52 protein-coding genes, 1 tRNA gene and 2 rRNA genes (2 of these 55 cut by a window edge) are annotated in these 57,033 nt (G+C 64.9%); 29 read left to right on the top strand and 26 right to left on the bottom strand.

What is annotated here, in order from left to right:
• The 3 genes from KYE46_RS03240 to KYE46_RS03230 form a co-directional block, all read left to right on the top strand.
• A protein-coding gene (locus KYE46_RS03240) for an L-aspartate oxidase (protein WP_219003414.1) crosses the window boundary here: on the top strand, positions 1-1,217 show its 3' portion. The gene continues 541 nt to the left of window position 1, outside the view; only the last 1,217 of its 1,758 coding nucleotides appear in the window; its start codon lies beyond the left edge, outside the window; the stop codon is at positions 1,215-1,217.
• 74 nt (positions 1,218-1,291) lie between these two features.
• The gene (locus KYE46_RS03235; protein ID WP_219003413.1) at positions 1,292-2,263 is read left to right on the top strand and encodes a fumarate hydratase; all 972 of its coding nucleotides are present in this window, start codon (positions 1,292-1,294) and stop codon (positions 2,261-2,263) included.
• A gap of 55 nt (positions 2,264-2,318) precedes the next feature.
• Positions 2,319-2,984, top strand: coding sequence for a fumarate hydratase C-terminal domain-containing protein (locus KYE46_RS03230; RefSeq protein WP_219003412.1), 666 nt, complete (start codon positions 2,319-2,321; stop codon positions 2,982-2,984).
• A 27-nt stretch (positions 2,985-3,011) separates the two neighbouring features.
• On the opposite strand, the gene KYE46_RS03225 is transcribed toward KYE46_RS03230, so the two are convergent.
• The 16 genes from KYE46_RS03225 to KYE46_RS03150 form a co-directional block, all read right to left on the bottom strand.
• The gene (locus tag KYE46_RS03225; protein WP_219003411.1) at positions 3,012-3,752 is read right to left on the bottom strand and encodes a sulfite exporter TauE/SafE family protein; all 741 of its coding nucleotides are present in this window, start codon (positions 3,750-3,752) and stop codon (positions 3,012-3,014) included.
• Positions 3,749-4,642: a LysR family transcriptional regulator gene (locus tag KYE46_RS03220; protein ID WP_219003409.1), complete on the bottom strand. Its 894-nt coding sequence runs from the start codon at positions 4,640-4,642 to the stop codon at positions 3,749-3,751. Before KYE46_RS03220 ends, KYE46_RS03225 begins: the two co-directional genes overlap by 4 nt.
• Positions 4,643-4,761: 119 nt before the next feature.
• Positions 4,762-5,781 carry a 2,5-dihydroxypyridine 5,6-dioxygenase NicX family protein gene (locus KYE46_RS03215; RefSeq protein WP_219003408.1) on the bottom strand — a complete coding sequence of 340 codons (1,020 nt, stop codon included), beginning with the start codon at positions 5,779-5,781 and terminating at the stop codon, positions 4,762-4,764.
• Between the two features lie 106 nt (positions 5,782-5,887).
• Positions 5,888-7,564 (bottom strand): M14 family metallopeptidase, encoded by a 1,677-nt coding sequence (locus tag KYE46_RS03210; RefSeq protein ID WP_219003407.1) that lies wholly within the window; start codon positions 7,562-7,564, stop codon positions 5,888-5,890.
• A 72-nt stretch (positions 7,565-7,636) separates the two neighbouring features.
• On the bottom strand, positions 7,637-8,998 hold the full coding sequence (locus tag KYE46_RS03205) for a M20/M25/M40 family metallo-hydrolase (RefSeq protein ID WP_219003406.1): 1,362 nt from the start codon (positions 8,996-8,998) through the stop codon (positions 7,637-7,639).
• A complete protein-coding gene (locus KYE46_RS03200) occupies positions 8,995-9,708 on the bottom strand; it encodes an SDR family NAD(P)-dependent oxidoreductase (protein ID WP_219003405.1) in 714 nt (237 codons plus the stop codon). The genes KYE46_RS03205 and KYE46_RS03200 overlap by 4 nt, the downstream gene beginning before the upstream one ends.
• On the bottom strand, positions 9,708-10,790 hold the full coding sequence (locus KYE46_RS03195) for a Gfo/Idh/MocA family protein (protein WP_219003404.1): 1,083 nt from the start codon (positions 10,788-10,790) through the stop codon (positions 9,708-9,710). The genes KYE46_RS03200 and KYE46_RS03195 overlap by 1 nt, the downstream gene beginning before the upstream one ends.
• Positions 10,787-11,836 carry a Gfo/Idh/MocA family protein gene (locus tag KYE46_RS03190; RefSeq protein WP_219003403.1) on the bottom strand — a complete coding sequence of 350 codons (1,050 nt, stop codon included), beginning with the start codon at positions 11,834-11,836 and terminating at the stop codon, positions 10,787-10,789. The genes KYE46_RS03195 and KYE46_RS03190 overlap by 4 nt, the downstream gene beginning before the upstream one ends.
• Positions 11,833-12,768 carry an NAD-dependent epimerase/dehydratase family protein gene (locus KYE46_RS03185; RefSeq protein ID WP_219003402.1) on the bottom strand — a complete coding sequence of 312 codons (936 nt, stop codon included), beginning with the start codon at positions 12,766-12,768 and terminating at the stop codon, positions 11,833-11,835. The genes KYE46_RS03190 and KYE46_RS03185 overlap by 4 nt, the downstream gene beginning before the upstream one ends.
• On the bottom strand, positions 12,765-13,667 hold the full coding sequence (locus KYE46_RS03180; protein ID WP_219003401.1) for a dihydrodipicolinate synthase family protein: 903 nt from the start codon (positions 13,665-13,667) through the stop codon (positions 12,765-12,767). Before KYE46_RS03180 ends, KYE46_RS03185 begins: the two co-directional genes overlap by 4 nt.
• 39 nt (positions 13,668-13,706) lie before the next feature.
• Positions 13,707-14,195 carry an ureidoglycolate lyase gene (locus KYE46_RS03175; RefSeq protein ID WP_219003399.1) on the bottom strand — a complete coding sequence of 163 codons (489 nt, stop codon included), beginning with the start codon at positions 14,193-14,195 and terminating at the stop codon, positions 13,707-13,709.
• Positions 14,192-15,103, bottom strand: coding sequence for a polysaccharide deacetylase family protein (locus tag KYE46_RS03170; RefSeq protein ID WP_219003397.1), 912 nt, complete (start codon positions 15,101-15,103; stop codon positions 14,192-14,194). The genes KYE46_RS03175 and KYE46_RS03170 overlap by 4 nt, the downstream gene beginning before the upstream one ends.
• 27 nt (positions 15,104-15,130) lie before the next feature.
• Positions 15,131-16,129, bottom strand: a complete 999-nt coding sequence (locus KYE46_RS03165; protein ID WP_219003395.1) for a succinylglutamate desuccinylase/aspartoacylase family protein — start codon at positions 16,127-16,129, stop codon at positions 15,131-15,133.
• Positions 16,126-16,617 (bottom strand): VOC family protein, encoded by a 492-nt coding sequence (locus tag KYE46_RS03160; RefSeq protein WP_219003393.1) that lies wholly within the window; start codon positions 16,615-16,617, stop codon positions 16,126-16,128. Before KYE46_RS03160 ends, KYE46_RS03165 begins: the two co-directional genes overlap by 4 nt.
• 17 nt (positions 16,618-16,634) lie before the next feature.
• Entirely contained in the window at positions 16,635-17,834 is a 1,200-nt protein-coding gene (locus tag KYE46_RS03155) for a pyridoxal phosphate-dependent aminotransferase (RefSeq protein WP_219003391.1), read from the bottom strand.
• A 16-nt stretch (positions 17,835-17,850) separates the two neighbouring features.
• Positions 17,851-19,377 carry a carboxypeptidase M32 gene (locus KYE46_RS03150; protein ID WP_219003389.1) on the bottom strand — a complete coding sequence of 509 codons (1,527 nt, stop codon included), beginning with the start codon at positions 19,375-19,377 and terminating at the stop codon, positions 17,851-17,853.
• A gap of 218 nt (positions 19,378-19,595) precedes the next feature.
• Here KYE46_RS03150 and KYE46_RS03145 point away from each other — a divergent pair, with 218 nt between their 5' ends.
• The 10 genes from KYE46_RS03145 (at position 19,596) to KYE46_RS03100 (ending at position 32,601) form a co-directional block, all read left to right on the top strand.
• Complete coding sequence (locus KYE46_RS03145; RefSeq protein WP_219003388.1) at positions 19,596-20,459, top strand: DUF4438 domain-containing protein; 864 nt, start codon at positions 19,596-19,598, stop codon at positions 20,457-20,459.
• Position 20,460: 1 nt separating this feature from the next.
• Positions 20,461-21,339, top strand: coding sequence for a DUF4438 domain-containing protein (locus tag KYE46_RS03140; protein WP_219003387.1), 879 nt, complete (start codon positions 20,461-20,463; stop codon positions 21,337-21,339).
• On the top strand, positions 21,336-22,442 hold the full coding sequence (locus KYE46_RS03135) for an Ldh family oxidoreductase (protein ID WP_247716898.1): 1,107 nt from the start codon (positions 21,336-21,338) through the stop codon (positions 22,440-22,442). Before KYE46_RS03140 ends, KYE46_RS03135 begins: the two co-directional genes overlap by 4 nt.
• Complete coding sequence (locus tag KYE46_RS03130) at positions 22,439-23,596, top strand: M24 family metallopeptidase (RefSeq protein WP_247716897.1); 1,158 nt, start codon at positions 22,439-22,441, stop codon at positions 23,594-23,596. The genes KYE46_RS03135 and KYE46_RS03130 overlap by 4 nt, the downstream gene beginning before the upstream one ends.
• An 11-nt stretch (positions 23,597-23,607) precedes the next feature.
• Positions 23,608-24,837 (top strand): amidohydrolase family protein, encoded by a 1,230-nt coding sequence (locus KYE46_RS03125; RefSeq protein ID WP_219003386.1) that lies wholly within the window; start codon positions 23,608-23,610, stop codon positions 24,835-24,837.
• Positions 24,834-26,018 carry a pyridoxal phosphate-dependent aminotransferase gene (locus KYE46_RS03120; protein ID WP_219003385.1) on the top strand — a complete coding sequence of 395 codons (1,185 nt, stop codon included), beginning with the start codon at positions 24,834-24,836 and terminating at the stop codon, positions 26,016-26,018. The genes KYE46_RS03125 and KYE46_RS03120 overlap by 4 nt, the downstream gene beginning before the upstream one ends.
• Complete coding sequence (locus KYE46_RS03115) at positions 26,015-27,445, top strand: hypothetical protein (RefSeq protein WP_219003384.1); 1,431 nt, start codon at positions 26,015-26,017, stop codon at positions 27,443-27,445. Before KYE46_RS03120 ends, KYE46_RS03115 begins: the two co-directional genes overlap by 4 nt.
• The gene (locus KYE46_RS03110) at positions 27,442-28,830 is read left to right on the top strand and encodes a dihydroorotase (protein ID WP_219003383.1); all 1,389 of its coding nucleotides are present in this window, start codon (positions 27,442-27,444) and stop codon (positions 28,828-28,830) included. The genes KYE46_RS03115 and KYE46_RS03110 overlap by 4 nt, the downstream gene beginning before the upstream one ends.
• 64 nt (positions 28,831-28,894) lie before the next feature.
• Complete coding sequence (locus KYE46_RS03105) at positions 28,895-30,718, top strand: ABC transporter ATP-binding protein (protein WP_247716896.1); 1,824 nt, start codon at positions 28,895-28,897, stop codon at positions 30,716-30,718.
• Positions 30,715-32,601 (top strand): ABC transporter ATP-binding protein, encoded by a 1,887-nt coding sequence (locus tag KYE46_RS03100; protein ID WP_219003381.1) that lies wholly within the window; start codon positions 30,715-30,717, stop codon positions 32,599-32,601. The genes KYE46_RS03105 and KYE46_RS03100 overlap by 4 nt, the downstream gene beginning before the upstream one ends.
• Positions 32,602-32,929: 328 nt before the next feature.
• Here KYE46_RS03100 and KYE46_RS03095 read toward each other — a convergent pair whose 3' ends face one another.
• Together KYE46_RS03095 and KYE46_RS03090 are read right to left on the bottom strand one after the other, a co-directional pair.
• Positions 32,930-33,868: an ABC transporter permease gene (locus tag KYE46_RS03095; RefSeq protein WP_219003380.1), complete on the bottom strand. Its 939-nt coding sequence runs from the start codon at positions 33,866-33,868 to the stop codon at positions 32,930-32,932.
• A gap of 13 nt (positions 33,869-33,881) precedes the next feature.
• Positions 33,882-34,856 (bottom strand): ABC transporter permease, encoded by a 975-nt coding sequence (locus KYE46_RS03090; RefSeq protein ID WP_219003378.1) that lies wholly within the window; start codon positions 34,854-34,856, stop codon positions 33,882-33,884.
• A gap of 373 nt (positions 34,857-35,229) precedes the next feature.
• Between KYE46_RS03090 and KYE46_RS03085 the strand changes: the two genes are divergently transcribed.
• From KYE46_RS03085 to KYE46_RS03065, 5 genes are all read left to right on the top strand, one after another.
• Complete coding sequence (locus tag KYE46_RS03085; RefSeq protein ID WP_219003375.1) at positions 35,230-36,264, top strand: ABC transporter ATP-binding protein; 1,035 nt, start codon at positions 35,230-35,232, stop codon at positions 36,262-36,264.
• Positions 36,261-37,229 (top strand): ABC transporter ATP-binding protein, encoded by a 969-nt coding sequence (locus KYE46_RS03080; RefSeq protein WP_219003373.1) that lies wholly within the window; start codon positions 36,261-36,263, stop codon positions 37,227-37,229. The genes KYE46_RS03085 and KYE46_RS03080 overlap by 4 nt, the downstream gene beginning before the upstream one ends.
• Positions 37,230-37,558: 329 nt before the next feature.
• The gene (locus tag KYE46_RS03075; RefSeq protein WP_219003372.1) at positions 37,559-38,254 is read left to right on the top strand and encodes a GntR family transcriptional regulator; all 696 of its coding nucleotides are present in this window, start codon (positions 37,559-37,561) and stop codon (positions 38,252-38,254) included.
• 135 nt (positions 38,255-38,389) lie between these two features.
• Entirely contained in the window at positions 38,390-39,949 is a 1,560-nt protein-coding gene (locus tag KYE46_RS03070) for an ABC transporter substrate-binding protein (protein ID WP_219003370.1), read from the top strand.
• 186 nt (positions 39,950-40,135) lie between these two features.
• Complete coding sequence (locus KYE46_RS03065; protein WP_219003368.1) at positions 40,136-41,158, top strand: GlxA family transcriptional regulator; 1,023 nt, start codon at positions 40,136-40,138, stop codon at positions 41,156-41,158.
• 46 nt (positions 41,159-41,204) lie between these two features.
• Here the strand turns inward: KYE46_RS03065 and KYE46_RS03060 are convergent, their stop codons facing one another.
• Positions 41,205-42,407, bottom strand: coding sequence for an aminopeptidase P family protein (locus KYE46_RS03060; protein WP_219003366.1), 1,203 nt, complete (start codon positions 42,405-42,407; stop codon positions 41,205-41,207).
• A 237-nt stretch (positions 42,408-42,644) separates the two neighbouring features.
• Positions 42,645-43,550, bottom strand: a complete 906-nt coding sequence (gene pcaQ, locus KYE46_RS03055; protein WP_219003364.1) for a pca operon transcription factor PcaQ — start codon at positions 43,548-43,550, stop codon at positions 42,645-42,647.
• 94 nt (positions 43,551-43,644) lie between these two features.
• On the opposite strand from pcaQ, the gene pobA reads away from it, so the two are divergent.
• From pobA to KYE46_RS03020, 7 genes are all read left to right on the top strand, one after another.
• Positions 43,645-44,814, top strand: coding sequence for a 4-hydroxybenzoate 3-monooxygenase (pobA, locus tag KYE46_RS03050; protein WP_219003362.1), 1,170 nt, complete (start codon positions 43,645-43,647; stop codon positions 44,812-44,814).
• Between the two features lie 22 nt (positions 44,815-44,836).
• Entirely contained in the window at positions 44,837-45,217 is a 381-nt protein-coding gene (gene pcaC / locus KYE46_RS03045) for a 4-carboxymuconolactone decarboxylase (RefSeq protein WP_219003360.1), read from the top strand.
• Positions 45,214-45,957, top strand: coding sequence for a protocatechuate 3,4-dioxygenase subunit beta (pcaH, locus tag KYE46_RS03040; RefSeq protein ID WP_219003358.1), 744 nt, complete (start codon positions 45,214-45,216; stop codon positions 45,955-45,957). The genes pcaC and pcaH overlap by 4 nt, the downstream gene beginning before the upstream one ends.
• A gap of 1 nt (position 45,958) precedes the next feature.
• Entirely contained in the window at positions 45,959-46,570 is a 612-nt protein-coding gene (gene pcaG, locus KYE46_RS03035; protein WP_219003357.1) for a protocatechuate 3,4-dioxygenase subunit alpha, read from the top strand.
• A gap of 70 nt (positions 46,571-46,640) precedes the next feature.
• A complete protein-coding gene (locus KYE46_RS03030; RefSeq protein WP_219003356.1) occupies positions 46,641-47,474 on the top strand; it encodes a 3-oxoadipate:acetyl-CoA acetyltransferase in 834 nt (277 codons plus the stop codon).
• Positions 47,475-47,639: 165 nt separating this feature from the next.
• Positions 47,640-48,338, top strand: a complete 699-nt coding sequence (locus KYE46_RS03025; RefSeq protein WP_219003355.1) for a cytochrome c oxidase assembly protein — start codon at positions 47,640-47,642, stop codon at positions 48,336-48,338.
• A complete protein-coding gene (locus KYE46_RS03020) occupies positions 48,332-48,844 on the top strand; it encodes a CopD family protein (RefSeq protein ID WP_219003354.1) in 513 nt (170 codons plus the stop codon). Before KYE46_RS03025 ends, KYE46_RS03020 begins: the two co-directional genes overlap by 7 nt.
• On the opposite strand, the gene KYE46_RS03015 is transcribed toward KYE46_RS03020, so the two are convergent.
• Positions 48,814-49,329, bottom strand: coding sequence for a DUF2231 domain-containing protein (locus tag KYE46_RS03015; RefSeq protein WP_219003353.1), 516 nt, complete (start codon positions 49,327-49,329; stop codon positions 48,814-48,816). The two genes, KYE46_RS03020 and KYE46_RS03015, sit on opposite strands and share 31 nt — an antisense overlap.
• A 36-nt stretch (positions 49,330-49,365) precedes the next feature.
• Between KYE46_RS03015 and KYE46_RS03010 the strand changes: the two genes are divergently transcribed.
• The 3 genes from KYE46_RS03010 to KYE46_RS03000 are packed head-to-tail and all read left to right on the top strand — an operon-like array spanning position 49,366 to position 52,813.
• Positions 49,366-50,016, top strand: coding sequence for a cytochrome c oxidase subunit II (locus tag KYE46_RS03010; RefSeq protein WP_219003352.1), 651 nt, complete (start codon positions 49,366-49,368; stop codon positions 50,014-50,016).
• The gene (gene ctaD / locus KYE46_RS03005) at positions 50,013-52,496 is read left to right on the top strand and encodes a cytochrome c oxidase subunit I (RefSeq protein WP_219003351.1); all 2,484 of its coding nucleotides are present in this window, start codon (positions 50,013-50,015) and stop codon (positions 52,494-52,496) included. The genes KYE46_RS03010 and ctaD overlap by 4 nt, the downstream gene beginning before the upstream one ends.
• Positions 52,493-52,813 (top strand): hypothetical protein, encoded by a 321-nt coding sequence (locus KYE46_RS03000; protein ID WP_219003350.1) that lies wholly within the window; start codon positions 52,493-52,495, stop codon positions 52,811-52,813. The genes ctaD and KYE46_RS03000 overlap by 4 nt, the downstream gene beginning before the upstream one ends.
• Before the next feature lie 12 nt (positions 52,814-52,825).
• Here the strand turns inward: KYE46_RS03000 and KYE46_RS02995 are convergent, their stop codons facing one another.
• The gene (locus KYE46_RS02995; protein ID WP_219003348.1) at positions 52,826-53,341 is read right to left on the bottom strand and encodes an MgtC/SapB family protein; all 516 of its coding nucleotides are present in this window, start codon (positions 53,339-53,341) and stop codon (positions 52,826-52,828) included.
• Positions 53,342-53,510: 169 nt separating this feature from the next.
• Between KYE46_RS02995 and KYE46_RS02990 the strand changes: the two genes are divergently transcribed.
• Positions 53,511-55,028, top strand: a complete 1,518-nt coding sequence (locus KYE46_RS02990) for a catalase (RefSeq protein WP_219003347.1) — start codon at positions 53,511-53,513, stop codon at positions 55,026-55,028.
• A gap of 106 nt (positions 55,029-55,134) precedes the next feature.
• Here the strand turns inward: KYE46_RS02990 and KYE46_RS02985 are convergent.
• From KYE46_RS02985 to KYE46_RS02970, 4 genes are all read right to left on the bottom strand, one after another.
• Positions 55,135-55,211: transfer RNA gene (locus KYE46_RS02985), tRNA-Met, on the bottom strand.
• Positions 55,212-55,289: 78 nt separating this feature from the next.
• Complete coding sequence (locus tag KYE46_RS02980) at positions 55,290-56,075, bottom strand: hypothetical protein (protein WP_219003346.1); 786 nt, start codon at positions 56,073-56,075, stop codon at positions 55,290-55,292.
• Positions 56,076-56,158: 83 nt separating this feature from the next.
• Positions 56,159-56,273: ribosomal RNA gene (gene rrf, locus KYE46_RS02975) — 5S ribosomal RNA — on the bottom strand.
• Between the two features lie 118 nt (positions 56,274-56,391).
• Positions 56,392-57,033, bottom strand: a 23S ribosomal RNA gene (locus KYE46_RS02970) (it continues 2,189 nt past the right edge of the window).

Below are 57,033 nucleotides of genomic sequence, written 5' to 3'. Positions count from 1 at the left end.
TGATGATCGACATGCGGACCGGCAAGTTCCGCCTCGTGCGCGCCAAGACGGTGATGATGGGCACCGGCGGCGGGCCGACCATGTACAAGTATCACACCCCCTCGGGCGACAAGACGATGGACGGCCTCGCCATGGCGCTGCGCGCGGGCCTGCCGCTGCGCGACATGGAGATGGTGCAGTTCCATCCGACGGGCCTGCTCGCGGGCGATCATACGCGGATGACCGGCACGGTGCTGGAGGAAGGCCTGCGCGGCGCGGGCGGTCAGCTGATCAACCATTCCGGCGCGCGGTTCATGTTCGATTATGACGGCAAGGGAGAGCGCGCGACGCGGGACGTCGTTTCGCGCGGGATCTACGCCGAGATGCGCAAGAACAACAATCCGGAGCAGGAGGGGGTCTTCATCTCGATGAGCCACCTCGGCCCGGAGTGGGTGGCGCAGAAGTTCAAGGGCATGGTGAAACGCTGTGCCGACAGCGGCTTCGATCTGGCCGCCGGCAAGGTGGAGGTGGTGCCGACGGCCCATTACTTCATGGGCGGCGTGGTGGTCGACGTCGACACGCGCACCGCGATGGAGGGGCTCTACGTCGCTGGCGAGGACGCGGGCGGGGCCCACGGCTCGAACCGGCTCGGCGGCAATGGTGTGGCGAACTCCACGGTCTACGGCGGCATCGCCGGCGACACGATGGGCCGCGACGTGGCGGGCTTCACCCTGCGAGAGCCGGACGAGGCTGTACTTGCCGCGGAGCTGGAGCGGGCGATTTATCCGCTGACGAAAAAGCCCGATCTCGTGCTGCCGCTGCGCAAGCAGTTGCAGGACCTGATGTGGGAAGAGGTCGGCGTGATGCGGACCGAGGCCGGGATGAAGCGCGGGCTCACGGGCATCGCCGAGGTCTCGGACGCGTTGATGGACGTGGGCGTGGACGGCAGCAATTTGGCGTTCAACCTGACCTGGCACGATTGGCTGAACCTGCGCTCGCTCTGTGATATATCGGAGGTGATCACCAAGGCGGGGATCACCCGCGAGAATTCGCGCGGGGCGCATTTCCGCGAGGATTACCCGGAGCCGGGTGCGATGGAAGACAGTGCCTTCACCGTGGCGCGGCTGGAAAGCGGCGTGGTGCAGGTGACCGAGGAACCGGTGCAGTTCACCATCGTGCGGCCCGGAGAGACGGTGCTGCCCGAGGGCGCGCCAGAAACATTGGTGGCGGCGCAATAGCGCAGGCGGTGGAACCGGGGGACCAATCCCCCGGACCCCCTGGAGTTGTATGGCCAAGATGAAGGAGCGGGCGCGTGATCCCAATCAAACTGATAGAGAAGACGGCCGAGACCTTGATGGACAAGGCGGCGATCGAAATCCCGCAGGATTACCTCGACGGGTTGCAGGAAGCCGCGAAGACCGAGGACGGTGATCTGTCGTCCTTCGTCTTGAAGGCGATGTTGGAGAATTACGAGGCGGCCAAGGAGGATCGTCGCGCGATGTGTGGCGACACCGGCGTGCCGCGTTGGTTCGTGAAGATGGGCAATGACGCCAGTGTCGAAGGCGGCATGGTGGCGCTGGAGGCGGCGCTGCGCCGCGCCACGGCGAGCGCCACGAACGGCGTGCCCTTGCGGCCGAACCGGGTGCATCCGCTGTGGCGGACGGACCACAACAACAACGTCGGCATCGGCGCGCCGGAGATCGAATACGGGTTCGAGCCGGCCGCACCAGGTGAGAGCGCGGATTGGGTCGACCTGATCACGGTACACAAGGGCGGTCTCTTCGGCACCGATTACCGGATGCTGTTTCCCTCGGACGGAATCGAGGGGATCAAGCGGTTTTACCTCGACAGCCTGATGGCCTTCGGCAAGCGCGGGCTGGCGTGTCAGCCGGCGATCATCGGCATCGGGCTTGGCGGATCGAAGGATATCTGCATGACGCTCGGCAAGCGCGCCTCGACCCTGCGGGTTGTGGGTTCGCGCAACTCGGACCCGCGGATTGCCGAGCTGGAGGATGAGTTCAAGGAGCTCGGCAATTCCATCGGCATGGGCGCCATGGGGTTCGTCGGCAAGAACATGGTGATCGATTGCAACATCGAGGTGGGCTACTGCCACACCGGCGGCATGCCGATGAGCGTCCATGCCTTCTGCCTGTCCTCGCGCCGCGCGGTGGCTCGGATTCATGCGGACGGGCGGGTGGAACATCGGACCGATCCCGACTGGTTCACCGATTACCAGCGCCGCGAGACGGTGGAGTGGGAACCGATGCTGGAGGCGGCGGAATGAGCGCTTCGAACATCTGCAAGTCAATCCACCCCACCCCGAGTGCAGGAGGCATCCGATGAGCCCGCGCGAGATCATCCTTTCCACGACCCCCTCGGACGAGGACATCGCCGCGCTGCGGTTGGGCGATGTCGTCTACCTCTCGGGGCTGATGTACACGGCGCGGGAGGGCGTCTACATGCGCGCGCTGGAAGAGCGGGCGAACATCCCGATGGAGTTGCCGGCGCAATCGGCGGCGAATTTCCATTGCTCGCCCGCCGCGCGGATCAACGCCGACGGCTCCTTCGACATGGGCGCAGTGACGGCCACCGCCTCGTTCCGCTTTGCCAAGTGGCTGCCGGAGTGGATGGCCAAGACCGGCGCGAAGCTGATCGTCGGCAAGGGGGGGATGACCTCGAAGGACTACAAGGAATATTTCGTGCCCAACGGGGCGGTCTACCTCTCCACCGTGGGCTACGGCACCGGCGCGCTCCTTGGACGCGGGGTGGAGAACGTCGAGGCCGTGCATTGGAACGAAGAGCTCGGGCTGGCGCAGGCCATGTGGGTTCTGAAGTGCAACAAGATGGGGCCCTTCATCGTGGCCTCCGACATGAACGGTGACTGCCTGTTCGAGCGTGAGAACGCGAAGATCGCGGAGAACGTGGCGCGTGTCTACGAGGGCACGCGGCCCGCGACCCTCAAGCGGTATGGCGAGAGCGATGACCGCACCGACGAGGTGATCTAAGCCGGCGGCGTCGGCCCGCCGGGCGCTTCAGAGCAGCTCGGTCAGGCCGACGCCGATGCCCATGGCGAGCGTCAGCAGGATCAGCACCCACCGGAAGGCTGTGTCGCTGAGGCGGCGGAAGACGGCGATGCCAACCTGGGCCGCGATCAGGCCCGCCGGAATGGTGATGAGCAGCGCCGGGCCGGCGTCGTCGAAGGCACCGCGCAGGAACAGCAGGACCACCGTCGTCGAGAGCATCACGATGTTGAAGGGCTGTAGGACGGCGCGGGTCTCGAACTTGGTCCAGGGGCGCAGCGACATCCACATCGAGGGCAACGCGCCGGACATGCCCGCCGCGCCACCGAGGACGCCGCCCACGCCGCCGATGATGCAATCCATGATCGGCGTGGGCCGCGAGAAGGCCGGGAGCGAACGGCGCACTGCGAAATAGCCACCGTAGAGGATCAGGAACCCCGCCACCCCCAACCGCAGCACCGAGGCGTCGAGGCCGTTCAGCAGCCAGACCCCGAAGGGCACGCCCAGAAGGCCCGGCAGCAGGAAGCGCATCAATCGGTGCGGCTGAGCGAGGATCGCGTGCCGCACGACCCATGCCCCCTGAAGCCCCGCAACGATCGACATCAAGGCGACGATGGCCACGGCCGTGACCGGGTCCAGCACCACGAGGTAGAAGCCGAGCGCGAAAAGCGCGGTTCCGGTGCCTGACAGCCCGTTGATGAACCCCCCTGCGGCGGCGCCAAGGAGGAGGTAGACGATGATCTCGGCTGTCATGGTTGGTCGGCTCTCTGTGCGGCAGGGATGACGCTGGTGAGGGCGTCGAACACCTCTTCAATCACCCGCGTCTTGATCTGGTCGGTGGGGTAGGCAAGGCCGAGGATCCGCGCCGGGGCGTCTGGGCCGAGCGGCAGGCGCTTCACGTCGATGCCATCCCGGGGGCGCACCGCGAGGTCGGGCACGATCGACACGCCAAGCCCCGCCTGCACCATGGAGGAGATCGCCTCGGCGCTGTTGAGCTCCATCGCTTCGGAGACCCGGAGACGTTTGGAGACGATCCAGTTCTCGATCAGCGCGCCGAGGACGGCAGAGCGGTTGAAGCGGATGAACGGGCGCTTTTGCAAGAGCTCGAAAGGGTCGTCGCTCGGCTCATCCGCGGGGGCGATGAGTTGCAGCGGCTCATGGGCAAGCGTCCGGAACTGGACGCGCAGGGGCATGAGATGGGGCTTGGTGACGATGGCGGCGTCGAGGGTGCCGCGTTCCACGTCCGCGAGCAGATCGCCGGTGAGCCCCGGACGGATGTGCAGGCCGATCGTTGGATAGCGCTCTTTCAGGACGGCCATGGCCCGGGGCGTCAGCCCGGTCAGGGTGGTACCCAACGCGCCGAGGCGGACGTCGCCGCTCAACCCGTCCTCGTCCAGCACCGAGGGCAGGAGGTTGTCGTAATCGGCCAGCAACACCCGTGCCTTGGCGACGATGCGGTGGGCGATCGGGGTGAGCTCGGGCGTGCGGGTGCTGCGGTCGAACAGCGCGACGCCCATGTCTGCCTCCAAGGTGCGCATCTGCTGGCTGACGGCAGCATGGGTGACATTCACCGCATCAGCCGCAGCACTGAAGGTTTTCGCGTCGGCGACGGCTACGAGCGTTCTGAGAAGGCGGATGGTCACTGGAAACGTTGCTTTCTGTAACCGCAGATACCTGCGAACTTCCGTTTCCTTTGCTTACAGACTTGCCAGCAGCGCGACAACCCCGCTTTGGCCGCATCGCCTTGCCACAGCTTGCTTTTTTACGAAATCACGGCTCCGTCCACCACCATGGGGGCCCCATCAAGGAACAGGCTTGCGCCTCGCAAGCAGAGGCCCAGATGGGCGCGGCTTCGGTTGCGGCCGCCAAAGGCGACGTCGTCGTTGCTGCCCAGTTGCACCTGAACCGCGCCGGCAAAGCTTTCGACGTCCGCGCCGCCGCCCCCGGCGTTGGGCGCCTGGGTCATCGGTTGCGTCCAGAGCGCGCGGGGGTCGACGCCCCACCCCATGTGGCCGGCGTTCCACGCCCCCGCGTCGCCTGCGGCGTCCAGCACATCGCGGATCAGTCTGGCGTCAAGGCCGCCGTCCAGCGCGGTGACCCGACCCGCCTCGAATTGGATCGAGACCGGCGCCTCCACGTAGCGGGCGAGCTGGAAGATGCTGTCGCCGACATCGAGCACCAGACGCCCCTCGGTCGTGCCTTCAAGCTGTGCCGCTTGCACCGCGCCGATGCCCCAGAAGTCGAGCTTTCCGGCCCGATCCGCCGCACCGTAGACGGCAAGCCCCGCGCGGCCGGTCTTGTCCATCCGCAGATCAGTGCCCGCGGGCGAGGTGATGCGGATTTCTCGGGCCGCGTCGAGCCGTTTTGCCCCGGCGCGCGCGGCAGACCGAACGTCGGGATCGAAGCGAAGACGGTCGAGGACATTGGGCGGCTCCATGCAACAGAGGACCCGCGCGCCTCGGTCGAGGGCGGCCTTGATTTCAGGCCGATAATGGAGCGCATGGCCGCACATGTAGACGATCAGGTCCGCCGCCTCGCAGAGCGCGGCCAGCGCACGAGCATCGGGCGGGCTGTCCCAGGCGAAGGTGACCTGCACCGCCTCCGCCCCAAGCGCCCGCGCGGCCCCCATGCAGGCGCTGGCGTAGGTGGGTGACCACGCGGTGTCGGTGACGCAGAGGCAAAGCTCGTCCGGCGCAAGGGCACAGGCGGCCAATTGATGGCGGAAGAGCGCGGCTAAGTCCGGCGCGAAATCGGGGCCATCGAAGGTGCGCGCATAGGCCATGGTGCTCTCCCTCTTGCGATATCGTCATGCAGCGCGGTGCCGGGAGTGCCCGTGGCCCCCGATGGGCGTATCGGGGACGGCGGCCCGCAAAGGCCGCCGCCCGGTATCAGGCGCCGAGGGCGACGCTGCTGCGGTCGGTGCCGCCCTTCTCGGACGCGGCGGTCACCGTGACCTTGGCGTCGGCGCCCTTCGAGCGGACCAGCCATTCCACCTTCTTCGTCACCGGAGACCATTGCTGACCCCAGTTGGAATAAGCATAGCGGCGTTCGTTGCGACCGGCGAGGTTGCCGAGCTTCACATGCTCGGGGTTCATCGTCAGCTCCGCGTTCTCGCAATCGAGTGTCACCGTCACCGGCTTGGCGACCTTGTTCTGGATCGCCACGTCCGAGAGGTTCGTAGGCAGGTAGCCGTGGTTGGAGACCACCGCCGTGACCTTGTGCAGATCACCGCCGAGGGCCTCGACCTCCACCGTGTCAATCTCGATCCGCGGCGCGGCGGCGGCGTGGCGGAGGTTGAACAGCACGTTGTTGTGGCACATTTCTTCTAGAAGTTTGCCGGGCGGGTTGCGGTAGCTCCAGATGTAGACCATGCCGCCAACCTCGATGGGACCAAGCTGCGGGTGATCGAAGCTCTTCCACGGGCGGAAGCCGTGATCGCCCACGTTCTCCACTACCCAATCGTGCACCAGCCGCTGCGTCTCGGCATCGCGCGGCCCGAGGTTGTAGTAGCCTTCCTTGGGCACGCCTGCGGTGCGCTCCAGATCCCAGAGCTCGGTGCCGAAGGAGATGATCCCCATTTCCTCGTAGGTCCAGTCGGTCAGGGTGCCGTGGCGGGCCTTGGATTTGTCCGGCGTGAACTCCTCGTAGACCGAGATCGTAGGATAGCCGGTCAGCTTCTCACCGACCTCGCCCAGAGCCTTGTAGAGCGAGAGGTCCGGCGGGCTCATCTCGCTGTCCATCTGCAGCATCGAGGGCCGCAGGATGATGCCACCATGGGTGTGATAGGCGCACATGCCGGTGATGTTGGGATGATCGAGGATCACCTGACGCATGCCCGCCGTTTCCGGCTCGGAGAACGGATACTGCCCGGCGCCGTATTCCTGCGGCGTCCAGTTGGTGGGGAAGTTCCGGTTCATGTTGCCGTCCTGCTGCATCTCGATATGCACGTGGACGCCGTCGTAGTTGCGGATCATGCCCTCGGGGTAGAGGCGGTAGTATTCGCCCCCCTCTTCGCCCGGCTCGCGCTGGACCATGATGTCGGGGTTCTTCTCGTCGCATTTCCACTCGCCCTTGGGATCGGGTACGCGCATCTGCACGATGTAGCCGTCACCGTCGATGTCCTGCGGGATCAGCCCCTCGAGCCGGTCCTCGCCCGGTAGGCAACGGCCGTTACCGCACCAGGGATGGTAGGGCGCGGTCATCGCGTATTCGGCGCCGTCGGGGTTGATCCGCGGAATGATGTAGAAGACCTGGCTGTCGACCAGACGGGTGACTTCCTCGTCGGTGCCGTAATTGTTGAGCAGGTAGGCGCAGGCATAGAGCGCGGTGGCGCTGGTGGCATGTTCCTCGGCGTGGATCTGGGCGTCGATGTAGAAGCCGGGCTTCTCGAGGATCGGGCCGGTATCGGGGTTGGTGATGGTCATGAACCAGACGTCGCGGCCCTGAAAGCTCTTGGCGATGGAGGTCAGGGTGCAGAGCTTGGGATAGGCGTCGGCCAGCGCATGGAGATGCGCAGTCATCGCCTCGTAGTCGTGGTAGGTGTCGAAGGGGATCTTGACGGTCATGGCGGGTCCTTTCACGGATCTTTGTCGCGGCGGGGCCGCGCGTGTCTTGAGTTGCGGCGGGCCGCAGGGGCGTCAGCTGCGGCCGAAATGCTCCATGATCGCAGCGGCGTACTTGATGCCCTGGATGTACTTGTCGACGTGGATGTTCTCGTCGGGGGCATGGAGGTTGCAGCCGGGGTTGGCGAAGCCGGTCAGCACGCAGGGAATCCAGACGTGCTTGAGGATCGCCCCCTCCGCCGAGACACCGTTGACGATCGGCGGCTCACCATAGACCTCGTGGGCGGCGGCGATGATCGACTGGCTGATGTCCTCGCGGGCCGAGATCTTGTAGGGCTCTTCGACGCGCGGCTCGCCCTTCACCTCGATGTTGTCGAAGCCCTGCGCCTTCAGATGCGCCTTCAGCTTCGCCATCGCCTTCTCGGGCGAGATGTTGGGGATCAGCCGGAAATCCATCCGCACGCGGGCCTCGGCGGGCACGATCGTCTTGGTGCCCTTGCCGGTGTAGCCCCCGGTGATGCCCTGGATGTTGGCCGTCGGCTCGTAGGTCCGGGCCTTGATGGCATCGACCCCGTCGCGGCCGAGCGCGAATTCATCGACGCCCACCTCGGCGCGCAGCTTGTCGAAGTCGATCCGGGCGGCCTTGTCCTCCAGATAGCCCATATCCTCTTCGTTGGGCTCGTAGATGCCCTCGGCCCAGTCGGGAATCAGGATGTTCTTGTTGCGATCCATGATCGTCGCCAGCGCATGGACGAGGTCCCAGACCGGGTTCGGCACCAGCGGCGCGTTGAGCGAGTGGACATCGGTGCGGGGACCCCGGGCGACCAGCTCGACGAAGAGGATGGACTTCAGGCCGAGCGAGACGTCGGGCACCTCCACCCCCACCTCGAGAGAGCCGTCGAGGCAATGCATCCCGTCGGCCTCCAGCATCTTCGCGTTCTTCTTGGCCCAGGGGCCGAGGTTCGGAGACCCGATCTCCTCCTCCCCTTCGATCAGCAGTTTCAGGCCCACGGGCACCTCACCACGGACGGCGAGGAAGGCCTTGGCGGCCTTGTTAAAGGCCAGCACGCCGGACTTGTTGTCGGTGGCGCCGCGCCCGTAGAGCACGCCATCGACCACCGCGCCGGACCAGGGGCCGCCGTGGCTCCACGCCTCGATGGGCTCGGGCGGCTGCACGTCGTAGTGGGAGTAGCACAGCAGCGTCTTCTTCGACTTCGAGGGAACCTCGCCATAGACGACAGGCGGCCCCTCCTCCAGCTCGTGGAACTCGGCTGGCAGACCGTCGCGATGCATCTGGTCGCGGATCAGCGCCGCGCAGTCGCGCAACCCGATGTCCTGCGCGGAAATCGAAGGCTGCTGCACGAATTCCTGCAGGTCCGCGATGAATTCATCGGCGTGGGCGTCGATGTAGTCGTAGATCTCTTTCATGTCGCTCATAGGGGATGCTCCTGTGACAAGTCCCAAGCGTTCAGACGCTGGCCCGACAGCGCCGTGTCCCGGCTGGTGGCGATATGGGCGAAGGCGGGGGCGAGCCGTTCGGGCTCGATCCATTGGGCCTTCAACTCGGGCGGATAGTTGCGCTCGGACATCGGCGTGTGCATCGGCTTGCCGGGGGTGACCGTGCAGCTGATGATGCCGTGGGCCTCGCCTTCCATGGCGAGGCATTTGGAGAAGCCCTCCAGCGCATGCTTGGCGGCGCAATAGGCGGTTTCGTCGACGAAGCCCTTGATGCCCGATTGCGACGACACGAAGACCAGCGCTCCGCCGCCGTTCTGCTTCATCGCGGGCCAGGCGGCCTTCGCCAGAAGGAACGCGGCCTGAATGCCGACGTTCATGGTCGCACTCCATGTATCGAGGCTGACATCCTCCAGCGGTTCCGGGCGCAGGATGGCAGCGTTGTGGATCACCGTGTCGACCGGGGCCGGCAGCGCCTCGATCGCGCGGGCGGTGGCCTCGGCATCGGCGAGGTCGACGGGGATGAACGTCGCGCCCCCGCCAAGCTGGTCGTTGACGGCTGCCAGCCCGTCGGCGTCCACATCCATCAGGGTGAGCCGCGCCCCCTGCCCCGCGAAGACCCGCGCGATGGCCGCGCCGAGGCCCTGCGCGGCCCCGGTGATCAGCACGTGTTGATCAGAGAGCGCCGGCATCAGGAGGCGCTCGCCATGTCGAGGTCTTCCCACTTCCGGCTGGCCGTCGAAGCGAAGACCGCGTCCACCACCATCTGGTTGCGCAGACCGTCCACGAAGCTCGCACCGCGCTGCAACTCGCGGCCTTCGGTGATCGCGCCGCAAAGCTCGCGCAGGGCGCCCAGAACCGAGACGTTCCAGATGCCCTTGTTGATCCCGTCAAGGCGCGCGTTCGGATCATCCACGCTGATATCCTTGAAGCTTTCGCCCGCCTTGGCGAAGTAGAGCTTCTCGTCCGAGTTCGAGAGGGTGATCGTGCCCTTGGAGCCGAACACCTGCGTCTCGTTGCCCATGTTGGCCGCTGCCACGCCGCTCATGAAGACCTGCGCCAGCGCGCCGGACTGCATCTCCAGCGTCATGTGCGAGAGGTCATCCGAGGTCGCGGTCCATGGCTCGCCAGTGTTCTTGCAGATGCGGTCCGGCACGATGGTCAGCGCCTGGCCGATGACGGCGGCAGGCTCGCCCAACCACCAGCGCAGCATGTCGACCTGATGCGACCCGTTGGCACCCATACGGCCGCCGCCCATCGAGGCGTCGGACCACCAGTCGCCCTTGGGGCGCGAGGCCGGGTCGGCCCAGGACGCGCCGATGTTGGTGATGTTGACGTGGCGGATCTCGCCCAATTCGCCGCCGTGGATCAGCTCGGCAATGCGCGCGCGCGTCGGGTTGAAGCGCAGCTCGTGGTCGATCATGTGCAGCCGGTTGGCCTTGCGCGCCGCGTCCAGCATCTCCCGCGCCTCGCCCGCGTTCATCGCGGTGGGCTTCTCGCAGAGCACATGGGCGCCCTTGGCGATGGCCTTCAACGCCATCGGCGCGTGCATCACCGTGGGCGTGGCGATGCAGACGAGGTCGAGGTCATGGGAGTCGAGCATCTTCTCCCAATCGTCGTAGACCGCCTCGATCCCGTGGGGTTCCGCCGCCGCGCGGGCGCTTTCGATCCGGCCCGAGGCCAGCGCCACGACCTTTGCGTCGTCGATATGGGCGAAAGCGGGTAGATAGGCGTCGCGCGCAAAGCTCGCGCCGATGATGCCGACATTGATCATGGGGTCTCCTCCGGAGTGGTTAGAGCGCGGATCTCGTCAATGGTGACGGTCGCGCGGCGGTCTGAGGCAAGGATGCAAGCTTGCAACATGAACAGGGATTGCAGGTGATCGCGCCCGGTGCATTCGGGCGCCGAGGTGCCCCGCACGGTGGCCACGAAGCTCCGCAGAAGGGCGGCCGCATCGGTGATCCACGCCTCGTGGGGCGGCAGGTCGACCGGGGTCAGCTCGGGGTCCATCCGCTTGGCCCAGGCGAGGTCTCCGAACATGGCGCGCTGCTCGACGATGCCTTCCGAGCCGTCAGTGCGCCATTTGAAGTTCATCGGATCATGGCCCGCCTGCCAGGTGCCCTGGTAGGTGACATGCATGCCGCCCTCGAAGCCGATCAGGGCGGCGACGTTGGTGTCGCCCTCGTACATCGTCCACGAGGGGTTGAAGGTATGGGCCTGAACGTAGGCAGGTTCGGCGTCATAGACGAAGCGCATCAGGTCGAAGTGGTGAATCGACTGCTCCCACAGCATCGGGTGGTCCATCGTCAGCGGATAGGAGTTCAGCCAATCCTGCGTCCCGTCCCGCCAACGCTCGTAGATAAAGCGCCCGAACTCAGGCTTGCCGATGGCGCCCGAGGTCAGCAGGCGCTTCATTTCCTGCGTCACGGCGAGGTAGCGGAAGTTCAGGCCGACGATGAGGTGCACGCCGGCGCTTTCCGCCATTTCAACAAAGCGCGCGGCGGTGGTGACACTGTCGGAGAGCGGCTTCTCGGCGAGGATCGCGAGGCCGGCCTTGCAGGCGGTCTCGATCTGCTCTTCGCGCCCGCCGGGCGGGGTGGCCAGCAGGACGGCATCGGCCTCGGTGCTCACGACATCAGGCAGTCCAGCACCGATGGGAACGTCGGGAAACTGCTCGGCGGCGCGCGCGCGGGCGGCGGGGTCCGGATCGCAAAGCGCCACGATACGAAGATCGGGGTTCGCGCTGACGACTTTCAGCCATGTCCGGGCCCGCGCGCCGAGGCCGACAACGATGATGCGCAAGGGCTCTGTGGTGCTCATGGGGTGGCCTCCATCGGAATCAACTGGTCGAGCGCCGCGTCCATCGGGGTCCAATGCGTGCGGTTGAGCGCGCTGTCGTGATCGCTCGCCATCGGCGGTCTGATCGCGGCGTGGGGCGGCTGCGCAAGGCGGACGGTCGTGCCCGGCACCCGCTCGGCAATCGCGCGCGCAAGGTCCAGATCGCTGAGGGCCGGCGGGCTGCCCGCATGCAGGACAGCGGCATGGGTGGAGAAATCATCCGAAGTCAGAAGGCGCGCGATGCCATCGGCCTGATCCGGCAGCCACGCCCATTCGCGCAGGGCGTCGGGGGTCTGCACCGTGATGACGCCGCTGGCGCGGGCCTCGGCGATCATGCGGTTGACCAGACAAAGATGCTGCCGCGTTTCGCGTACCGCCTCATGCGGGCCCACGATATTGCCGAGCCGCAGCGAGGCCGTCTCGAACCCCGGCTCCGCCGCCGCATGGGTCAGCAGTTCGCCCGCGTGCTTCGCCGCGCAATAGGCGCAGGTGGCCGTGGGCCGCGTCGCCTCGGTCACCTTGCCGCCGGGCGTCGGGCTATCATCGGGTTCGAAGACGCCCATGGAGCTGACGAAGAGGAAGCGCTTGGCACCAGTGCTGCGCGTGTGGTCCAGCGTGGCTGTCAGAAGGTCGGTATTGCGGCGGATGTGACCTGCCTGCGAAAGTCCCAGACGCTCAGGCGAGGCCGTGATCGCCGCACCGTGGATTACGGCAGCAACGGTCTCCGGACCACGCGCCAGAGCCTCGGGCAGATCGCCCTCGATCCGGTTGAGGGCGCGAAGCCGCTCGGTCGTGGCCGCGTCAAAGCGCTGATCCAGCGCGACGACATCGTGGCCCGCCCGGTGCAACGCCAAGGCAACCTCGGAGCAGACGAACCCGCCTGCCCCGGTCACAAGGATCGGCCCGTCGCTCACGCAGCACCCTGAGGGCCGGCGATGCGGACGGCCTCGGCCACGGCATCCTTGTGTTCATCGCCCATCGCGACGAAGGGCGGACGGACCCGCGCATATTCCGGATCGTTGTTCTGCTCCGCCACGGCGGCCTTGATCGCGGGGATCAGCGGAAGCCCCTCGAAGATGCTGCGCACCGCGCTGACCTGTTCGTGAAGCGCCGCCTGATCGGGGCCGTTCAACCCGTCGAGCAGCGCGCGAATGCCGCGCGGGTTCACGTTGAGGCTTGCCGAAATGCACCCCGCCCCGCCCGTCGCGACGTTCTGCGGAATCATCGATTCCGATGCCGAATAGGTGTCGATCTGGGGGAAGGCCTTGATGACCGCCTTGGTATTCTCCCATTTGCCCGAGCTGTCCTTGAGGCCCGCGATCTGGCCGCCATAACGCGCGATCAGACGCTCGATCAGCGGCAGGGTGATCGGCACGCCGGACATCTGCGGGATGTGGTAGAGATAGACGCAAAGGTTCGGGCCGACGGCGTCGATAACCTGTGCGAAAGCGTCGAACACGCCGTCGTCCGAGACACCCTTGTAGTAGAACGGCGGCAGCATCAGGACGCCGCGGCAGCCCATCCGCGTGGCATGGGAGGAGAGCGTGATCGTATCCTCGGCGTTGCAGCAGCCGGTGCCGGGGATCAGCTGTCCCGGGTCGATGCCGGCATCGATCAGCGCTTCAAGCGCCGCCATCCGCTCGGCCACCGAAAGCGAGTTCGCCTCGCTGGTCGTGCCGAAGGGCGCAAGGCCGTGGGCGCCTGCCGCCATCAGCGCGCGCGCGTGGGCCACGAAGCGCTCGGTATCAATGCTGAGGTCGGGTTTGAACGGCGTGATGGCGGGGACAAACAATTCGATCTGACGGTTGGTCATGGGCGTGCTCTTTCAGGACGCGCGCGAAGGCGCGGGTGTTCAGGATGGGGCCGCGAGGGTCACGGGTGGAATGGTCAGGAACTGGTCGTCGGCCTGGGCGCCGCCCCGCCACATCAGCACAGTGAAAGACGCCGCCTTATCCAGAACGGTCGCACCGAGGTGCCAGACGCCGGGATTGAAGACGACGCCCATGGTGCCGGGCATCAACATCGCCAGAGCCTGTTCCGGCAGGGGCGAGCCGTCAGCGGCAGAGGGCATGACCATCACCACGTAACGCGCCACGTCGAGAGGGATGAAGCATTGCGCCGCATGGGCGTGCCTCTCGATCCGGGTGACGTCGAGCGGCAGGGTCTGGGGCAGCACGTGATTGGTGTGCAGCACCGGCACCGACCCCGCGGGACGCCGATCAAGCACCTCGCTGTAGAAACGCCGCTCGCCCGGGGTCGCCGGCGGGGCCACGAACTGCCCGTAGGGGGCGAAAGCAGCGGGGTCCGGCGCGAGCAGGGGTATGGTAAGCTTCGTGGTCATACGATCTTCCCCGGCGGCACGTTCTCGTGCCAGAACGCAGCGATCTGATCGCGGCCACACACCCAGACGTCATCGTGTTCGGCAAGGTGATCCATGAAGCGGATCAGGCCCGCCAGACGCCCCGGATGGCCGATGATCCGGCTATGCAGCCCGATAGACATCATGCGTGGTGTGACCTGCGCCTCGGCGCGGAGGACATCGAAGCTGTCGATCAGGAAATCGCCGAACTCACGGCCCGAGAAGACATCGCCCGACAGGAATTTCGCGTCGTTGGTGACCATCGTGTAGGGCACCACCAGATGCGGGTTGCCGTTGGCGACGGTCCAGTAGGGGAGATCGTCGTTATAGGCGTCGCTGTCGTAGGAAAATCCGCCGTGTGAGGCCACGAGCCCCCGCGTCACGGCAGAGGCGGAGTAGCGACAATAAAAGCCCTTGGGCGCGCGTCCCACCGTCTTCAGAAGGCTCTCATGGGCCATGGCGATCTGCTTGGCTTCAGCCTTCGGCGTCAGGTGATAGGCCTCGATCCAGCGGTAGCCGTGGGCGCAGATGTCCCAATCGGTTGCGGCGATCGCGGCGGCGATGTCGGGGGTCCGCTCCAGTGCCAGCGCCGCGGCGAAGATCGTCAGCGGCACCTCGCGGGAGCGGAACAGGTCATGTATCCGCCAGAAGCCCACGCGGCTGCCGTATTCGTACATCGACTCCGCCGCGAGGTCGCGGTCGCCCACCGGCACGCGGGAGGCACGAACCTCGCAGAGCGCGCTTTCGGAGCGGCCGTCACCGTCGCCGACGGAATACTCGGACCCCTCCTCGACGTTGAGGACGAAGTTCACCGCCAGACCCGCACCGTTCGGCCATCGGATATCGGGCGGATGCGCCCCATATCCGGCAAGATCGCGCGGGCGGCTCATGAGGCCACCTCGGTGGCTTGCCCCGGCTCAGTCACGGGGACCCTCCACCTTGTTGAAGAAGCAGCACCAATCGCCCTGGTTCACGTTGGGCAGGGCGCGCAGGCCGAAGAACATGCCGTCTGCGGGGGCTTTCAGTTCACCCACCTCGTCACCGAAGATGTTGATGATCCGGGCAATGGTGTCGCCCTTCTTCATCATCGTCAGGAAGTCGACGCCCGGCTCGGGCAGGAAGATCCCCGACGCGGGGGCAAGCAACGCCTCCTGCTGGCCCTTGGTGGCGTCGTCCGGATAGGTCGCCGTGCCGTCGAGCATGTCGTAATGGTAGCAGATGTTGACGATCGACTTCGCCAGCTCTTCACCGACGTAGCGGAACCGCTCGGGCGAGGTGTAGGAGCGCCCGCCCAACTCCACGGTGATACCGACCTTGCCGGCGTTGTTCATCGCGGCCATCGGGCTGCCGGACTTGGTGAAGTTGGACATGATGCAGCCCCAACCTTCGCCCATGGCCTTCGCCAGTTCGACGCTCTCGGGACGCTCGTCCACGAAGATCGCCTTGTCGAGGAAGGAATGCGCGCCGCCGGAGTGGATGGAGATCTCAAGGTCGGCCACGTCCTTCATCGCCTCCCAATGGGCATTGGCGATGCGGTCGCTGAAGTAGCCGTTGGCCTTGCCGGGATAGATCCGGTTCATGTCGTAGGCGAAGGTGTCGAGCGGGTTGCCGCGCTCGGCCGCCGAGAAGGCCAGCGGGTTGACGCAAGGCACCAGCACCACCGCGCCGCTCAGTTTGGCGGGGTCGATCTGCTTGACCGCGAGGGCGCAGGCCAGCGGGCCTTCCGGCTCGTCACCATGGATCGCGGCGTTGACCCAGAAGGTCGGGCCGGCCTCGGCGCCGTTGATTACGACGACGGGGATCTCGACCTTCACGCCACCGGCCAGATCGACCGTGGGGATGCCGCCGCGCACGACTTCACCGGGTTTCGCCGTGGCGGTGCCGACGGTCAGGGTGTCATTCTTGTAGGTGCTCATACCGCTTCCGCTCCCGATTTCTCGTAGGCCGCCAGCTGTTCGGGCGTGTAGACCTGCATGAACTCGATCTCGATGCCGCCCGCGTCATTGTCGAGGAAGGCGACCCAACCCTCGGGGTGGGCGTGAGAGCCGAACTTCTTGCACGCCTTGCATTCGCGCAGCGACGCGCCCTGCTCCTGCGCATGGGCGAGCGCCGCGTCGATGTCGTCGACCTCGTAGCAGATGTGGTGCAACCCCTCGGCGCCGCGTTCCTTGATCCAGGCATCGAAACGCCCGCCGGCCTCAGTGGACTGACAAAGCTGGTACTCGATCCCGCCCAGATAGAAGAGCGCGACCTTGTTGCCGGACTTGGGGAAGTGGGTGATCTCAGTGTCGGCGGGCACGTGGAGGAACTTGGCGTAGGCCTCCAGCGCCTTCTCGGCATCGCTGACCGCAAAGGCCATGTGCTTGATACTTTTGACGTTCGGGTTGTCGGATTTCACATTCATCTCTGTTGTCCTTCGGTTCAAGCGGGCTGGCGTTGATCGGCGCGGAAGCTTTCCACGACGCTCGCCATGCGTTTCATTGCGACCTCGATGCGGTCGACGGGTTGGGTCATCGACATGCGCACGAAGTCGTCGGTGTGATCGCCGTAGATCGTGCCCGGGTACATCATCACCCGGCCCTCGGCCAAAAGCCGTTCGCAGAAGGCGCCGGCGGTGATGCCGAGCCCGAGCGAGGCGACGTTGGCATAGACGTAGAAGGCCCCCTGCGGCTCGGCGTAGCTCATGCCGATGGCGTCGAGACCCTTGCAGATCGCGGCGCGGCGCGCGTCATAGGTCTGGCGCATGTCCTCGACACACTGCTGCGAGCCGGTCATCGCGGCCAGCGCGCCATGCTGCGACACGGCGGCGGTGGAAATCGCGAAGGCGTGGTTCACCTCGGACATCGGCATGATCAGATCGCGCGGCCCGGCAAGGTAGCCGATCCGCCAACCGGTCATCGCATAGGCTTTGGAAAAGCCCGAAAGCGTGATCGTGCGCTCCTTCATGCCGGGCAGCGAGGCGACCGGCAGCACCGTGTTGTTGCCAAACGTCAGCCGCGCGTAAATCTCGTCGGAGATCACGATCAGGTCGTGCTTCTTGGCCAGCTCGGCGATCTTGCGCACTTCGTCGGGCGGGGTGACGGAGCCGGTGGGGTTGTTGGGGTTGATCAGCACGAGGATCTTGGATTTCGGCGTGATATGCGCCTCCACCATCTCGGCGGTGAGGGTGAAGTTCGTCTCCATCGTCATCGGGATCGGAACGACCGTGGCGTCGGCCATCTCGGCGGCCTGGCTGTAGGGGTTGTAGCCGGGGCACGGCACGATGATCTCGTCACCGGGGTTCAGCAGAGACAGCGCGATGATGAACATGCCCTGCTGACCGCCCGGCGTGACCATGATCTCGTCAGCCGCGTAATCGGCACCGCCATAGCTGCGGATGTTGTCGGCAATGGCCTCGCGCAACGGCTGGATGCCCAGGGGATGCGTGTAATGGGTGGCACCGTTGGCCAGCGCGTCCTGGCCCGCCTTGATGATGTGCTCGGGCGTGTCGAGGTCGGGGTCGCCACGGCCAAGCTTGATCACGTCGTCCAGCCCTTCGGCAATGTCGAGCATCTTGGTGATCAGCGCACCGTCGGAAAGCTTCACACGATTGGCGAGGCGGGGGGAGATTTCGTGGGTCATGTCTTTTCCTTCCGCCTTAGTTCAGCGCGTAGATGTCGGAATATTTCTTGGTGAGGTGAGCGATATACGGCTCCGGATCGAGCGTGCGTCCGGTGGCCTTCTCCAGCAGCTCATCGCGCGAGAAACGGCGGCCGTGCTGCGCGACGTTCTCGGTCAGCCAGTTGCGCAGCGGCGTGTAATCGGCGTTGTCGAGCGCGGTCTGGATTTCGGGTTTCTTGCTGGTCGCGGTATCGAAAAGCTGCGCGGCCATGATGTTGCCGATGGTGTAGTTGCAGAAGGTGCCGATCTGGCCCGAGGACCAATGCACATCCTGCAAGACGCCGTTCGCGTCGTCGGGCACATCGACGCCGAGATACTCTTTCATCGCGGCGTTCCAGGCTTCCGGCAGGTCAGCCACTTCCAACGAGCCGTCGATCATCTTGGCTTCCAGCTCGCAGCGGACCATGACGTGGAAGTCGTAGGTCAGCTCGTCCGCCTCGACACGGATGAAGGAGGGCTCGGAGCGGTTGATGGCGAGGTAGAACTCCTCCTCCGACACATCGTCGAGCGTGCCGGGATAGGCCGCGCGGATGTCGTCCATGTGGTTCTTCCAGAAAGCGCGCGAGCGGCCCACGTGGTTCTCCCACAGGCGCGACTGGCTCTCATGGGCGCCGAAGCTGACGCCGCCCACAGCGTAGAGGCTGATCAGGTCGGTCGCCAGCGGCGTGCGGGTATAGGCGGGATCGACGCCCTGCTCGTACATCGCGTGGCCCGCCTCGTGCAGTGCGCCGAACAGCGACATCGGCATGTAGTTCTTGTTGACGCGGGTGGTGATCCGCACGTCGTTGCGGGTGAAGGAGACTTCGAAGGGATGTACCGTCGTGTCGAGCCGCCCGCGGTCCAGATCGTAGCCGATCTTCTCGGCCATTTTCAGGGCGAAGGCCATCTGGCCGTCGACCGGATAATCGCGGAACAGGAAGTCCGAGCGCGGCTTGTCGGCCTCGGCAATGGCGCGGATCAGCGGGATCATCCCCTCGCGCAGGCGCGCGAACAGGGTCGTGAGCCCGGCCTGTGTGGTGCCCGGCTCGAAGCGGTACATCAGCGCGTCGTAGGGGTGTTCTTCGTAGCCGAGCGCCTCGGCCATCTCGCGGTTGATGTCGACCATGGTGGTCAGCGCGGGCGCGAAGATGGAGAAGTCGGCCTTCTCGCGCGCCTCGGCCCAGACCTCGTGGGCGGCGGAGCCCAACTCCGTCTTGCGGCGCAGCAGCTCCGCGGGAATGCGCTCGTGGTAGTCGATGGCCTCGCGGACCTGCGCCACGATGCGCGCCTCAGGCGATTCTTCATCCTTGCCGGCGGTTTCGCGGGCCGCGCCGTCGAGGGCGCGCTTCATTTCATCCGAGCACAGCAGATCCCGCGCCGCGACTGCAAGGGTCGCCAACTGCTTGGAGCGGCTCTCGGCGCCGCCCTTGGGCATCATGGTGCGCGCGTCCCAGGAAAGAACCGATCCCGCATTCAGGAAATCGTTCACCCGGCCGGTGGTTTCGATCAACTCTGCATAACTCATCTGTAGGCGTTCTCCGCGCTAGTGTTTCGTGCGGAACGCCGTGGTTTCAGCAAACCATCGGGTTCGACGCAGGGTGCTTGACTATCCATTTCGCTCGTGTATCCCATTTGTACAAGCGCAATGTCGACAATATACTGATGGCAAGGAAGGCATCAGGAGTCAAACCAAAACATTGCTTTCTGTTTCACTGCCCCTGCCCGCAAAGGACGTGCCGCGAAATGCCGAGTTTGAGAACCAATGAAGACGCCCTGGTCGAGATGGCCGTGTCAGGTGTCATCACCACGCCAGCGGTCCGTCCGGGCCAGTACATTCCCTATCCCGATGGCAAGGCAACCGTGCTTCCGGGGATGTTCGGCATTACTTATAACGTGATGTGCGGCGACCGCGCCTTCGGGTGGGCGGGCGACCATGTGGAGCCCGGCGTCTCGATCGATGACGAGGGCGACTCGGGCCGTCACCATGCGCTCCACTACCTCAACTGCATCGGCAACGACGCGGTCGTGACCTCGGGCATGGCTGCGGGCGAACGGGGCATCGTGGTGGGCGAACACGCCCGTATCCTCGTGCAGTTCTCGCCCGAGGCGCATGAGGTCATGGCCCCCGGCGACCGCATTCAGGTCATGACGAAAGGCCAAGGCTTTGCGCTCACGGATTATCCCGGCGTCGCGCTCAAGAAGATGAGCCCCAAGCTGTTCCACGCGATGGGCGTCACCGAGAAAGACGGCCGCCTGCAGGTGAAAGTCGCCATGGAGCTGCCGATCCGCATCATGGGATCGGGCGCCGAGCTGAACTCCGAATATGTCGACCAGGACCTGATGTCGGGCGACCGCGCGTTGATGGCGGAACTGGGAATCGACCAGATGCGTCTGGGCGATCTGATCGCGATCCGCCACGCCGATCACCACTGGGGCCGCTCCTACCGCAAGGATGCGGTTTCAATCTGCCTGTGCATCCACGGCGACAGCATCATGACGGGGCATGGTCCCGGCATTCTCACCCTGATGACCGCGCGCGATGGCGAGATCGATTTCACCGTCGATGCCTCCGCCAACATCGCTGACCTTCTGAACATCGGAGCCTGACATGAGCATCCAAACCAACGCCGCCGATATCGTCACCGTCTCCGTCATGGGGCAGGTCGCGAACCCCTCCCTCTCCGGCCTCCCGGCCGAGCCCTACCGCCTCGACGCCGATGGCAAGGCCTTCCTCTGGCCGACCTTTGGCGGCATCGTCTACAACGTCACCGTGGGCGACAGCGCCTTCGGGTGGGCGGGCGACTGCATCCATCCCTCGGTCTCGATCTCGCACCGGGACGCGAACAAGAACCGCGGCCTCAACGTCTTTGCCTGCGTCGGCAACGAGGCGCTGATCACCAGCGGCGCCGCCAAGGGTGCGCGCGGCGTGGTGACGGGCAAATCCGGGCGCTTCTCCGATCAGGTGATCATCCATTTCGATGTGGAAACCCGCCGCAAGATCGCCGTCGACGACCAGATCCTCGTCAAAGCCGAGGGCGTCGGCCTCACCGTCGACGATTGCCCGGACGTGGCGATCAAATCCCTTTCGACCTCGCTCTTCGATGCGCTGCCCAAGAAGCTTGAGGACGGTGTTCTGAAGGTCGGCGTGGTGGCCACGGTGCCGCCGCATTTCGTCGGCGCGGGCGCGGGCCTGACCTCCGAGGGCGGCTCGCTGCACATCCAGTCCACCGATCGCGCGGCGCTGGCCGAGCATGGCCTCGACAAGCTGCGCCTCGGCGACGTGGTCGCCATTCAGGACACCGACAGCCGCTACAACCACGGCTATCTGCGCGGCGCCATGTCCATCGGCATCGTCGGCCAGACCGACGGCCCGCGCGCCGGCTACGGCCCCGGCATGACCGTGGTGATGACCGCCCCCGCAGGCCAGCTCGGCAGCTTCGACGCGCCGGGCACCAACATCGCCGACATTCTGGAGCTTTCCGCATGACCACCGAACAGACCCCCGCCCGCGTCATCAAGATGACCAACGTCGACCGCGACCAGCTGCGCGCCTTCGTCTCCGAAGGCTTTGAGGCGCTCGGCCTGACCGAGGGCGACGCCGGCATCTTCGCCGACGCGCTGATCTTCTCGGAACTGCGCTTCCATCCCGGGCAGGGACAGGGCGTCGCCCGCCTGCGCCGCTACCACGAGCGCATCGGCAACGGCGAGGTCGACCCCCGCGCCGATTGGTCCATCGTCAAGGAGGGCCCGGCGCTGGCGCTGGTCGATGCCCATAACGGCATCGGCACCGTGGCGGCCTCCAAGGCGATGTCGCTGGCGATCAAGAAGGCCAAGGAAGGCGGCATCGGCACCGTCATCGTGCGCAACTCCACCCATTACGGCTCCAGCGCCGTGCATGCCTGCCAGGCACTGGAGCATGGCTGCATCGGCATGGCCTTCACCAACGCGGGCCCCGAGATGGCCCCTTGGGGCGGGCGCGAGGGCGTGACCGGCACCAACCCCTGGTCCATCGCCGCGCCGTCGGATCAAGGCTTCCCCACCGTGCTCGACATCGCGCTGACGACGGCGGGCAAGGGCATGATGAACTGGTTGATCCGCGAGGGTCGCAAGATGCCCAAGGACTGGGCGATCACCCCCGACGGCGAGGAAACCGACGATCCGGCCGCCGCGCTGAAGGGGCCGCTTCTGGCGATCGGCGGGCACAAGGGCTACGGCCTCGCCTTCATGACCGAGGCGCTGACCGGCGTGCTCTCGGGCGGCGGCTTCGGGCTGAAGCCCTACTCCGATCCGAAGAAGCTGGACGTCTCGCACTACTTCCAGGCGATCGACATCTCGTGGTTCATGGACCCGGCCGAATACGCCGAGCGGATGGGCGAGTTCGTCCAGATGGCCAAGACCCGCGCCAAGCGTCCCGGCGTCGACGAGATCATGGTCCCCGGCGAGCAGGAGGCCCGCCGGACGGCGGCGAAATCCGAGAACGGCGTGCCGATCGACAACGTGGTGCTGGCCGACATGAAGGAATTGGGTCGCGAGTTGGGTCTGACGACCTCGATCGACGAGCTTGGCCCCTACACCGGTGACTTCCTGTGAGCCTGCGGCCGCTGGACAGCACCTTCTTCGACCGCGCGCGCGACCGTCTGCGCGCGCGGGCACAGGCGGCGGGCCTCGACGGCCTGCTGCTTCTGCGCGCGCCCAACCTGGCCTATGCAACGGGCTTGTTCCTCTCGGCCAACGAGCGGCCGATGGGCGTCTGGGTCCCGGTCGAGGGCGACCCGATCCTGATGTTGCCCGCGCTGGAGCGCGAGAATGCCGAGGGCACGGGCATCCGTGACCTGCGGTTCTACGACGAATTCCCCGGAGAGGTGCCCGCCGTTCTCTGGATGCTCGACCAGATCGGGCGCAAATCCATCGCCATCGACCTGCTGGACGCCGCCCTTCTGGACGCGGCGCGCGAGAAGCTGGCGCGGCTCGACCTGACCGACCACGCCATGCCGGTGCGCGCGGTGAAAGAGCCCGAAGAGATCGCGCTGACGGTGGAAGCCGCCAGCTTCGCAGACCTCTTCCTCAGCCGCCTGCACGCGGCGGCCGGCGATATCATTTCCCAGGGCGGCACCGAGGCCGACTTGATGGCCGACGCCATGGCCCACGCCCGCGGCGCGCTCTTTGCCAAGCACAAGGAAGCCTTCGCCGGCACCCCGATGGGCATCACCGCCTCGGTCCATTCCGGCCCCCGCGCGGCCCTGCCCCATGGCGCCGTTCTCGAACGGGTGCCGCAGGCCGGCGAGACCCTGATCGCCGGGATCGGCGGCAGCCTCGGCGGCTATCACGCCGAAAGCGGCGTCACGCTGATCGTGGGCGAGATCAGCCCCGAGCAGCGTCGGATCATGGCGGCGATGGAGGCCTGCAACGACGCGGGCGTCGCAGCGCTCGCCGCGCGCACCACCTGCACGCAGGCCAATGACGCCGCGCTCGACGCCCTGCGCGACGCCGGGCTTGGCGACACGATCCGCCACCGGATCGGCCACGGCATGGGGCTGGAGGGGCACGAAGCCCCCTGGCTCGCACCCGGCGACGACACAAGGATCGAAACCCACATGATTTTCTCCAACGAGCCGGGCGTCTACCGCCCCGGCATCGATGGATACCGCACGATCAACACGATGGTCGTGACCGCCGACGGGGTCGATATCCCCTCGCGGTTCCAGGCTACCACCCCGATCGACGCCCGCGTCATCGCAATCTGAGGAGCTTAGAGATGCCCGAACCAGCCGCTTGGCATTACCAGAAGATAACCAAACCGATGTTCGAGGCCGAGGCCAAGGATTGCGTCTACCTCGGTCGCGTCATCACCTGCGTCGGTGACGAGATCATCGAGGATGGTTTCGTCCATGTGAAGGACGGCAAGATCGCCGCCGTGGGCCCCCGCGCCGAGGCGCCCGAGGGCGTCGAGACCCTCGACACCGAGGGCAAGACCCTGATGCCGGGCATGATGAACAGCCACGCGCACCTGTCGTGGGACGGCATTCACGAACTCAGCCAGCAGAGCATGTACGACGCGCCGGAAATCCGCGCCTACAAGGCGGCCGGCAACATGATCAAGAGCCTGCGCGCCGGCATCACGCTGGTCCGCGACCTGGGCGTGCATAACGCCAACCTCTTCACCAAGCAGGCCGTGGCCCAGGGCATCTTCCCCGGACCGCGCCTTCTGGTGTCGGGTGAAAGCATCATCCAGACCGGCGGCCACACCTATTGGGTCTGCCGCGAGGCTTCGGGCGCCGACGAGATGCGCCGCGCCGTGCGCGATCAGGTGAAGGGCGGGGCCGACCTGATCAAGATCATGGCCTGCCACGACACGCTGGAGTTCACCGACGAGGAACTGCACGCCGTCATCGACGAGGCCCACCGCAACAAGCTGCCGATCACGGCCCATGCGACCTACAACGACTGCATCGCGCGCGTGGCCGAGGCGGGCATCGACTGCATCGAGCATGGTGGCTCGATGACCGACGAGACAATCCAGCTTTTGCTCGACAAGAAGCTGCCCATCGTCACCACCTTCTCGGCGCTGGTGATCCAGGCCAACGAGAAGATCGCCCGCGATTTCGGCATTCCCGAGTGGAAGATCGAAGAGCGCAAGCGCGCCGTGGCCGACAAGTCCCGCTTCGACGGGCTGGTGCGTGCGGCCAAGGCCGGCGTGCCGATCGTCTTCGGCACCGACGCCGGCAGCCCGGCGGTGGAGCATGACCGCATCGTGCCGGAACTGGGCTTCATGGTGGAAGTGGGCGTCTGCCCCGACAACCTCGATGCCCTGCGTGCGATCACCGCGCGCGCGGCCGTTCTCAACGGCATGGGCGACACGCTCGGCACGCTGGAGGCCGGGAAGCTGGCCGACATGATCGTGGTCGACGGCAAGCCCGATCAGGACCTTACCGCACTGGAAAAAGTCGACATGACCTTCATCGACGGCAAAAGGATGCACGGATGACTTCGCTACTGCTGCAACGCACCGCCCCCCGGATCGTCGAGGAAGACGGCTCCTTCCGCACCAAGATGCTGGAGATCGCCTCCGGCCTCGACAATGTCATCGCGCTCGGGCGCGGTGATCCCGACTTCCACACCCCGGCCCATATCGTGGAGGCCGCCAAGGCCGCGCTGGACGACAACCAGCACCATTACACCGGCCCCACCGGCCTGCCGCCCCTGCGTCAGGCGATCTGCGACAACCTCAAGGCCGAATACGGGCTGGACTACGACGCGGACGAAATCATCGTCACCGCCGGCGTTCAGGAAAGCATCATGCTGTGCATGTTGGGCCTCGTGCAGGAGGGCGACGAGGTGCTGATCACCTCGCCGCGCTTCACCACCTACGACACCGCCGTGCACCTCTGCGGCGGCGTGCCGGTGCCGGTGCCGACCTTCCAGAAGGACGATTTCGCGCTGGACGTGGACGAGATTGAGAAGCGGATCACCGACAAGACGCGGATGTTCGTGATGGTCTCGCCCAACAACCCCACCGGCGCCGTGACCCCGCCCGAGGTGATCCGCAAGATCGCCGATCTGGCGATCAAGCATGACATCCTTGTCATCGCCGACGAGATCTACGCCAAGCTGATCTACCCGGGTCACGAGCACCTGTCGCTGGCGACCCTGCCCGGCATGAAGGAACGCACGATCACGCTTAACGGGTTCTCCAAGACCTACGCGATGACGGGCTGGCGCGTCGGCTACATGGCCGCCCCGGCGGACTTCGTGGAAAAGCTGACCGAACCGCGCCACACGCTTTCGATCAACACCTGCACGGTGTCGCAGCACGCCGCGCTGGCCGCGCTGACCGGCCCGCAGGACGAGATGGAGGCGACGTTCCGCGACTATGCCGAACGGCGTGACTACCTGATGGGCGCGCTGACCGAGGCAGGCCTGTCCTACGGCGCACCGGGCGGGGCCTTTTACATCTACACCAACATCTCCAGCACCGGCATGAAGGCCAAGCCCTTCTGCGAGAACCTGCTGCGCGAGACCGGTGTCATGGTCTTCCCCGGCGACATGTTCGGCGAACCCGACAGCGATTTCATTCGCATCAGCTACCTGCAGCCGCTCCCCGTCATTCAGGAGGCGATGCAGCGCATCCAAGGCTTCATCACTGCCAACAAGAAGGCCATCGCATGAGTAACATGACCCCGAACCCGGACGAGAAATTCGTCGGCATCCAAGTCAGCCCGATCAGCTTCATCGACGAGGGCGTCGACACCGTGCTCGACACCCTCAAGGATCGTGTCGGCGTCAACGTCCTGATGCTCGGCACGGTAAGCTGGCTTGGCCTGAAAACCGGCCGCTCCATCGCGCACGAGCTGGACGGCTGGCCCGACCACGGCGTCCCCGAGCCCTTCACCATGAAGGGCGGCGCCTACTACAACCCCGATCCGCGCTATTACTCCAAGACGCTGATCAAGGACTTCCGCGCCACCGACAAGGAAATGGAGGGGATCGACATTCTCGACCTCGTCATCCCCGAGGCCCACAAACGCGACATGAAGGTCTACGTCGAGCTGATGGAGCCCTTCTTCAAATACGCGGGTCATGGCTCGGTCAACAACATCGAGATCCCGAACCTCGCCTCCTGCATGGAGGTCGACGTTTTCGGCGTCCGCAAGGACGAGCCCTCGACCTCGAACCCCGACTACCGCAACTGGATGCATGCGATCATCGAGGACCAGGTGCGCAATTACGACATCGACGGCATCATGTGGTGCAACGAGCGCAACTCGCCGCTCGACCAGATGATGCAGGGTCAGGCCCCCGGCGACTTCTCGGAAGCCGCCCGTGCCGAGGCCGTGGCGCGGGGCATCGACGTGGAAGCCTGTCGCCGTGCCTGCATTAAGATGTACGACTTCATGCAGGATGCGCTCGGCGGCAAGGAGTTCGACGACGGCGCCTTCATCACCTTCATCCGCGTGCTGCTGGAAAACCCCGAGTTCCTGATCTGGGAGCGGTTCTGGCTGGAGCGCAACAAGGACCTCGACCGCGAGCTCTATGGCCTCGTGAAATGGTGCAAGCCGAACCTGCCCTTCGGGCTCAACGTCTGGAACCGCAACCATTTCAACCTGTTCCGCCGCGCCCAATGGCCGTGGGAAGAGCAGACGCGCTATGCCGATTGGGTCAAGCCGATCACCTACCAGCACCAGTCCGGCGAGATCTGGCACAAGGAATTCGGCTTCTTCCACAAGACCATCCTGCGCGATTTCGATCCGGAAGTGGCGATGAAGATCCTCGACGGAATCCTCGGCATTCAAGGCTCGGGCATCGACACGGTGATCCAGGACGGTCTCGACCCCGATACCTACGTCTACGGCCAATGCGCCGAGGCGCTGAAGGGCGTCCACGACAAGGCGAAGGTCTTCATGGGCCTCGGCATCGACGCGCCCCGCGTCCGGGCCGATCAGGCCAAATGCACGCCCGACATCGCCTATCGCTCGGTCATGGCGACCTACCGCGCGGGCGGGCACGGCGTCGTGCTGTCGCCGAACTATGCCTCCATGCATCTCACCAACCTGGACGGCGTGGCCAAGGCCCTAACCGAGTTGGGCCTGAAATGAGCGCGCTGGACACGCTGATCACGGGCGGCGAGGTTCTGCTGCCTGACGGCCTGCACCGGGTCGATCTCGGCCTGTCCGACGGCAAGGTGGCGGGGGTCTATGCCCCCGGCACCGCCCCGGACGCGGCCGAAACCATCGATGCGGGCGGCAAGACCGTGCTGCCCGGCATCGTCGACATCCACTTCCACGTGCGCGCGCCGGCCTACCCCGAGCGCGGCACCGTGCTGTCAGAGACCCGTGCCGCGGCGGCCGGCGGCGTCACCACGCTGTTCGAGATGCCGATCTCCAAGCCCTGCTGCTCCACCCCGGAAGAGCTGGCCCGGCGGCGCGATCATTTCGCCGAGAACGCCGTCATCGACTTCGCGCTCTACGCCGCGCCCGGTGATCTGACCGAGGCCAGCCGCGACAAGATGATGGACCTGGGCAATATCGCCTGGAAGATCTTCACCACCCCCTCGCCCGCCGGCCGTGCCGACGAGTTCGAGGGCCTGGCCTTCCCCGACGAGGCCGACCAGATGCGCGCGTTGCAGCTGCTGTCCGACACCGGGCTGCCGATCGTGGTCCATGCCGAAAGCGCCGCCCTGCTGGCGCATTACGAGGAGAAGGCCAAGGCGCTCGATCCCGCCGATGCGATGACCCATGGCGCGTCGCGCCCGGCGATCTGTGAATCGGTGGCCGTGGCCAAGCTTCTGGCGATGAACATCACCGCGCAGGCCAAGCTCCACATCGCCCATGTCACCAGCGCCGAGACGGTCGAGGTGCTGCGCGCCTTCGCCGGCACCTCGGATTTCACCGCCGAGACCTGCCCGCAATACCTCTTCGCCACCGAAGAGGACGTCGCCAAGGCCGGCATCTACGCCAAGGTGAACCCGCCGATCCGCACCAAGGCGGATCAGGACGCGCTGTGGCAGGCGATCGAGGACGGGGTGATCAACTACGTCACCACCGACCACGCCCCCTTCGCCAAGGCCGAGAAGCAGGCCGCCGAGGGCGACTTTCCCGGCGCCCCTCCCGGCGTGCCGGGGATCGAGTTCATCCTGCCCGCCATGCTCGACGCGGTATCGCAGGGGCGCCTTTCCCTGAAGCGCGCCCACGACCTGATCTGTGCAAATGGTGCGCGGCGATATGGACTTTACCCGCACAAAGGGGCACTTCTACCGGGGAGCGCCGCAGATGTGACGATTATCGATCTCGCGGCCCAAACGACGTTCAGCCCCGAGACGATGCACACTCATGCACGCGAAGTTGCGCATCTGTTCTACGGCCGCTGCCTGCAAGGGCGCGTCGTGCAGACGATTCTGGCGGGTACTACCGTTTTCCAAGACGGCTCGGTTACGGGCACGCAAGGCGGCGGTCGTTTCGTGACCCCTGGCTTGGGGAAATGACACCCCAGAACCCATAGCGGGACAGGCCTCGGCGCCTGTCCCTGACACGTAAGGGATGGCACCGATGGCAGTCGCAGATGAGATCATGCGCCCAACCGACACGGTCGGTTGGCGGAGCGGGTTCAACACGATCAAGAGAGTCACGAAGCTGGCGTTGCGCACGCCCTGGATGGTCGCAATTGCGCTGATCTCCACGGTGATCGCCGCCACGTTGCAGCTTCTCGTCCCGGTGCTTCTGGGGCGGGCGGTCGACCAGACGCAGTTATTGCTGTCCGGCGGCGCTTCCGGAGCCGAGGCCGCCACCGCCGCGCTCTGGGCCACCGCATGGCTGGTGCTCGGCGTCTGGGTCACGCGCGGCATCTTCACCGTGTTCCAGAACTACTTCAGCGAAAGCGTGGGCCATCACGTCGGCTACATGCTGCGGCTGGCCTATTACGAAAAAATCCAGCGGCTGAGCTTCGGCTTCCACGACCGGATGCATTCGGGCGACCTGATCACCCTCGGGATGCTGGACCTAGAGGGCGTGCGGATGTTCTTTTCCACCGGCCTCGTGCGCATCCTGCTTCTGAGCATCCTGATCGGCGTCGGCGGCTACCTGCTCCTGTCCACCGACCTCACCCTCGGGCTGCTGGCGCTCAGCTTCGTGCCCTTCGTGGCCTGGCGTTCCTCGGTCACGCAGCTGAAACTGCGCGGCACTTGGCTGGAGCTGCAAAACCGCCTGTCGGACCTCAGCCGGGTGATGGAGGAAAACCTCGGCGGCATCCGTGTGGTGCGCGCCTTTGCGGGCAAGCCCTACGAGATGGGCAAGTACCGCTCCGCGTCCGAGAACGCGCTCGACCTCGCCCATGAGCGCGTCGATATCCGCGTGCGCAATACTTCGATGATGACCTTCTCCTTCCTCGTCGCCATGGGGCTGGTGCTCTGGATCGGCAGCGGCAAGGTGATGCGGGGCGACATCACCGTCGGCACGCTGACCTCGTTCCTGACCTTCATGACGATCCTGCAAATGCCGGTTCGGCAGTTGGGAATGCTGGTGAACTCCTTCGCGCGGACGGCCACCTGCGGCGAGCGGGTCTTCGCGCTGCTGGACCTCGACCTTGCGATCACCGACGCGCCCGGCGCGCAGGACCTGCAGGTCAGCGACGGCGTGCTGCGCTTCGACAACGTGGGCTTCACCTACCCCGGCGCGGCCAAGCCAACGCTGGAGGGGATCAGCTTCGAGGCCCGCCGTGGCGAAACCATCGGCATCATCGGGCCGCCGGGCAGCGGCAAGTCGACCATCGCCCACCTGATCCCGCGCTTCTACGACGTCACCGGCGGGTCGATCACCATCGACGGGCAGGACATCCGCGACGTGACCCTCGCCTCGCTGCGGCACGAGGTCGTGGCGGTGCAGCAGGATGCCTTCCTGTTCACCACCAGCCTCGAGAACAACATCGCCTACGGTGATCCCTGGGCGCCGCCCTCCAAGATCGCCGACGCCAGCGCCTCGGCGCAGCTGCACCAGTTCATCGCCACCCTGCCCGCCGGTTACGAGACCATCGTGGGCGAGCGGGGCGCGTCGCTCTCGGGCGGGCAGCGGCAGCGGATGACCATCGCCCGGACGCTGATGCTGCGCCCCTCGGTGCTGATCTTCGACGACAGCACCGCCGCCGTGGATGCCGGCACCGAGCAGCGCATCCGCACCACCATTCAGGCGCAGGCCGACGAGCGGGTGACGATCATCGTGGCCCATCGCCTGAACTCGCTGATGCATGCCGACCGCATCCTCTTCATCGAGGACGGCCGGATCGTGGAGCAGGGCAACCACGCCGAACTGCTGGAACTGGGGGGCCGCTACCGCGCCCTGCATGACCTGCAAAACCGTCCCGAGGAGGCCGCGCAATGAGCGACGAACTTGAAGTCGAACGCGGCGACGTCCGCGACAATGGCCGCCGCCCGCCCCGCGCGGTCGTGGGCTCGCACCGGATCGAGGAAGACATGTTCGGCCGCGTCTTCGACCGCAACATCGTGGCGCGGATCTGGGAGTTCGTCTCGCCCTACCGGCGGCAGTTGATCATCGCCGTGGTGGCGGTGCTGATCTTCACCGGCACCCAGATCGTGATCCCGTTGATCATCAGCTACGCCATCGATAACGGGCTGACCGCCGATGCCGCGGGCCAATCGGCCCTGCGCAACGCGATCATCGCTTTCGCGGTGGCCATCGGCCTCAACTACGGCGCCGCCTGGGTGCAGGAGAGCGTGGTCGGCAAGGCCGCCGAGAACGTGCTCTTCGACATTCGCACCGCCATGTTCGGACACCTGCAGGACGTGTCGCTCAGCTTCATGGACAAGACCGAGGTGGGCCGCCTGATGTCGCGTCTGCAGGGCGACGTGAACGCGATGCAGGAATTCCTCGAGACCTCGGTGCTATCGGTGGGCGACATCGTGCTGCTCTTCGGGATCATCGCCTCAATGCTATGGCTCGACCTGAAACTGGGGCTTCTGACGCTCTGCGTGCTGCCGGTGCTGTTCCTCGTGCGGATCATCTGGCTGCCCCGCGCCCGGGCCGCCTTCATGGCCGCCCATGAGGCCAACTCGGTCACCAACGGCGCGCTGGCCGAGGCGATCCACGGCGTCCGCACGGTGCAGAGCATGGACCGGCAGGGCGTGAACTTCGGCCTCTATCGCGACAAGGCGCAGGCGACCTTGATGGCGCATCGCACCGCCTCGAAATACGCGCAGGTCATGGTGCCGATCGTGGACAGCCTGACCGGCATCGCCATGGCGGTGGTCGTGGTCGTCGGCGGCTCCATGGTGCTCGGCGAGACGCTGGAGGTCGGCGTCATGGTCGCCTTCCTGTTCTACATCCAGCGCTTCTTCGACCCGATCCGCTCGCTGACCATGCAGTATTCGGTGATGCAGCGGGCCATGGCCTCGGGGCAGCGGCTGATCGACGTGCTCGACGTCCGGGTGGACATCAAGGACGCGGAAGACGCCGTGGACCTGCCGCACGAAACCGAGGGCGCGGTGGAATTCCGCAACGTGACCTTCGGCTACAATCCGGCGGAGCCGGTGCTGAAGAACGTCAGCTTCAAGGTGAACCCCGGTGAGACGGTGGCCCTTGTCGGGCCAACCGGCTCGGGCAAGTCCAGCGCCATGTCACTGCTGAACCGCTTCTACGACGTGCAGGGCGGCCAGGTGCTGGTCGACGGCCACGACGTGCGCAACCTTACTCAGGCCTCCATCGGGCGCGAGATCGCCATGGTGTTGCAGGAGCCTTACCTGTTCAGCGGCACGCTGATGGAGAACATCCGCTACAACAAGACCGACGCCACTGACGAGGACGTCATGGCAGCCGCCAAGGCCGTGGGCACGCATGATTTCATCATGGAGCTTCCGGCGGGTTATCAGACCGAGATGGGGGAGCGGGGCGGCTCGCTCTCGCTTGGGCAGCGGCAGCTTGTCAGCTTCGCCCGCGCGCTGGTGGCCGATGCGCGCATCCTGGTGCTGGACGAGGCTACGGCGAGCATCGACAGCTATACCGAGATGCTGATCCAGAAAGCTCTGGTGACGTTGCTGACGGGTCGGACGGGGCTTGTGATCGCCCACCGGCTGGCCACGATCCGAGACGCGGACAAGATCATCGTGTTGCAGGCGGGCGAGGTGCTGGAGCAGGGCAACCATGAAGAGCTGATGGCGCTCGGCGGGCTCTATTCGCAGCTCTACAGCGTGAACTACGGGTCGTTCGACGACCTGCCCGAGGTGGCGAGCGATCCGCAATCCTCGTGACGATTACACGGACCGGGCGCGGCGTCTGTCGGTCCGGTCCCTGCCCTTTCCCTGAACCCTCGTTGATTGGAAAAGGCTCTCCTGTGTGCCTCGAAAAAGAGGGGGCGGGAGCCTGATGTGTGCAGGGCGTTCAGGCTTGCGCAGGACCTCTATCTCATTGAAAAACATAACATACCGCACCAGAGAGCCGCAGGCGCGTGAGCTGCGTCTGGGAATCAGCCTGAGCTGCGCCGGCCCCCGCCGTTTCTCCTGTGTCCTGTCCCAAGCACAAAAAAACCCCGACCTACGGGAGGTCGGGGCCAGGTCAGGGGTTCGTTGGGCTGACGCGTCAGCCGTTTTCCTTCAGGCGCGGGTCGAGGAAGTCTCGCAGCCAGTCGCCGATGATGTTGAAGGCCAGCACCGTCAGCACGATGGCGAGGCCGGGGAAGACCGCCATCCACCATTTGTTCGACAACAGATGGTCACGGCTTTCCGACAACATGCTGCCCCAGGTCGGCACCTCGGGCGGAACGCCGAGGCCGAGGAAGGACAGCGCCGCTTCCGACAGGATCACGCCGGCCACGTTGAACGAGGCGATGACGGTCAGCGGGGCGATGATGTTGGGCAGGATCGTCTTGAACAGGATCGAGAAGGTGCTGTCGCCCATGGCGCGGGCGGCCTCGACGTATTCCTTCTCACGCAGGCTGAGGGTCTGCGCCCGAACGATTCGCGCGTAGGTGATCCATTGCCCGATCCCGAGAACGAGGATGATGTTCATCAACCCCGGCCCCAGAACGACAAGGAACATGATCGCCAGCAGGATGAAGGGAAACGCCAGCTGGATATCGCCCAGACGCATGATCACGTCGTCGATCCAGCCGCCATAATAGCCCGAAACGAGCCCCGCGATGGTGCCGAGCGCGCCGCCGACCACGATGGCCGCGACCCCGACGAGCAGCGAGACCCGCGCGCCGTAGAGCAGGCGCGAGAACACGTCGCGCCCGAGCTGGTCGGAACCCAACCAATAGGTCAGGTCGCCCGCCCCGGCCGAGCCCGGCTCCAGCAGGCGCATCATGATGTTCTGCCGGTTCGGGTCGAACGGCGCGAGCCACGGCCCGAAGATCGCGATGAAGGTCACGACCAGCAGGATGAACATCCCGACAAGCGCCCAGCGGCTGGTGAGCATGCTCTGGAACGCGCGGCGCAGCTCCTTGCGGCGGTAGGAACTCGCCATGCCGCTGATCGCCTGCGTCGAGGACGCGGTGGGTGGTGGAGTGGTGTCAGCCATGTGTCAGGCGCCCCTATAGCTTCACGCGCGGATCAAGTCGCGCGTAGATCAGATCGACGATCAGATTGAGTAGAATGAACAGCACGGCCAGCAGGATCACCGAGGCCTGCACGACGGGAATGTCGCGCTGGTTGATCGCGAGGAACACGAGGCGACCGATGCCGGGATAGGAGAAGACCGTCTCGACCACGACGACGCCGCCCAGAAGGAAGCCGAATTCGAGGCCGATCATGGTGACGACCGGCAACCATGCGTTGCGCATGGCGTGGTGCATGACCACGCGATTCTCGGAGATGCCCTTGGACCGGGCGGTGCGGACGTAATCCTGTTGCAACACCTCCAACATCGACGAACGCACCAGTCGCGCGTTGCGGGCGAGCGTGTAGGTCCCCACTGCCAAGGCCGGCATCACCATGTGATGGAGGGAGCCCGGCAGGTTGCGGAACGCCTCGCCGAAGTTGCCCGCAAAGAGCGGTTCGAGAAACGGCACGTGGCCCGAGATCGGGAACCAGCCGAGGTAGAGCCCGAAGTAGAGGAACATCATGATGCCCATCCAGAAGTTCGGGATCGACTGGCCCAGCATGGCGACGGTCATGATGCCGCCGTCCACCGGCTTGCCGCGGTTGAGCGCGGCGTAGATGCCCAGAGGAATCGAGAGGCCGATGGCCAGCACGAGGGAGAAGATCGTCAGCTCGATCGTGGCGGGCATCGCCTCCAGCACCACGCCCATGGCGGGTTGGCGGTAGCTGAGCGAATTGCCGAAATCACCCTGCAGCACGTTCCAGATGTAGCTGAGGTACTGAACATGCAGCGGCCGGTCGAATCCCAGTGCGATCCGCGCGGCTTCGATTTCCTCGACGCTCGCGTTCTCGGATACGTACAAATAGGTCGGGTCGCCGCCGATCTGGAGCGACACGAAGCTGATCAGCGTCACGCCGATCAATACGATAACGCTTTGCAGCAAGCGTCTTACAAGAAAGGTCCACACGTTAACGCGCTCCTGTTATTACGGCCACGTCAGCGCGCTCAGATACAATCAGTGCCCAATCGTTCATCGCAACGACACACGTGTTGTCGACTCCGAAGCGAACTTCAGCTTTCGCAAGATCGCCGGGTCGGGAAGCTTGACAATCATTTCAATGTTCTCCCAAAGTGGATTATAGATTGTCGACAGTAGAACAATCAAAGCACGCAGATATCGAAGCGTCAAGCGCGCAAATCGGGAAACGAATGACAAAGCGCCACCGTGAAAGACGCGCTTAACGAAGGGGCACCGGTGATGAAAAAAACGACGAAGCGCACCGGACCGCGGGTGATTTCCCGCGTCGTCTGTGCGCACCGCAAGAACGGAAGCTACAGCCATGTTGCATGACGATACCGCCCCGCCCGCAGGCACGCCGCTGTTGCAGGTGCGCGATCTGCAGACGACCTTCGACCTGAGCAAATCGCTGTCGGTCTGCGCCGTGGATGGCGTCAGTTTCGATGTCCACGCCGGGGAAACGCTGGCGATTGTCGGTGAAAGCGGGTCGGGCAAATCGGTGACGAGCCTGTCGATCATGGGCCTGCTGCCCAAGGACGTGGGCCGCATTTCCGGCGGCAGCATCAAGCTGCACGGTCGTGAGATCACCGACCTGAGCGACGCGGAGATGCGCGACATTCGCGGCAAGGAGATCGGCATGATCTTCCAGGAGCCGATGACGAGCCTCAATCCGGTGCATACCATCGGCCAGCAGATCTCTGAGATGGTGATCCGCCATGAGAAGCTCTCCGCCGCCAAGGCGCGGGCGCGGGCGATCGAGATGCTGGACCTCGTCGGCATTCCCGAGCCCACGCGCCGGGTCGACAACTATCCGCACGAGATGTCGGGCGGGATGCGGCAGCGGGCGATGATCGCCATGGCACTGGCCTGCGAGCCGCGCATCCTGATCGCGGACGAGCCGACGACCGCGCTCGACGTGACGATTCAGGCGCAGATGCTGGAGCTGATGGAAGACCTCCAGAAGAAGCTCGGCATGGCGATCATCTTCATCACCCACGACCTCGGCGTGGTGGCCGAAGTCGCCGACCGCGTCGTGGTGATGTACGCGGCGCAGGTGGTCGAAACGGCCTCGGTGGAGGATATCTTCGCGAACCCGCGGATGCCCTACACGGCCGGGTTGATGAACTCGATCCCGCGGCTCGGCTCGTCGATCAACAAGACCCGGCTGGAGGCGATCCCCGGCACCGTTCCCGCGCTCACCAATCTGCCGCAAGGCTGCCGCTTCCACCCCCGTTGCGCCTTCGCGACCGAGCGTTGCACCGCCGCGGAGCCGCCGCTGGAAGTCGCCGCAGACGGTCACCTCATCCGCTGCGTCCGGTGGCAGGAGCTCAATCTCAGCGAAAGGCAGGCATCATGACGACCCCGCTGCTTCAAGTCGAAAACCTGCACAAATATTTCCCGATCCACGGCGGCGTCCTGCAGCGCGTGGTGAACAACGTGAAAGCGGTCGATGACATCTCGTTCTCGATCAACCCCGGCGAGGTCGTGGGGCTGGTGGGCGAGAGCGGCTCGGGCAAGACCACCGTGGGCCGGACGCTGCTGCGGCTGGAAGAGGCCACGAGCGGGAACGTGAAGTTCAATGGCGTCGACGTCATGGGGCTGAACGGCCGCGACATGCGGGCCTATCGCAAGAAGATGCAGATCATCTTTCAGGACCCCTACGCGAGCCTCAATCCGCGCTCCAAGGTGCGCGAGATCCTGACGCATCCCCTGCGGCTGCATCGCATCGGCTCGGCCTCGGACCATGAGGATCGGGCTACCGCGCTGCTGGAGAAGGTCGGGCTGTCGCGCGATCATCTGGATCGCTTCCCCCATGAATTCTCCGGCGGTCAGCGTCAGCGCATCGGCATCGCCCGCGCGCTCGCGGTGGAGCCGGACTTCATCGTGGCGGATGAACCCGTCTCGGCGCTCGACGTGTCGATCCAGGCGCAGGTGATCAACCTGCTGGAAGACCTGAAGACCGACCTGAACCTGACGATGCTCTTCATTGCCCACGATCTGGGCGTCGTGGAACATATCTGCGACCGGGTCATCGTCATGTACCTTGGCCGGGTGATGGAGATCGCCTCGGTCGCGGATCTTTATGCACGGCCGAACCACCCCTACACGCAGGCGCTGCTCTCGGCGGTGCCAGTCCCGACGCCCGGCAAACGGCGCGACCGGGTGATTCTGAAGGGTGACATCCCCAGCCCGATCAATCCGCCGAGCGGTTGCGTATTCCGCACCCGCTGCCCTCTGGCCACTCCGGAATGCGCCAAGGTGGTGCCGCCTCTGGTTCCGGTGGGCGAAGGGCACGCAAGTGCCTGTATTCACACGACCTGAGACCCCGCGCCGGAGAGGTGATTGCCACTTTTTCCGGCGCGATTTCACGAACCCCGCATGGAATGGCATGAATCCTTGACAAGTCGCCAAACGCTGCCGCATTGTCCACTTATGGATTGTCGACAACACACAACTTGCAGGCGACACGCTACAGACACCCGAATTGTCACGGGTTGTATGCAATCGACGCTGGCAATGCCGTTTAATCTTGCGACACCCCACCTACCTTCCTTTAAGTATCGCCAATTTCCTGCAGGGCATGTCTGGGGCGATCAGCCTATCCGACAGTCCCGGCGGTCACAGCGCGTATGCAACAAAGGAATTTTCCAATGAAGAACGTGAAGTCGGCCTTCGCCGATCCCCTCCCCCCCGACATGCAGCCGATCGAGAACGTGCCGCTGCGCGTGCAGGTGGCCGACCGGCTCCGCAACGCGATTCTGGACGGGCGGCTCAAGCCGGGGACCGGGCTGGTCGAAACGGCGCTGGCCGAGCAGATGAACGTCTCGCGCGCGCCGATCCGCGAGGCGATCCAGATCCTCGAGAACGACGGGTTGGTCGAGACCATCGCCTACAAGGGCAAGCGCGTGAAGCCGCTGACCGCCCGCGAGGTGGAAGAGACCTACAGCCTGCGTGAGGCTTTCGAGGTCATGGCCGTGACCCGCATCCTCGAGATCGGCGCACCGCTCGACGATCTGCGCACCCATTGCGACCAGATGATCGCGGCCGCTGAAGCCGATGACTTCCCCGCCCTCGTGGCTGCCGACGAGGCGTTCCACCACGCGCTGATCCGTTTGGCCGACCATGACCTTCTGCTGGCGTCGTGGAAGAACCTTTACCTGCGCATTCACCAGATCATGGCGCTGCGCAACCGTGACGAACGCAACCTCCTCGAAGTTGCCAGCAACCACCCGCCGATCGTTCAGGCCCTCGCCGATGGCGACGCGGCCCGCGCGATCGAGCTGATCTCTGACCACACCCGCATTCTGGCCGCCTTTGATCCGGCGTCCATTGTCGAAGCATTGTGACCGCCGAAGACCAGACATAACGCGCCTGCCGCCGCATGGATGCCTTCGGGGTTGCGACAACCCGGACTGAAAAGACGACGCGACAATAAAGAACACAGTCCAAAGAAGACCACCCAACAGGTGAAAGGAAAGCGAATGCCAAGACTACACACGATGCTTGCCGCAGGTGCTGCAAGCCTTGCCCTTGTGGCGGGGGCCCACGCCGCGCCCGACGAGAACACGATTGTTGTCGGTCTGAGCGCGGATATCACCACGCTCGACCCGGCCCCGATTTCGTCGCGGGACAACTCCAACATTGCCCGTCACATCTTCGGAACGCTGTTCACGATGGACGGCGAAGGTCAGGCGCAGCCCGACCTGGCCAACAACCTCGAGATCTCCGAGGACGGCATGGCCTATGTCTACACCCTGAACGAGGGTCTGACCTGCCACGATGGTGAGCCTCTCACCGCCGAGGATGCCGCCTATTCGTTCAACCGCGCCGCCGATCCGGAAAACGCCTTCACCGGCAACACGCCCGGCTTCGTCTTCAGCTCGATCGATTTCCAGAGCGCCGAAGCGCTGGATGACCTACGCGTGCAGATCAACCTTGGGGCACCGAACCCGATCGCGTTCGGCCTGATCGCCGAGGTCTTCATCCACTGCAAGGACAGCTACGAGGCGATGACCCTCGACGAGGCGGCCAGCAACCCCGTTGGGTCCGGCGCCTACGAACTGGTCGAATGGCGTCGTGGCTCTGAAGTCGTGATGGAAGCCGTGGAAGGAGCCGACGTGGGCTTCGAGCGCATCATCTGGCGGATCATCCCCGAAGCCTCCACCCGCGCGGCGGAACTGATGGCCGGCAACGTCGACATCATCACCAACGTGGCGCCCGACCAGATGGACGTGATCAACAACTCCGGCGTTGCCGAAGTGACCCCGATCCAGGGTACGCGCCGCATGTACGTGGGCTTCAACCTGTCCGACGCCATGGCCGAACAGCCCGGCGGTGACGCGATTCAGGATCCCGCCGTGCGCCGTGCGCTTCAGTACGCGATCAACGTTCCGGCGATCTGCTCGCAGCTGTTGAACTTCGAGTGTGAGCGGATGACCGGCATCGTGAACCCGCCCAACGCGAACCAGGACCTCGAGCCCTATCCCTACGATCCGGAAGAAGCCGAGCGCCTGCTGGACGAGGCCGGTTGGCCCCGTGGCGACGATGGCACCCGCTTCTCCATCGCCTTCCAGGCTGGTCAGGGCCGCTACCTGAACGATGCCAACGTCGTGCAGGCCATCGCCCAGATGTTGGGTGACGTGGGTCTGGATGTCGATCTGCAGATCATGGAATGGTCCAGCGTCTACATCCCGATCATCCGTGAGCGTAACGCAGGTCCGCTGTACTTCATCGGTTCCGGTGGCGCACTGTGGAGCCCGCTCTACGACATGACCGACCTCGCGGCGGTCGACTCGGGCACCAACTACACCCATTGGGATGACCCCCGCTGGTTCGACCGTTGGGAAGACATCCGCAACGCGGAGTCCGAGGAAGAGCAGCGCGAGATCATCGACGAGATGCTGCAGGTCTTCTACGACGACGGCCCCTGGCTGCACCTCTACTTCCAGCCGGACTTCTACGGCGTGAGCAACCGCGTCGACTGGGATCCGCGTCCCGACGAGAAGGTCTACCTTTTCAACGCGACATTGGCTGACAGCTAAGCGAAACGCTCTCTCCTGAGTGACCGGAGGCGCTGGATCGAAAGATCTGGCGCCTCTTTTCGTGTGTCACCTTGCGGAACGTCCCGCGGGATAGGATTGTCCGGGGATGACAGCGACACTCGACAACCGATGGGGCAATACTGTGCGCGGCTTGACCGTTGGTACGGCTCTCGGCGAGGCCGCGCCATGAGCCTGCGGGATACCCCTTCGGGCGATGGCGCGGTGATCCCTGCGGGCGCATTTGCCAGTGCCATCAAGGAGCCTCATCCGACGCGCTGGTTCGGCTTCCTTCTGTTGCGTCAATTCACGCTACTGGCCTTCAGCTCGGCCATTGATCCGCTGCGGATCGCCAATCAACTCGCCCAGAAGCCGCTCTATGGTTGGCATGTTGTCTCGGAAGACGGCGCGCCGGTCGCCTCCTCCTCGGCCTTGCCGGTGGGCGTCCACGGCACATTGGCCGATGTCTCGGACACGCTGCCCCTGTTCGTCTGCTCAGGCAACAACTGGACCGATGCCGCCAGCGACCGCACCCTTGCGATCATCCGCAAGCGCGCGCGGTTCGGCGCGCGGCACGGCGGCATTTGCACCGGCGCCGCGACGCTGGCGCGCGCGGGGCTTCTTTCCGGGCGGACCTTCACGCTGCACTGGGAAAACCAGCCCGGCTTCATCGAGAGCTTCCCGGAGCTGGAGCCCACGAAGAACCGGTTCGAGGAGGATGGTGACCTGCTGACCTGCGGTGGCGGCTCGGCTGCGACCGAGATGATGCTGGCCCAGATCACCCGCGACTACGGCGAGGATTTCGCGATCCTCGTGGCCGACATGTGCCTGAACGACCCTGACCTGAGCGGGGACCGCCCGCAACGCTCCTCCATCGCCACGGCGGTCGCGTCGCGCAATCCGAAACTGGTGGGGGTGATCCAGCAGATGTACCTCAACATCGAGGAACCGCTGACGTTGAGCGAGCTGGCCGCTTCGGCCAATGTGTCGCGCCGCCAATTGGAGCGTCATTTCCGCAAATACCTCGGCGAAAGCCCGGCCAAGACCTACACCAACATCCGGCTGGAGCGGGGGCGGTCACTGCTGGTGGAGACCGATCGCAGCATCAACGAGATTGCGGCCGCCACGGGCTTCAGCTCGGCGCTGGTCTTTTCGCGGCAATACAAGGCGCGCTACGGGCAGACGCCCTATGGCACGCGCAAGGGCCGGTAGCATGGGGAGCGGCTGACGGCGATGATTGCCGTCAGCCACCTTTTTGTCAGCCTACGACGTTATGCTCGGGGCCGTAGGGGAAACCGGTGATGTTCTCGTTGCCGTCCTCGGTGATGACGAGGATGTCGTGCTCGCGGTAGCCACCGGCGCCGGGCTGGCCCTCGGGGATGGTGAGCATCGGCTCCATCGAGATCACCATGCCGGGTTCCAGCACCGTGTCGATATCCTCGCGCAGTTCCAGCCCCGCCTCGCGCCCGTAGTAGTGGGACAGGACGCCGAAGGAGTGGCCATAGCCGAAGGTGCGGTATTGCAGCAGGTCGCGGTCGGCGAAGAAGCCGTTGATCTTGTGGGTGATCTCGGCACAGGTGGCGCCGGGCTTGAGCAGGCTGATCCCGAGCTCGTGCGCGCCGACGTTGGCTTCCCAGATTTTCAGGCTCGCGTCGTCGACCTCCTCCACGAATAGCGTGCGTTCTAACGCCGTGTAGTAGCCCGAGATCATCGGGAAGGTGTTGAGCGAGAGGATATCGCCGCACTCCAGCTTGCGGGTGGTGACGGGGTTGTGGGCGCCGTCGGTGTTGATGCCGGACTGGAACCAGACCCAGCTGTCGCGGATCTCGCTGTCGGGGAAGCGGCGGGCGATCTCCAGCTCCATCGCGTCGCGGCCGGCCATGGCGATGTCCACCTCGCGCGCGCCGACGCGGATCGCATCACGAATGGCGTAGCCGCCCACGTCGGCGGTGTTGGCCCCGGCGCGGATCAGCGCGATCTCGGCCTCGGACTTGTGCATCCGCAGGCGCATGGTGGCCGGGGCGATGTCCTTCGTGGCGGAGGGGCTGAGGAATTCGTTCAAGAGCGCCATCTGGGTGATCGACAGGTGATCGCCCTCGAAGCCGATGACCTTGCCCGAGCCGGTGACCGAGAGGATCGCGCGCCAGTAGTTGTTCCGCTGCCAGTCGGTGTAGGTGATGTTGTCGCCGTAGCCGCGCCGCCAGGGCTGCGCCGCGTCGATGCCGGCGCTGAAGGTCACGGTCTCGGTCGCGGTGACGACTTGGGCGTAGGGCCGCCCGAAGGAGCAATAGAGAAAGCCCGAGTAGTAGGCGACGTTGTGCATGGAGGTCAGCACGCAGGCGTCGATGCCCTCGCCGGCCATATGGGCGCGCAGCTTCGCCAGACGCCCTTCGTATTCGGCATCCTCGAACGGCAGGGTCTTTTCACCCTGGTGAAAACGGTAGTGTTGTGGACGTTCCATCAAACCAACTCCCAACAAGCGTCCGAGCGGTCTGAGGACAGGGGTCGTGATCCCCCTCCATCGCACGAACGACAAAGCAAGATCCCGGCGTTCAGGATGGTGAAAACGGACGTGCACTTTGTGCTGGCGACGCCATCGCCGGCCCGTGTGGCTTTCTTGGACGAAATTCGCGAGTCGGGCCAGCCCCTTTCCGTCATCGCACGGGCGAAACGCGACGCGTGCTTTCAGGGTATCCGTTCAGGCCGGAGGCGGCAGGGCCGAGAGCACCCGCACGAAGGCGCGGGCGGCCGGGGTGGGGATCTCTCCCGCGCGGGTCATGATCCCGACGGCGCCGGCGGTTCGGCTCATGTCGAGGTTCAATTTCTCCAGACGGCCCGCGTTCAGGTCGCCTACCACGACACCCCGGCTGATGATCCAGACCGCGTTTTCGTCGTCGCAGACCACGGCGCGCCCGAAGGCGGGCGAGGTCGTCTCGATCCGGTTGTGGTAAAGCGGCACCCCTTCGGAAATCAGCATTCGCGCAACGAGCGGACGGATAGCGGAATCCCTCGGGGGATAGAGCACGCGGAAGGCGCGCAACCCTTCGAAATCACGCACCTCGAGGGCCGGGCTGCCGGGCCGCGCCACGATGATCACCTCCTCGGAATAGAGCTGCTGGAAGGCCAGCCCATCCATGGTCTCGTGCCGGCCCAATCGCCCCACGACAAGATCGAGCCCGCCCGATCGGAGCCGCGCCGTCAGGTCATGGTGCGGCCCTTCGTGGACCTCCAGCAGCGTATCGGGATTGTCGCGGGTGAACTCCTGCGCGGCGCGGGGCAGGAGGCTGGAGGCGACGCTTGGCAGGGTGCCGACCTTCAATTTGCCCGCCGCGCTGCCGGTGGCGCGGATGCTGCGCAAGCCGTGGCGCAGGGCCGCCGTGCTCTGTTCGGCGAACTGGAGAAAGATCTCTCCCTCCGGGGTCAGGGACACGCCGGAACGGCTGCGCTCCATCACGACGACGCCAAGGATCGACTCCAGCTCCTTGAGGGTCTTGGAGATGGCGGGCTGCGTCAGGTTCAGTTGCGCCGCGGCGACCTTGAAGCTGCGCTCCCGCGCGATGGCGCTGAAGGCGTCGAGGTGACGGAACTTGATACGTCGGTCCATATTGTTTCCATTTCGGGCAATCAAATTCCTCATTACTTCATTTTTATTACGGGTCTCAACATGAGAAGCTTGCGCGCAAGAGAGGGAGGCAGACATGAAAACGCAGGTTGCCATCATCGGCGGCGGGCCTTCGGGGCTTCTGCTGGCGCAGCTTCTCTACACGCGCGGCATCGAGAGCATCGTGCTGGAGCGCAAGACCAAGGAGTACGTCCTCGGTCGCATCCGCGCAGGGGTTCTGGAACAGGGCCTCGTCTCGCTGCTGGAAGAGGCCGGTTGCGCCGAGCGTCTGCACCGCGAGGGGTTTGCCCATGACGGCACGCTCGTCTCCTACGGGGACGAGATGTTCCGCGTAGATTTCCGCAAGCATACCGGCACGCCCGTCATCGTCTATGGCCAGACCGAAGTGACGCAGGATCTTTACGCCGCCCGCGAAAAGGCCGGGGGGCAGATCGAGTTCAACGTCGAGAATGTCGTCATCGAGGGCGCCGACAGCGACGCGCCGCGCGTGACCTACAAGGTGGACGGCGAGGCGCGGCAGATCGACTGCGATTTCGTGGCCGGCTGCGACGGGTTCCATGGGGTCAGCCGGCAGACGATCCCGCTCGACGTGCGCCGCGAATACGAGAAGGTCTATCCCTTCGGCTGGCTCGGCATCCTGTCCGAGACGCCGCCGGTCAACCACGAGCTGATCTACGCCAATTCGCCCCGCGGCTTCGCGCTCTGCTCGATGCGCAACGAAAACCTCAGCCGCTACTACATCCAGTGCCCGCTCTCCGACAGCCCCGAGGACTGGACCGACGCGGCCTTCTGGGACGAGCTGAAGCGCCGCATTCCCGCCGAGGTTGCCGACAAGCTGGTGACCGGGCCGAGCATCGAGAAATCCATCGCCCCGCTGCGCTCTTTTGTGACCGAGCCGATGCGGTGGGGGCGCCTGTTCCTCTGCGGTGACGCGGCCCATATCGTGCCGCCGACCGGTGCCAAGGGCCTGAATACCGCCGCCTCGGATGTGCACTACCTCTACAACGGGCTGCGCGATTTCTACGAGAATGACAGCACCGCAGGCATCGACAGCTATTCCGCCAAGGCGCTCGCGCGGGTCTGGAAGGCCGAACGCTTCAGCTGGTGGTTCTCGTCCCTGATGCACACCTATCCCGACCAGTCGCCGTTTGACCTGAAGATGCAGCAGGCCGAGATCGAGTTCCTGCGCGGCAACGAGGCGGCGCAGAAATCCATGGCTGAAAATTACGTCGGCCTGCCCTACTGATATTATACAAGAAGGAAGTTTCATGTCTGAGCGTCACACGCAGGGAATGGCGACCCGCCGCCGGGTTCTGGGCGACGCCCATGTCGACCGCGCGGAGGCCGGCAAGAGTGATTTCGACGCGCCGTTCCAGCAAATGATCACCGAGGGTGCCTGGGGTACGGTCTGGGCGGATGACACGATCTCGCATCGGGAACGCTCCATGCTGACGCTCAGCCTGCTCGCCGCGACCGGTAATTTCGAGGAAATCCCCATGCATATCCGCGCCACCGCCAACACCGGCGCCAGCCCGCAGGACGTGTTGCAGGCCTTCATGCATGTCGCCGTCTACGCGGGCGTGCCCAAGGCCAACCACGCGATCAAGCTTGCCAAGCAGACCTACGCCGAGATGGGAGTCGACCTATGAGCCGCAGCACCCCGCCGCAACAGGGCGGTTTCATTCCGCGCGACCGCGATTGGCAGCCCGATGCCCTGACGCCCGCCTACAAGACCAGCGTGAAGCGCAGCCCTCAGGCGGCGCTCCTGTCGTTTCCAACCACGCTCAGCGAGGAGACGTCGCCGGTCTTCGGGCAGGACATGCTCGGCCCGCTCGACAACGACCTGATCCACAATTACGCCCAGCCCGGCGAAAGCGCGATCGGGCCGCGGATCATCCTCCACGGCCGGGTGCTGGACGAATTCGGCCGCGGCGTTCCCGGCGCATTGCTGGAGTTCTGGCAAGCCAACGCAGGCGGACGCTATCGCCACAAGAAGGAAGGCTACCTCGCCGCGCTGGACCCGAATTTCGGCGGCTGTGGGCGGACGATCACCGGCGAGGACGGCTCTTACGAGCTGCGCACCATCATGCCCGGCCCGTACCCCTGGCCCAACGGCCTGAACGACTGGCGTCCGGCGCATATCCATTTCTCGATCTTCGGCCACGGCTTTGCTCAGCGCCTGATCACCCAGATGTATTTCGAGGGCGATCCCCACATCAAACTCTGCCCGATCCTCGGTGCGGTGAAATCGCAGGAGGCCGTGGATGCCCTGACCGCGCTTCTCGACATGAAGCGGACGGTGCCGATGGACAGCCGCGCCTATCGTTTCGACATGGTGCTGCGTGGCCGGCGCCAGACATATTTCGAGAACCGGAAGGAGGGGCTCTGAGATGCAGCGACTTGATTACCTGAAGGAAACGCCAAGCCAGACGGCAGGCCCCTATGTCCACATCGGCTGCACCCCGAACTTCGCCGGGATCGATATCTACGGCGGCGACCTTGGCACCGCGTTGAAGACCGGACCCGTCAAGGGCACCGAGATCACTATCAAGGGCACCGTCTATGACGGCATGGGCATGGCGCTCCGGGACGCGATGATCGAGATCTGGCAACCGGATGCCGCCGGCCTCTTCGCCTCGGCCAACGAGACCCGTGGCGAGGCGGACCCGAACTTCACCGGGTGGGGTCGGTCTCCGGGGGACATGGAGACCGGCGAGTTCACCTTCGAGACGGTCAAGCCCGGCGCCGTGCCCTTCCCCGATGGCCGGATGCAGGCGCCTCACATCACCGTCTGGGTCGTGGCGCGCGGCATCAACATCGGGCTGCACACGCGGCTCTATTTCGAGGACGAGGCAGAGGCCAATGCCGCCGATCCGATCCTGACGCGGATCGAGCATCAGAACCGCATTCCCACCCTGCTCGCGAAGCCTGAAGGCGACGGCGTCTACCGCTTCGACATTCACCTGCAAGGCCCGCAAGAAACGATCTTCTTCGACATCTGAGCGCGCCAGAACGCCATCGCGTCGCCGCCCTTCGTCCGCTAGGCTGAAGGGCGTCACCTACGAGGTACCCATGACCAACCCCTGCATCATCTGTGTCGCGATCACCGGCTCCGTGCCGACCCAGGCCGATAACCCGGCGGTGCCCGTCACCATCAGCGAGCAGATCGAAAGCACCCATGCCGCCTTCGAGGCGGGTGCCAGCATCGCCCATTGCCACGTACGAGACGACGCGGGCAAACCGACCTCGGACCCGGAGCGTTTCGCGCGCCTGAAAGAGGGGATCGAGGCCCATTGCCCCGGCATGATCGTGCAGCTCTCCACCGGTGGCCGTTCGGGCGCGGGAGAGGAACGGGGCGGCATGCTGTCGCTGCGGCCCGACATGGCCTCGCTCTCTGTCGGCTCCAACAACTTCCCCACCCGCGTCTACGAGAACCCGCCCGCGCTGGTCGATTGGCTGGCGTCCGAGATGATCACCCATGATGTGAAACCCGAGATCGAGGCCTTCGACCTCAGCCACATCGTGCACGCCACGCGGATGCAGGCGGATGGGCGGCTGAAGGGGCCGCTCTACGTGCAGTTCGTGATGGGCGTGAAAAACGCCATGCCCGCCGACGAGCGCATCTTCGATTTCTACATCGAAACACTGAACCGCCTCGCGCCGGACGCGCAATGGTGTGCTGCGGGCATCGGCCCTGCACAATTGACGGTCAACGAATGGTCGATCTCGCGCGGGGGCCATACGCGCGCGGGGTTGGAGGATAATATCCGGCTCGACCGCAACACGCTGGCGCCCTCGAATGCGGCCCTCGTGCAACGGGCCGTCGACCTCTGCGACAAGTACGAGCGCCCGGTCGCAACCGTCGCGCAGGCGCGCGAAATCCTCGGGTTGCGGCAGGCTGCCTGATCCCGGCGCCGCCGCGGGCTTTGCCAGCTCCGTTGCGAGGGGCGGGCCGGATATGTATGAAATTGTAGGAGAAGTCGCGCCGAACCGAGCCTGACTCACGCCGAGCTGTTTTATCTCGCGTTGGAATGACGCAGAGAGGATGGGCGCGCATGGGGAGCACGTTGAATGGACGAAATCTACTGCGGACCGCCTCCCCTGCCTCAAGAGATCTGGGCAAGCTGGAATCTTGATCCGCTGCTTCTGGGCGCGCTCCTGATCCTCACGGTAGTCCTGCGCCGCAGCCCGCCCGGCCTTGTCGGCGTCGCGGTGCTTGTGGTGGCCTTCGTCTCTCCGCTCTGCGCGCTTTCCTCGGCGCTATTCTCGGCGCGGGTCGTGCACCATGTGCTGCTCGTCGCCGTCGCGGCCCCGCTGCTTGCGGCTGCCCTGCCGCGCTTCACGGGGGGCGTGGCCCTGCCTTTCGCGCTGGCGAACGTGATCCTCTGGGGGTGGCACCATCCGGCCGCCTATGACCTCGCCCTGTCGAACGTCGCGGTCTATTGGCTGATGCAACTCAGCCTTCTGGGCAGCGCGCTCTGGTTCTGGCGCGCGGTCCTTGGGGCTCGGGACGCGCCGGTGGAGCAGATCGTCTACATTGTCGCCAGCTTCGCGCTGATGGGGATGTTGGGCGCGGTGCTGACCTTCGCGCCCTCCGCGCTCTACGCGGCCCATGGCGCGGCCCCGCTGGACTGGGGCCTGACGCCCCTGCGTGATCAACAGTTGGGCGGTCTGATCATGTGGGTGCCCGCGGGCCTGCCCTATGCCGTGATCGCCGCAGTGCTCACGCGGCGCAATTGGCGGCGGATGGTGGATGGTGCGCCGTGCTAGACTGGCTTTTCGCGCTCATCCCGATCCTGAAGATCATCCATATCGCCGCCCTGATCCTGTGGTGCGGCGGGTTGCTGGCCCTGCCGATGATGCTTTCCCGGCACGCGCCGGACGTTCTGGCGGATGACTACCGGATGATCCGGCGCGCCACGCATCTGACCTATACGCTCTGGGCCACGCCCGCCGCCGTGGTAGCGGTGATCGCAGGCACATGGCTGATCTTCCTGCGCGAGGCCTTCGTGCCGTGGCTTTTCGCCAAGCTGTTTTTCGTGGCGTTGCTGGTCGCAGCCCATGTCTGGGTCGGGCACATCATCGCGAAGACCGCCGAAGACCCCGAGTACCACACCCCGCCCCGGCCCTACCTGCCGGCCATGGCCGCGCTCATTCCGATGGTGGTGATCCTGACCCTCGTTCTCGGCAAGCCCGCGCTGGACTGGATCGTCATGCCCGATTGGCTTCTGGCGCCGCGAGGGGGTCAGCTCCCTTTCGACGTACCCAGCCGATAGTCGAAGACGAGCTTGCCGCCATGCCAACCCGTGAACCCCACCACCACGACGCAGAGCCCGGAGAGCAGGATGCCGTAGGGCAGCACCGCCGTCTCGTAGCCATAGAGCCGGTAGCCCCAGTTGGCACCCAGAAGCGACAGCAGCGTGACCGCGATGATGAAGTGGGTCCAGGCGGGCGCGCGGGAGCGGATACCGGGGACCAGCAACAACTCGGCCGTGCCCGAGACGCCGGCCAACATGCCGAACAGGAACCCGGTGCCCGCCGCCCAGAGCGCGGCCCGCGCCCAGAAACTGTCGCCCGTCCACCAGTAGAGCGCATCGGCCCCCAGCACGCAGAAGGTCAGCGCCACGGGGAAGGCCACGCTCATCGCGTGGATCGGGTGGCCATGGACGGCGATGCGCGATTCCGTTTCATCGAAGCCGGGCAACTCGCTGATCGGGTCGATCAGGTCTTCCGCCTCGTCGCTGGTGTCCTCCGCCGTCATCTCGTCGCCCTCCCGCGGTTCGCCCTGACTGCCTTGATGCTCGTCCTGCTTACAGGCTGCGAGGGCCTGCTTTCAACTGTCGACCCGGCAGGGCCGGCGGCGCGGCGGATCGCGACGCTCTGGTGGGTGATGCTCTCGGGCGCGGGGCTGATCTTCCTGCTGGTGCTGACGCTGGTGGCCCTGCCGTTCCGGCGCGCGCACAAGGCAGGAGAGAGGCCGCGGCAAGAGAGGCTCTGGATCATCGGCCTCGGCCTGAGCTTCCCGATGGCGGTGCTCGCGGCATTGCTGGCCTACGGGCTGGTCGTGGGAGAGAGCCTGTTCCCGCGCGACGGTGCCGACACCCTGCGGGTCAGCGCGCAGGCCGAGCGCTGGCGCTGGACCTTCACCTACGACGCCGCGCCGGACATCGTGACCGAGAACGTCCTGCATATTCCGGCGGGGCAGCCCATCGATGTGGCCATCACGACCGCCGACGTGATCCACAGCTTCTGGGTGCCGCGTCTGGCAGGCAAGCTGGACGCGATCCCCGGCCACACCAATGTCCTGAGGCTCGAGGCCGACAGCCCCGGCACCTATGCCGGTGTCAGCGCCGAGTTCAGCGGCGCCGGCTACGACGATTTCACCTTCGAGGTCATCGCCCATTCCCCCGATGATTGGGCCGCCTTCCTGCAGGGAGAGACGCCATGAACGCGCTGGAACGGCACCGCAGGCTGAGCGCGATCTGGGCGTCGGAGCCGGGCTTTCGCGGCTGGTTCTCGACCGTGAACCACAACGATCTGGGGCGCATGTTCCTTGTCACGGCGTTCTTCTTCTTCCTCGTCGGCGGCCTGCTCGCAATGCTGATCCGCGCCCAGCTGGCGACGCCTCATTCCGCCTTCGCGGGCCCTGAGATCTACAACCAGATCTTCACCATGCACGGCGTGGTGATGATGTTCCTCTTCGCCATTCCCACCTTCGAGGGTCTGGCGATCTACCTGCTGCCGAAAATCCTCGGCACCCGCGATCTCGCATTCCCGAGGCTCACCGCCTACGGCTACTGGTGCTATGCTTTCGGCGGCACCATGCTGCTCGTGTCGATGCTTTTCGGCATCGCGCCTGACAGCGGCTGGTTCATGTATCCGCCGCTGAGCGACGCGATCCATTCGCCCGGCATCAACACCGATTTCTGGCTCATCGGCATCACTTTCGTGGAGATCTCGGCCATCGCCGCCGCCGTCGAGATCACCGTCTCGATCCTGAAATACCGCGCGCCGGGTATGTCGCTCGACAAGATGCCGATCTTCGGCTGGTACGCCCTGATTACAGCGCTGATGATCCTGACAGGCTTCCCGCCCCTGATCCTCGGCTCCGTCCTGCTCGAGGTGGAGCGCGCCTTCGGCCTGCCGTTTTTCCAAGCAGACATGGGCGGAGACAGCCTTTTGTGGCAGCATCTTTTCTGGCTGTTCGGCCATCCCGAGGTCTACATCATCTTCCTTCCGGCGGCGGGCGTGATCTCAACCGTGCTGCCGGTGATGTGTCGTACGACACTCCTTGGTTACGGCTGGATCGTCGCTGCGGCGGTTGCGCTGGCGTTCCTGTCCTTCGGCCTCTGGGTGCACCACATGTTCACCACGGGCATTCCGCACATGGGCCTCGCGTTCTTCTCGGCGGCCTCCACCCTCGTGGCGGTGCCGACCGGGGTGCAGATATTCGCCTGGATCGGGACGATGTGGAGAGGCCGCCCCGAGCTGCATCTGCCGATGCTGCATATCCTCGGCTTCTTTGTGACCTTCGTCATCGGCGGGCTGACGGGCGTCATGGTCGCGGTTGTGCCCTTCGACTGGCAGGCCCATGACACCGCCTTCATCACCGCGCATCTGCATTACGTGCTGTTTGGCGGCTTCGTCTTCCCGATCTTTGCGGGCATCTACTACTGGCTGCCGCATTTCACCGGGCGGCGGCGCTTCTTCCGCCTGGGCGAGATCGCCTTCGCGCTGGTTTTCGTGGGCTTTCACGTCACCTTCCTTGCGATGCATTGGGTCGGCCTTCTCGGACAACGGCGGCGCATTTCAACCTACACCCCCGAGGACGGCTGGACCGCGATCAACCTGATCTCCTCGGTGGGAAGCTTCATCCTCGCCTTCGGGATCGCGATGATCCTGCTGGATGTGCTGCTCCATGCGCTCAGCGCGGGGCGGGGGCGCCGCAATCCATGGAAGGCGCCGTCGCTGGAATGGGCGATGATGACCCCTGCCCCGGCCTACAACTTCGCGAGCCTGCCCCATGTCACCAGCCGCGCTCCGCTGGAGAATGATCCGGGCCTGCCGCTGCATCTGGCGACCGGCGGCGGCTACCTCGGCACGCCCCGAGATGGCCGGCGCGAGACGCTGACGGTCGATATCGCCAGCGGTCGCCCCGAGATGCTCGTGGTCTATCCGGCCAACACCCGGCTGCCGATCGTGATGGCGGCGATAACGGGGCTGTTCTTCCTCTCGCTCCTGCTGAAATTCTACTGGACCGTGCCGCTCGCGCTGGTCGGCGTCGCGGCGCTCGCATGGCGATGGGTCTGGGGCCTGGGCATGCAGGAAGACCCGGTGCCGCAACCGATCGGCTGCGGATTGGAGGTGCCACACGCGGCCGCCGTGGAGCGCGGACCGGGGTGGTGGGGCAGCGCCTTCCTGCTGACGGCGAATGCGACCTTCTTCGGCTCGCTGCTGTTCGGCTTCGCCTTCCTCTGGACCGTCGCGCCCGGGTGGCCGCCGCCGGAATGGCTCACACCGTCCTGGGGCGCGTTGATCCTTGGCCTTGTCGGGGTCGCAGCAGGCTCTCTGGGCATGCGCCTCGCCATGCGGCAGAACCGAAGGGGCGCGGCTCCGTCGATGGGGCTGGCGCTGGCGCTCGCGGGGACGCTCGCCCTCGCCTACGGCTGCGCGTCCCTGATGCTGCGCGCCCCCGCGCCGACCGAGCACGCCTATGGCGCCACGTTGCTGGTGCTTGGGGGATACGGGCTGTTTCACGCCGCGCTCGCCGCGCTGATGGTGGTCTTCACGGCCGCGCAGGTCCGTCGCGGCTTCACCTCCCGCACACGCCGGTCGGTGTTCTCCATCACCTGCCTCTGGACCGATTACGCCGGATTTACCGGCAGCATCGTCCTTCTGGCGGCTCATCTGTCCGGGCTCTCGCCATGAGGGACGTGGTGCGCATCATGCTCGCGCCGCTGCTGTGGCTTGCGGCTTTCAGCGCCGTTTACGGGCTTCAGGGCCTGCTTTGCGGGCATGACGTGACAGGGAGCATTGCCGGCCTGCCGCTGCCGCGCGTGATATTGATCGCGGCCTATGGGCTTGCGATCGCGCTCCAATGTGGGGTTCTGGCCTGGCTTTGCCGGACACGGGCCGCCGTCGGTTCACGCTTCGTCGGGTTCGTCAGCCGTGCCACGGGCTGGACCGGGTTGGTCGCGACGATCTGGTCGCTCTTCCCGGTAGCACTTCTGTCGATCTGCGGGTGACTTTGGCGGGCGTTATTTGACGTCATCTTCTTCGTAGTTGCCGTCTTGCTCGTAGGTGCCGACCTGCTTTTCCACCTGCCGGATCAGGGCGATGATCGTCAGGGTCAGCACCGTGGTCGTGGCCGCGATGACCCATTCACCAAGACCGCAGGCGACGCCGATGGCGGCGGCGACCCACATGCTCGCCCCCGTGGTCAGGCCGCGCACCTTGCCTTGGGAGAACACGATCAGCCCGGCCGCGAGGAACGCCACGCCGCCGGTGACCGCTTCGATGAGCCTGAGAGGATCCATCTGGACGGTGTCGCCGAATTCATCGGCGCGGTAGATCAGCGTCAGCGTCAGAAGGCAGTAGATGCAAGCCGCGAGGCCGATGAGCATATGCGTCCGCAGCCCGGCGGCACGGCGCGAGGACTCCCGCTCCAATCCGACCAGCCCGCAGAATGCAACGGTCGCCAAGGTCCGGACCACGATAACCGAGATCGGCAAGCTCGCCGATAAGGTGAATTCAGTCAGCAGTGCTTCCCACATCGAATGTCCCGCAGCTCCCGTGTTCGCGACCGCCGGCAGCCGCTTGATTAATCAACACCGGAATTGGTGAAGCGTTCCGGCCTCTCATTCAAGTCGCATCGCCCCGCTGCCAGAGGAACTTCCGCAGACGGGTTCGGTTATACCCATACACCCCACAGGAGAGGCAATCATGGCCGATAAGAAAGACGTTCCCCCGACCACGACCGACGCGGGCATCCGGGTCCGCAGCGATGAGCATTCCCTCACGGTTGGCCCCGATGGGCCGATCGTATTGAACGATCACTATCTCCTTGAACAGATGGCGAATTTCAACCGCGAGCGGATCCCCGAGCGGCAGCCGCACGCGAAGGGCTCCGGCGCCTTCGGGCGGTTCGAGACGACACAGGACGTGTCGCGATACACCAAGGCGAAGATCTTCCAGCCCGGCGCAAGCTGCGACGTGGTGATGCGGTTCTCGACCGTCGCCGGAGAGCGCGGCAGCCCCGACACCTGGCGCGACCCGCGCGGCTTCTCCATCAAGATGTACACCGAGGACGGCAACTTCGACATGGTCGGAAACAACACGCCGATCTTCTTCGTGCGCGATCCGATGAAGTTCCAGCACTTCATCCGCAGCCAGAAGCGCCGCGCCGACAACAACCTGCGCGACCATGACATGCAGTGGGATTTCTGGACCCTCTCCCCCGAGAGCGCGCACCAGGTGACCTACCTGATGGGTGATCGGGGCATCCCGAGGACATGGCGCGAGATGAACGGCTACTCCAGCCACACCTACTCGCTGGTCAACGCCGGGGGCGAGAAGTTCTGGGTGAAGTTCCACTTCCACACCGATCAGGGCGACGGCAACGCCTATCTGAGCCAGGACGAGGCCGACAAGCTGGCCGGTCAGGACGGCGACTACCACCGCCGTGACCTGTTCAACGCGATCAGCGACGGCAATTATCCGAGCTGGACCCTGAAGTGGCAGATCATGCCCTATGAGGAAGCCAAGACATATCGGATCAATCCCTTCGATCTCACCAAGGTCTGGCCGCATGACGACTACCCCCTGATCGAGGTCGGCAAGCTGACCCTCGACCGGAACCCGACGGACTTCCACACCGAGATCGAGCAGGCCGCATTCGAGCCGAACAACATGGTGCCGGGCATCGGCCTGTCGCCGGACAAGATGCTTCTGGCGCGCGGGTTCTCCTATTCCGACGCCCACCGCGCCCGGCTCGGGGTGAATTACAAGCAGATCCCGGTGAACAGCGCCAAAAGCCCGGTGCACAGCTACTCCAAGGACGGGGCGGGCCGGACCGAGAAGATTGCGGATCCCGTCTATGCGCCGAATTCCTACGGCGGCCCCGCAGCCCAGCCCGAACCCGGCCCCGAAGCCGGTCTCTGGCACGCCGACGGCGACATGGTGCGGCAAGCCTACACGCTCCGCGAAGATGATGACGACTGGAGCCAGGCCGGCGCGTTGGTGCGAGACGTCATGGACGACGCCGCCCGCTCTCGACTGGTCGACAACGTCGTCGGCCACCTCTGTGACGGGGTAAGCGAGAAGGTCCTGCAACGCGCCTTCGACTACTGGCGCAACATCGACCCGGAGACCGGCGACAGGATCGAAGCAGGCGTCCGCGAAAAACTGGGCGGGAAATCAGACGCGCCGGGAATGGCATCGGCCAAATCCATCGGCGGGTGAAGAGATCGACGGAGAGGGCGGGACTTGGTGTCCCGTCCCCATCGGCTTGAGCTATATTAACGAAGCAATAACGCAAAAAACCTCCCACGAGGGAGGCCTTTTGCGCTGGTTGCGGGAGTAGGATTTGAACCTACGACCTTCAGGTTATGAGCCTGACGAGCTACCGGGCTGCTCCATCCCGCGCCAACAGGGTGGTGGGTATCCCTCTCGCGGCTGAGTCGCAAGGGGGTCGGGCGGAAAAGGTGCCGCTATCTGGTAAAATCACGGTGTGATCGCGTAACCGAGCTGTGCTTCGACATCCGCGTCCAGTTCGGCGGCCAGATAGGCGAAGTCTTCCGGCGAAATATCTGCGCGTTTGAAGGTTTTCTTCGCGCGAACATCAGGGCTCACCTTGTCTTCGATCGGGTCGAAGGTATCGCTTCGCGGTATGTCGAACTGGGCGCTCAGGTAGTCGAGGAACGGCTCCTTGTTCGTGCGGATATCCTCGTAGGAGGCGATTATCAGGTTGCAGATCCGGTTACGGAACGACAGGCCCGCAACCAGTTTGCTGCGCCGCATCTCCATCACGTTGCGGAACCGCTTTCCGGTCTCGGGGTGTCTGTCGAAGGTGTTCTCCATGAAGTCGAGCTCACCTCGGCTCGTGGCATTCCAGCGCTGTCGCCAGACCCGGCGCGAATTGCGACGGTTGAAGATCGCCCATTCGCTGCGGATGAACTCGGAAAAACTGTCCAGCTTCACATCGGGGTGGGGAGCATGGGGCGTGTTGAACATGCTCACGGTCCAATCGATGGGATCGCGGTACACGAAGAGGATGAGAGAGCGCCTGTGGTAGCCCATGGAGACGGGGAAACCGTGCTTCCAGCCGTATAGCTGGACGCGCTCGAGGTCGAAATTCCGTTCGACGAGCTGCTCGACGAAGTTGGTACCGGAATTTCTCTCCCCAAAGACCTGGAAATCCGCCAAGGGCTCGTCAAATGGTCGGCGGGTGACCGTCGGAAACGGCTGACCTTGCGGCGGATCGAACTGAAAATCGGGAATTTGCGGCATAAGTTGCCTACTCCAGGTGCCTCAGGGGCTTGCTATATAACTGGAGGATCTATCGTTAGAGAGATATGTTTGTTTCTTACTAGGTTTGGCGGTGACCTACTCTCCCACACCTTAAGATGCAGTACCATCGGCGCAACGGCACTTAACGGCCGGGTTCGGAATGGAGCCGGGTGTTTTGCTCGCGCTATGACCACCAAACCAAGAAAGAAACAAACCATCAGCCAGCGTTTTGAGGCGCTTACTATCCCAATTAAGACACTATGGTGTTGGTGATGCTTGGAGATCAGGTCGGACAGTTTCCTGTCTATCACTGGATCAAATCAAGCCTATCGAACAATTAGTACCAGTCAACTGAGCGTGTTACCACGCTTACATCTCTGGCCTATCGACGAGGTGGTCTACCTCGGTTCTCAGGGATACCTTGTTTTGAGGGGGGCTTCCCGCTTAGATGCCTTCAGCGGTTATCCTTTCCGATCATAGCTACCCAGCACTGCTCCTGGCGGAACAACTGGTACACCAGTGGATCGTTCACCCCGGTCCTCTCGTACTAGGGGCAACTCCTCTCAAGTATCCTACACCCACGGCAGATAGGGACCGAACTGTCTCACGACGTTCTAAACCCAGCTCACGTACCTCTTTAAACGGCGAACAGCCGTACCCTTGGGACCTGCTCCAGCCCCAGGATGAGATGAGCCGACATCGAGGTGCCAAACGGTGCCGTCGATATGGACTCTTGGGCACCATCAGCCTGTTATCCCCGGCGTACCTTTTATCCGTTGAGCGATGGCCCTTCCACTCGGGACCACCGGATCACTATGGCCGTCTTTCGACTCTGCTCGACTTGTCAGTCTCGCAGTCAGGCTGGCTTCTGCCATTGCACTCAACGAGCGATTTCCGACCGCTCTGAGCCAACCTTCGCGCGCCTCCGTTACTCTTTAGGAGGCGACCGCCCCAGTCA

This window comes from Gymnodinialimonas ceratoperidinii (assembly GCF_019297855.1).
Classification (GTDB): domain Bacteria; phylum Pseudomonadota; class Alphaproteobacteria; order Rhodobacterales; family Rhodobacteraceae; genus Gymnodinialimonas; species Gymnodinialimonas ceratoperidinii.
The sequence above is the reverse complement of the archived record's forward strand: the minus strand, read 5'-3'. Positions and strand labels throughout refer to the sequence as shown.

Coding starts and splice junctions, on each gene's coding strand:
- KYE46_RS03230 (WP_219003412.1), top strand. CDS start 2,319: ATGAGCCCGCGCGAGATCATCCTTTCCACGACCCCCTCGGACGAGGAC.
- KYE46_RS03225 (WP_219003411.1), bottom strand. CDS start 3,752: ATGACAGCCGAGATCATCGTCTACCTCCTCCTTGGCGCCGCCGCAGGG.
- KYE46_RS03215 (WP_219003408.1), bottom strand. CDS start 5,781: ATGGCCTATGCGCGCACCTTCGATGGCCCCGATTTCGCGCCGGACTTA.
- KYE46_RS03210 (WP_219003407.1), bottom strand. CDS start 7,564: ATGACCGTCAAGATCCCCTTCGACACCTACCACGACTACGAGGCGATG.
- KYE46_RS03205 (WP_219003406.1), bottom strand. CDS start 8,998: ATGAGCGACATGAAAGAGATCTACGACTACATCGACGCCCACGCCGAT.
- KYE46_RS03200 (WP_219003405.1), bottom strand. CDS start 9,708: ATGCCGGCGCTCTCTGATCAACACGTGCTGATCACCGGGGCCGCGCAG.
- KYE46_RS03195 (WP_219003404.1), bottom strand. CDS start 10,790: ATGATCAATGTCGGCATCATCGGCGCGAGCTTTGCGCGCGACGCCTAT.
- KYE46_RS03190 (WP_219003403.1), bottom strand. CDS start 11,836: ATGAGCACCACAGAGCCCTTGCGCATCATCGTTGTCGGCCTCGGCGCG.
- KYE46_RS03180 (WP_219003401.1), bottom strand. CDS start 13,667: ATGACCAACCGTCAGATCGAATTGTTTGTCCCCGCCATCACGCCGTTC.
- KYE46_RS03175 (WP_219003399.1), bottom strand. CDS start 14,195: ATGACCACGAAGCTTACCATACCCCTGCTCGCGCCGGACCCCGCTGCT.
- KYE46_RS03170 (WP_219003397.1), bottom strand. CDS start 15,103: ATGAGCCGCCCGCGCGATCTTGCCGGATATGGGGCGCATCCGCCCGAT.
- KYE46_RS03165 (WP_219003395.1), bottom strand. CDS start 16,129: ATGAGCACCTACAAGAATGACACCCTGACCGTCGGCACCGCCACGGCG.
- KYE46_RS03160 (WP_219003393.1), bottom strand. CDS start 16,617: ATGAATGTGAAATCCGACAACCCGAACGTCAAAAGTATCAAGCACATG.
- KYE46_RS03155 (WP_219003391.1), bottom strand. CDS start 17,834: ATGACCCACGAAATCTCCCCCCGCCTCGCCAATCGTGTGAAGCTTTCC.
- KYE46_RS03150 (WP_219003389.1), bottom strand. CDS start 19,377: ATGAGTTATGCAGAGTTGATCGAAACCACCGGCCGGGTGAACGATTTC.
- KYE46_RS03145 (WP_219003388.1), top strand. CDS start 19,596: ATGCCGAGTTTGAGAACCAATGAAGACGCCCTGGTCGAGATGGCCGTG.
- KYE46_RS03140 (WP_219003387.1), top strand. CDS start 20,461: ATGAGCATCCAAACCAACGCCGCCGATATCGTCACCGTCTCCGTCATG.
- KYE46_RS03135 (WP_247716898.1), top strand. CDS start 21,336: ATGACCACCGAACAGACCCCCGCCCGCGTCATCAAGATGACCAACGTC.
- KYE46_RS03125 (WP_219003386.1), top strand. CDS start 23,608: ATGCCCGAACCAGCCGCTTGGCATTACCAGAAGATAACCAAACCGATG.
- KYE46_RS03120 (WP_219003385.1), top strand. CDS start 24,834: ATGACTTCGCTACTGCTGCAACGCACCGCCCCCCGGATCGTCGAGGAA.
- KYE46_RS03115 (WP_219003384.1), top strand. CDS start 26,015: ATGAGTAACATGACCCCGAACCCGGACGAGAAATTCGTCGGCATCCAA.
- KYE46_RS03110 (WP_219003383.1), top strand. CDS start 27,442: ATGAGCGCGCTGGACACGCTGATCACGGGCGGCGAGGTTCTGCTGCCT.
- KYE46_RS03105 (WP_247716896.1), top strand. CDS start 28,895: ATGGCAGTCGCAGATGAGATCATGCGCCCAACCGACACGGTCGGTTGG.
- KYE46_RS03100 (WP_219003381.1), top strand. CDS start 30,715: ATGAGCGACGAACTTGAAGTCGAACGCGGCGACGTCCGCGACAATGGC.
- KYE46_RS03095 (WP_219003380.1), bottom strand. CDS start 33,868: ATGGCTGACACCACTCCACCACCCACCGCGTCCTCGACGCAGGCGATC.
- KYE46_RS03085 (WP_219003375.1), top strand. CDS start 35,230: ATGTTGCATGACGATACCGCCCCGCCCGCAGGCACGCCGCTGTTGCAG.
- KYE46_RS03080 (WP_219003373.1), top strand. CDS start 36,261: ATGACGACCCCGCTGCTTCAAGTCGAAAACCTGCACAAATATTTCCCG.
- KYE46_RS03075 (WP_219003372.1), top strand. CDS start 37,559: ATGAAGAACGTGAAGTCGGCCTTCGCCGATCCCCTCCCCCCCGACATG.
- KYE46_RS03070 (WP_219003370.1), top strand. CDS start 38,390: ATGCCAAGACTACACACGATGCTTGCCGCAGGTGCTGCAAGCCTTGCC.
- KYE46_RS03065 (WP_219003368.1), top strand. CDS start 40,136: ATGAGCCTGCGGGATACCCCTTCGGGCGATGGCGCGGTGATCCCTGCG.
- KYE46_RS03060 (WP_219003366.1), bottom strand. CDS start 42,407: ATGGAACGTCCACAACACTACCGTTTTCACCAGGGTGAAAAGACCCTG.
- pcaQ (WP_219003364.1), bottom strand. CDS start 43,550: ATGGACCGACGTATCAAGTTCCGTCACCTCGACGCCTTCAGCGCCATC.
- pobA (WP_219003362.1), top strand. CDS start 43,645: ATGAAAACGCAGGTTGCCATCATCGGCGGCGGGCCTTCGGGGCTTCTG.
- pcaC (WP_219003360.1), top strand. CDS start 44,837: ATGTCTGAGCGTCACACGCAGGGAATGGCGACCCGCCGCCGGGTTCTG.
- pcaH (WP_219003358.1), top strand. CDS start 45,214: ATGAGCCGCAGCACCCCGCCGCAACAGGGCGGTTTCATTCCGCGCGAC.
- pcaG (WP_219003357.1), top strand. CDS start 45,959: ATGCAGCGACTTGATTACCTGAAGGAAACGCCAAGCCAGACGGCAGGC.
- KYE46_RS03030 (WP_219003356.1), top strand. CDS start 46,641: ATGACCAACCCCTGCATCATCTGTGTCGCGATCACCGGCTCCGTGCCG.
- KYE46_RS03025 (WP_219003355.1), top strand. CDS start 47,640: ATGGACGAAATCTACTGCGGACCGCCTCCCCTGCCTCAAGAGATCTGG.
- KYE46_RS03015 (WP_219003353.1), bottom strand. CDS start 49,329: ATGACGGCGGAGGACACCAGCGACGAGGCGGAAGACCTGATCGACCCG.
- KYE46_RS03010 (WP_219003352.1), top strand. CDS start 49,366: ATGCTCGTCCTGCTTACAGGCTGCGAGGGCCTGCTTTCAACTGTCGAC.
- ctaD (WP_219003351.1), top strand. CDS start 50,013: ATGAACGCGCTGGAACGGCACCGCAGGCTGAGCGCGATCTGGGCGTCG.
- KYE46_RS03000 (WP_219003350.1), top strand. CDS start 52,493: ATGAGGGACGTGGTGCGCATCATGCTCGCGCCGCTGCTGTGGCTTGCG.
- KYE46_RS02995 (WP_219003348.1), bottom strand. CDS start 53,341: ATGTGGGAAGCACTGCTGACTGAATTCACCTTATCGGCGAGCTTGCCG.
- KYE46_RS02990 (WP_219003347.1), top strand. CDS start 53,511: ATGGCCGATAAGAAAGACGTTCCCCCGACCACGACCGACGCGGGCATC.
- KYE46_RS02980 (WP_219003346.1), bottom strand. CDS start 56,075: ATGCCGCAAATTCCCGATTTTCAGTTCGATCCGCCGCAAGGTCAGCCG.